Genomic DNA, 57,671 nt, shown 5'->3' with positions numbered 1-57,671 from the left:
CAGTTACCTTTACTAATAAAGCCGCAAGGGAAATGCGCAACCGGCTCGAAGATCTGTTAGGTTTATCTACGCACACGATGTGGATCGGCACGTTTCACGGGCTTGCCCATCGATTGTTAAGGCGACATGCCAAGCAGGCGAAATTACCGGACACTTTTCAGGTGATGGATTCATCCGATCAACTGCGCGTAATCAAACGTTTAGTGGCAGGCATGAACCTGGACGAAACCAAATGGCCACCCAAACAAATACAATGGTTTATCAATGCCCAAAAAGATGAAGGTAAGCGAGCGCGGCATCAGCTAGAAACTGGCGATGTTTTCCAGCGGCAAATGTTGGCGGTTTACCGCGCTTATGAAGAACTGTGTGAACGTTCCGGGCTAGTCGATTTTGCCGAATTGCTATTACGGGCGCATGAGCTGTTGCGTGATAATGTCGATTTACTGGAATTCTATCAACAGCGATTCTTGCAGGTACATGTCGATGAATTCCAAGACACCAATACCATCCAATATGCTTGGCTGCGCCTGTTGACTGAGGGCAAGGATAATTTGTTTGTGGTCGGTGATGACGACCAATCCATTTATGGTTGGCGCGGCGCACGAATTGAAAACATATTCAGTTTCCAACAGCAATATCCCAATCATCAAGTGATAAAGCTCGAACAGAACTACCGTTCGACTGGTAATATTTTGAATGCTGCCAACAAAGTCATTAGCATCAACGAAGCCCGAATGGGAAAAGAGCTGTGGACGGAGGCAGGGGAGGGTGAACTGATCTCCTTGTATGCCGCATTTAATGAACTGGATGAAGCTTATTTTGTAGTTGACCGGATCAAAGCTTGGGTAAACGAAGGCGGATTACGTAGCGATGCCGCCATTTTGTACCGATCCAACGTCCAATCTCGCCAATTTGAAGAAAAATTAATGACGACGGGTACGCCTTATCGGGTTTATGGCGGACTGCGGTTTTTTGAACGGGCTGAAATCAAAAATGCCCTGGCTTATTTAAGGTTGATGTCCAACCGCCATGACGACGCTTCTTTTGAACGGGTTATTAACACCCCGACGCGAGGGTTAGGCACCAAAGCCATCGACGATATCCGCCTAATCGCCAAAGACCAAAGCCTTTCTTTATGGACAGCAGCTATTGCGCTACTTAAGCAAAAACCGCTTACCCCGAGGGCAAAAAATGCGCTGGTCGGCTTTTTGGAGCTGATTGATCGGCTAAGTACCCAGGCAGAAGGCTTGGAGTTGTACGAAAAAGTGCAGATGGTTAACGAGCAAAGCGGCCTTATCGAATTGTACAAAAACGAAAAAGGCGACCGTGGTGAAGAAAAGCTGGAAAACCTGGATGAATTGATTAATGCGGCGCGGCTTTTTGATTTCGAGCAGGAAAGTGAAGAAAATTTGAGTGAACTGGATTTGTTTCTCGCACATGCGTCATTGGAAGCGGGTGACATGCAGGGCGAGGAGTTTGAGGATTGTGTGCAGTTGATGACCTTACATTCAGCAAAAGGTCTGGAATTCAAGCTGGTATTCCTGGTCGGTATGGAAGAAGGTTTATTCCCCTCCCAGCAATCATCCGATGACATTGCCCGCCTGGAAGAGGAGCGACGGCTTTGCTACGTGGGCATGACCCGCGCCATGCGGCAATTGTACCTAACTTACGCAGAATCGCGCCGGATCTACGGCAAGGAAAGTTATCCCAGGCCGTCCCGGTTTTTGCGTGAAATTCCTGCCGAATGTATTCAAGAAGTTAGGATGAGGGCTACGGTTAGCCGTCCGCAAGCGGCAGTAAAATCTATCGATCTACTAGCACAGGGCAGGCAGTTTAAGCTTGGGCAGCGCGTAGGCCATGCCAAGTTTGGCGAAGGGGTTGTGTTACAGCTTGAAGGGGATGGCGCACAAGAACGGGCGCAGGTTAATTTCAAGCAGGCCGGGGTTAAGTGGCTGATGTTGAGTTATGCCCAGTTGGAGGCGCTGTAGGGGTGATTTTGTGGTTGCCCAGCCTCCGGTGCCTGCCTGGGCAACCAAAAGGGATCGCCCAGGCAGAGCTACACAATTAGGTCGAATTAATTTCTACTATTGTTTTTCCATTTTAAGGTGTCAGTCCCTGACCAACAACTATCACCTTCAATGCATTAGTCCCACCCTGAACGCCCGTCAAATCGCCTTTAGTGATGATGAATTTGTCACCATCTTTAGCAAGATTCCATTTTCTTAATTCTTTGACGATGCTCCGGTTTACTTCGGCATGGTCGTGCTTCTCGTCGATGCGGTAGAACATTGGGAACACGCCTCGGAACAAGGTGGATCTGCCCAGGGTTTCTTCCGAGCTGCTGAATGCAAAAATGGGTATGCCTGAACTGATCCGTGACATCCATAAGGGAGTTGAGCCTGATTCGGTCAACGATACGATGCCTTTAATCTTAGTATGGTTTGCCATATACATCGCTGACATTGCAATCGCTTCATCATCGCGTTCAAACTGAATATCCACTCGGTGATCGGAAACACGGACGCTGGCTTGCTTTTCAGCTTCAAGACAAATTCTGTCCATCGCTTCAACGGCTTTTATCGGGTGTTTTCCCGATGCGGTTTCAGCGGATAGCATAATAGCATCGGTGCCGTCATACACGGCATTGGCAACATCAAACACTTCTGCGCGGGTGGGAATCGGGTTGTCGATCATCGACTCCATCATCTGCGTCGCAGTAATAGCAACGCGGTTGAGTTCCCTTGTGCGTTTAATCAGCAGTTTTTGTACGGCAGGCAGGTTAGCGTCACCAATTTCAACACCCAAGTCGCCCCGTGCAACCATCACAGCATCTGATGCCAGGATGATTTCATCCATTACGTCTGGTACTATCGCTTCTGCCCGTTCAACTTTAGCGACGATACCAGCATGACAGCCTTCTGCCACCAATAAACGACGCGCTTCATGCAAGTCTTCAGCAGTCCGTGGAAAAGATATGGCGACATAATCACACTTCATCAGTGCGATAGTTTTGATGTCTTCCTTATCTTTTTCGGTTAATGCCGCAGCAGACAGTCCGCCACCCAACAGGTTAATACCTTTGTTATTGGATAGATCGCCACCAACGACCACGGTGCAATTGACCCGCATGTTTTCGACATTAACGACTTCAAGCACGATACGTCCATCATCTAGCAACAAACGACTTCCAGGCTTAACTTCCATAGCCAGAGGTTCGTAAGTGATGCCGACCTGGCTGTTATCCCCTGCTGTTGGGTCAAAGTTAATATCTAAGGCAAAATTTTGACCTTCATTTAGAACCACTTTGGTGTTTGTAAAGCGGGCGATCCGTATTTTAGGGCCTTGGAGATCGGCAAGAATACCGACGCGCCGCCCTATTTTTTGGCTGATTTCCCTGATTGTTTTGGCTCTATCAAGGTGGTCTTGAGCAGAACCATGCGAGAAATTCATGCGAACAACATCAACCCCCGCGTTGATTAATCCTTCAAGTATCCCGGGTTTATCTGTGGCTGGGCCAAGTGTCGCTAAAATTTTGGTTCGTCTTAACATTGGGTTTTATTTTAGTTTCAGTAATGAATCGTTATTTGCGGTTAACTATTTGGCATTAACAAGGGCAACAGTCGTGTCCAACATACGGTTTGAGAAGCCCCATTCATTGTCGTACCAGGACAGGACTTTTACGAAGTTGCCGTTCATGACTTTAGTCAATGCCGCTTCGTAGATCGACGATGCTGGATTGTGATTAAAATCCGTTGAGACGAGCGGTTTTTCGTTGATCTCCAGGATACCTTTCAAAAAGCCAGTAGATGCTGATTTCAGTATTTGATCTACTTCTTCTTTAGTGGTGTTTCTTGAAGCTTGGAAGGTTAAGTCCACGATGGAAACGTTGATGGTTGGAACACGCATAGCAAAACCATCCAGCTTTCCAGCTAGTTCAGGCAGCACTAAGCCAACCGCAGCGGCAGCGCCCGTTTTGGTAGGAATCATGGATTGCGTCGCTGAGCGGGCGCGGTGTAGATCACTGTGGTAAACGTCGGTCAACACTTGGTCGTTGGTGTAAGAGTGGATGGTGGTCATCAGGCCATGATCCACACCAATCGTGTCGTGCAAAGCCTTTACGATAGGTGCCAAACAGTTGGTGGTGCATGAAGCGTTAGAGATAACGGTGTCGGATGCTTTCAGGATGTTGTGGTTAACGCCAAACACGATGGTGCCATCAACATCGTTGCCGCCTGGAGCGGAAATAATGACTTTTTTAGCGCCAGCGGCGATGTGTGCCGAAGCTTTGGCCTTGCTGGTAAATAGGCCTGTACATTCATGAACTACGTCGATACCCAATTCACCCCAAGGCAATTTGGATGGATCGCGTTCTGAGAAAACTCTGATTTTATCGCCATTGATGACAATGTAGTCGCCGTCAACGCCTACTTCAAAAGGAAATTTGCCATGTACAGTGTCATATTGGGTCAAATGGGCATTAGTATTAGTATCGCCCAGGTCATTGACCGCTACTATTTGGATTTCGTTGGTGCGACCTGATTCGTAAAGTGCGCGAATAATATTACGACCGATACGGCCATAACCGTTGATGGCAACTTTAATAGGCATTGAGTTTGTCTCCAGACTGATTAGATGATGGGTATTACGAAATCTAAAAGATTTCTGTAAATCCCTTTATTATACAAAAAAAGCGGTATTTCGTCTATGACCAAAAAAGCCGTGGTTACTGGGCATTGTTTGGCGGGTTTTTTAAAGAGTCTCTTGCCGTATAGATGGCTTTTCTGACTGTTTCCGGTGCCGTGCCGCCGATGTGTTTACGTGCGGCAACCGATCCTTCCAGCGTTAAAATATCATATACATCGGATGTGATTAACGGCGAAAATTGCTGTAACTCTGGGAGTGATAGTTCCGCAAGATCGCGTTTGCACTCTAAACCTAAGCGTACTGCTAACCCCACGATTTCATGGGCATCGCGAAATGCCAAGCCTTTACGCACGAGGTAATCCGCAAGATCAGTTGCCGTCGCAAAACCGCGTTTTGCGGATTGATACATATTCTCTTTTTTGGCTTTGAGGTGGGGAACCATATCGGCATAAGCACGTAAGCAGTTAATTAATGTATCTACCGTATCAAACAAGGGTTCTTTATCTTCCTGATTATCTTTGTTATAGGCTAAAGGCTGGGCTTTCATAAGCATTAACAAGGCAATCAAATGGCCTGTGACCCGACCTGATTTTCCACGCACCAGTTCAGGCACATCTGGATTTTTCTTTTGCGGCATGATGGACGAGCCGGTACAAAAAGCATCAGGTATGTCGATAAAATCAAACTGGGCGCTAGACCAAAGGATAAGTTCTTCGGAAAAACGCGACAGGTGCATCATGATAAGGCTGGCGACTGCGGTAAATTCAATCGCAAAATCGCGGTCGCTTACAGAGTCGAGCGAGTTCGCCGAAGGTCGGCTAAAACCCAGCAAATCCGAGGTTAATTGGCGGTCGATGGGATAGCTGGTACCTGCCAGCGCAGCCGCGCCTAAAGGCATAATGTTGATGCGCTTGAGGCAATCTTGCAAGCGTTCATGGTCGCGGCTCAACATCTCAAACCACGCCATTAAATGATGTCCAAAGGTGATGGGTTGGGCAACTTGCAAATGCGTAAAGCCGGGCATGATGGTATCAAAGTGCTGCTCGGCTAGATCCAAAATAGCGGTTTGAAGTCGGCGCAACTGGGCTTCTATGTGATTGATTTCACTGCGAAGATAAAGCCGGATGTCGGTAGCGACTTGGTCGTTACGGGATCGTCCGGTGTGCAGTTTTTTTCCTGCTATGCCGATAAGGTCAATTAATCGGGATTCAATGTTCATGTGGACATCTTCTTGCTTAATTGACCAGATGAACGTGCCTTTGATTATCTCATCCGCGATGCGATTCAGTCCGCCAATAATCGCATCGCGTTCTTTCGTGGTCAAAACACCAACCGCACATAGCATGGTGGCGTGGGCAATTGAGCCTTGAATGTCTTGCTCTGCCATGCGCTTATCAAACTGCACAGAAGCGGTAAATTCTTCTACAAAAGCATCGGTGGCTTCGGCAAAACGGGCACTGGAGAGTTTTTCGGAATTAACGGTGGTCATTGGTAAGTAATTGAATTAACAGAGTTAGTATGTGCTGCGAAAAGATGGATATATATTCGTCTTAATGCGGGAAAAATTTTTTGCCGAGCTTGGCAATGAGATTTTGCGAAACAGGGCAGGGTGCTTATCACTGAAAAAAGAAATTCTCATCCCCATCATTTTCAGTAGGCAAAGGTTCTCCAAGGATTACTTTTTCTTCCATAGCCCATTCGCCTAGGTCGATGAGTTTACAGCGTTCACAGCAAAAAGGTCGAAAGGGATATTCCGCCGTCCATGATACGGGACGCTCACAATGGGGGCATTTTACGGTCAGCGGCTGCTTGGATAAGGTCATCAGAACAAACAGCGAGTTAACGAAAATGGAATATCATCAGTGCTTTGCGTAGGCCGTTGTTCATCGGCAGAAGGTATCATGAAGCGTATAGAACAACGGTGTTTGCCACCACTAATTTCCGCGAAACAAGGCAGCGACCTGTCCATGCTTACTTTGATAAGCTGGTAAGGTAGGCTTTTATCCAGGGCAATTTGAAAAAAACCAGCTTCGGCTACTTCTTCGCTGGGTGCATTGCTGGTGCGGATAAAATCCAGAATCAACTCAATTCCAGTACGAATATCGTTAAAAGGGTTGCCCCAGTGTTCAAGGTCTTTTAATCGGGTGGCTTCATCCTGTTCTAGCCAGTAATGAAACTCTGGTAGGTCAAATGAGCAGGTTCCGCCCGGGATTGAGCTGCGTTGTGCGATACTTTGGAACAGATCGCTCTCCATAATCTCGATGCCTATTTTTCCGCTGGTTGCGTAGAGTTTCTTACTGGTTTGGGTGATTTTGCTAAGTATGGATTCCAGTTGTTTGGGGTCAACATTTTGGCTATCGGCGTATTTATGGAGTACTTTCGCATGACGATCCAATTCTTTGAGTATTTCCGATTTGAGGTCGTTGCGCCTGAAAATGGACATAACATCCAGCAGCACATTAATGGCGGCACGTTTGTCGGCGATGGTCGAACCCGATGAAAAATGGCTGAATTCTTGAAATAGCTGTTCTAGCCTAATGAAAACCCGGATTCGTTCATTGAGTGGAAATTCATAGGTGATATGGTTTTTCACAAGTGTGGTCGTCCTAGTGTGCACTGGTTGAAAGGTAAAGATTGTGCAATTTTTTGACTTGTTCTGCAAGTCCGCAATGGTTGTTGTCAGAATTATCTATAACATCATCGGCATGTTTTAGCCTGTACTCTCGGCTCACTTGGCTATCGATAATTGATCGAATTGTAGCGTCAGTTAAGTTATTTCTGGCCTTAACGCGTGCTATCTGGGTTTCGATTGGGCAATCAATTACGAGTATCCGGTCAACAAAATCGGTCATACGAGTTTCAAAGAGTAATGGGATACTGAGAATGCAATAAGGGCAATCCCAGTGGTCAATTTTCTCCTGCATAGCGTCAAATACCAAGGGATGCAAGATGTTTTCAAGCTGTTGTTTTTTTTTGCCATCGGAAAAAACAATGTCGCGTAAATAGTGCCTGTTTAACGAACCATCAGGACTAAGGGTTTTAACACCAAAGGCTTTGCTGATTTCTAATAATGCTGCTTGTCCTGGTTCTACTAGCTGGTGCGCGATGTCATCAGCATCAATGATCGGGACATTCAGTTCGATAAATAATTTGCTGACCGTGCTTTTGCCACAGCCTATGCCGCCAGTAAGACCTACTTTGAACACCCGCTTATAACCCGGCTATATTCAAATAGAATTGATTAATATCAGCGCCCCATATCAACGCGATCCAACCCGCAGCCGCCAAATACGGCCCGAAGGGAATGGGTGTGTTGCGGTCATGCTGGGAAAATATAATCATGCCGATGCCTATTATCGCGCCCACTAGCGATGATAGCAAAATAATGGCGGGTAGTGACTGCCAACCTAACCAGGCACCAAATAAAGCGAGTAATTTGAAGTCGCCATAGCCCATGCCTTCTTTACCAGTTAGCAATTTAAACAAGTGAAAAACGCCCCAAAGAACCAGGTAACCCGCAATCGCGCCGATTATGCTGGCGTGGCTATCAGTAAATATGTCAAATACACTTAAAAATAATCCCAACCATAAGGCAGGCAGTGTGATCGAGTCCGGTAATAATTGATGGTCAATATCAATAAAACTCAACGCAATCAAAGACCAAGTCAATAGTAGTGCAAATCCTGTTTGTGGTGTAAAGCCAAAATGCCACGCTATGACAAAGGATGTTACGGCAGTAAATGCTTCGATGAGCGGATAACGTAAGGAAATAGGATTTTTGCACTTAGCGCATTTGCCGCGTAAAAAAACATAACTGATAACCGGTATGTTCTGGTAAGGCTTGATGGGTGTGTTGCAGCCAGGGCAACGTGAGAGCGGCAGCACCAGATTAAAAGGTTCGTTTGTCTGTAGGTCGGCATTTAATCCCAGATAGTCTTGGCAATCCTTACGCCAGCTTTTTTGCATCATTACCGGCAGACGGTAAATAACCACATTAAGAAAGCTGCCCACCAACAGGCCAACCAAGCCGATGAGAGCGGAAAAAAGGATTGGCGAGCCAAAAAGGTAGTCAAATTGCTGCATGATGAGCACTAGGCTTCCTTGAGGAAGCACTTTCTTTTGTTTTTATAAAAATTCAGCAGGTTAGACCAGCCGCAGCATCCCTTTTGAAGGTAGGAAAATACATGCCGACAATCAAATCGCAGAACCCATTTTGAAGATTGGTAGGTACATAGCTACAACCAAACCGCCGACTAGGGTTCCTAAGATAACCATAATAATGGGTTCCATTAAGCTACTTAGATTATCAACCAGGTTGTCGACTTCTTCTTCGTAAAAATCGGCTACTTTGGACAACATGGCATCAATAGATCCCGATTCTTCACCAATGGCAATCATTTGTTGCACCATGTGTGGGAACAGTTGAGTCTGGCTCATGGCAAACTGTAGTCTGTGTCCGGTGGATACATCTTCGCGCATCTTCATAACAGCATCCGCATACACAATGTTGCCGCAAGCCCCTGAGACCGATTCCAGTGCGTCAACTAGTGGAACACCCGCTGCTGACATTGTTGATAGAGTTCGAGCAAAACGAGCAATAGCGGACTTGTTCAGGATCAGGCCTACTACAGGGACTTTTAACAATACCCTGTCTAGAAAATGATTAAAATTTCTAGACCGTTTCTTGAAATAACCAAATGTATAGACAGTGGCGACTACCGATACAATAATGACCCACCAATATACTTGCATCCATTCCGACATAGCGACAACCATTTGGGTGAAGGCGGGTAAATCGGCACCAAAACTTTTAAACAAATCTGCAAACACAGGTACCACAAAAACCAGCAAGATGGTTGTTACAATAAAAGCTACGGCGACAACCGCTATCGGGTAAGTCAGGGCTTTTTTGATTTTTTTCTTCATGGACTCGGTTTTTTCTTTATAAGTAGCGATTTTGTCCAGCAGGGTTTCTAGTACCCCCGCCTGTTCGCCTGCTTCAACCAAGTTACAAAACAATTCGTCAAAATAGAGTGGCCTTTTGTTTAGTGCTTCCGCCAGGGTGTCGCCGCCTTCAATGTCTGCTTTGATGCTTAATAAAAGTTCTTGCATACTGGGATTTTCATGACCTTTGCCAACAATGTCAAAGGATTGAACCAGAGGAACGCCAGCTTTGAGCATAGTCGCTAGCTGCCTCGAAAAAACCGCAATGTCGCCTGGGGTTATAGCTTTAACCCTGCTTTTAAATAAGGGTTTGGGCTTAAGTTTGATTTTGGTTACTCGGTAGCCTTGCCGCCGCAATTCCGCTTTTGCAACTGCTTCGCTTTTTGCAGGGAACACACCTTTGTTTATTTTTCCGGTTTTGTCTTTCCCTTCCCAGAGAAAATCCAGTTGTTCAGTTTGTTCTGCCATCACTATTCCTTGGTCACTCTGTCAATTTCTTCGATGCTGGTAACACCCAGCCTAACTTTGTTTAAACCTGATGCACGCAAATCATTGATGCCCTCGGATTTTGCTTGTTCAGCTAATTGCATAGCGTTGCCGCCTTGAAGGATCAGGCTGCGCATTTTTTCGCTCAAGGTCATAACCTGATAGATGCCGACCCTGCCTTTATAACCATTTGTACAAAGGTCGCAGCCCACCGCGCCATAGAGCTTGAGAGTTTTGAACTCATCTTCTTTGAAACCGATGGATGAAAGTACATTATCCGGCAGGGTGACTTGTGTTTTGCAATGTTCACATAGCCGTCTAGCCAAACGTTGCGCCATGATTAAATTAACCGCTGAGACAATGTTAAAAGGCGCGATGCCCATTTGCATTAGCCGGTTCAATGTTTGCGGCGCATCATTAGTGTGCAGGGTAGATAAGACTAAGTGACCAGTTTGTGCGGCTTTTACGGCAATTTCGGCGGTTTCTAGGTCACGAATCTCACCAACCATGATGATGTCTGGGTCTTGCCGTAAAAATGCCCGTAAGGCGTTAGCAAAGGTTAATCCTGCCTTAACATTGACGTTGACCTGATTAATGCCCTCTACGGTGATTTCCACAGGATCCTCAGCAGTTGAAATGTTGCTCTCAATCTTATTGAGGAGATTCAAGCCAGTATAAAGAGTCACTGTCTTACCGCTACCGGTAGGTCCGGTTACAAGAACTAATCCATAAGGTTTATTGATGGCTTTGAGAAAGACTTCCTGTTGTTCGGGTTCAAAACCCAGTTTTTCGATACCAATTTGGGCACTGGTGGGATCCAAAATACGGAGAACCACTTTTTCACCAAATAAGGTGGGACAGGTGTTGACACGAAAATCAATCGCACGCGTTTTGGATAATACCATCTTGATACGTCCATCCTGGGGAACGCGGCGTTCTGCGATATCCATTTTGGACATGACTTTGATTCTGGATATGATGCGGTTGGCTATATTTGCCGGTGGACTCGCTATTTGGTGCAATATGCCATCTGATCTGAAGCGGATGCGGAAGTTTTTTTCATAGGGTTCGAGGTGAATGTCGGAAGCCCCTTTTTTGATGGAGTCCAGTAAGACTTTATTAACGAAGCGAACTATCGGCGCATCGTCAATATCGGCATTTACGTCATTTTTTGCAAGATCTTCCTCCCCACCCGTTACGTTCAGATTGTCCAGATCCGTGTCCATAAGGTCAGACATTGTCGTGTCGACAGCTTCCAGGGCAGAATCAATGACTTTATGTAGCTTGTTTTCATCAACTAAAACGGTTTCGAGATTAAGCAAGCTCTGGAATTTAATATCATCGAACCCTTGCGTGGCAGTAGGATCAGATATTCCAAGGAACAAGGTTTTACCGCGTTTTAAAAGGGGCAGGGCATTGTGCTTACGGATCAGTTTTTCGCTGACCAAGTTGATAGGCAAGCTACGAGGATCGATTGCATCCAAGTCAAAAAACGGTACGCCGAATTCTATCGATGCTTTTGACGCAATGACACGGCTATCGACAATTTTGTTCGTAACCAAATAGCTTATCAAGGAGAGCTTGTTTTTTTGGGCATCTTGAATATAGGATCTAGCATCCTTTTCCGTTATTAGACCTTCCTGGATTAGACACTTTGCCAGCCCACTAAAATGAAAATCTGTTGTCGCTGTAGCCATGAGGTCTTTTACTCAATGATATTCATCCAATGAATATAGATGAAAGACGGATAAGGTTCAAGAGTTATAAACAGCTTGCCCTAATCCCAGGCACTGGAAAAGGGTTTCTTGCTTCAAAATAATTTAACAGTTTGCCGTTTGTGCTATGAAAAGGGCTCTTTTGGGTGCGGGCAGTCCTTCGCAAGTCAGTAGTGGATTGCCTTCGTTGAGATAATCTTTTAACGAATGAAAAGTCATCCATTCGGTGCTTCGTTGTTCTTCCGTGCTGGTTGCCGTGACATCAACGAGCCGAATATTCTTAAATCCACAGCGGCTTAACCAGCCCATCAAAGTCGGGCAGCTAGGCAGAAACCAAACGTTACGCATTTGTGCATACCGATCTTCAGGAACTAGCACTTCGCCTAATCCGCCATCAATCACCAGGGTTTCCAAAACCAGCTCGCCGCCAGGGACTAGGCTGTCTCGCAATTCCAGCAAATGGTCGATAGGCGAGCGGCGATGATAAAACACCCCCATCGAAAATACCGTATCAAACGCTTTCATCCCATAAGGCAGGTCTTCTATGCCTAGTGGTAGGACGAAAACTGGCGGAACGCCTCCGTGTAGTTTGTGGATGAACTGAAATTGCATGACGTTAAGTAACATAGGATCAATGCCGACGACACATTTTGCCCCAGCGCCTAGCATACGCCAGCAGTAATAACCATTACCGCAGCCTACATCCAACACCAAGCGGTGCTTGAGCGGGGAAATATGCTGTTCGACACGCTTCCATTTCCAGTCAGAACGCCATTCGGCATCAATCTTGATGCCGAACAACTCATAAGGGCCTTTTCGCCAGGGATGTAGACTTTTTAACTGCGTTTTTAGTGATACTCTTTCCAGTTCTGTCAGCTCATTAACGGAGCCTATTTGTACAGTATGCGCCTCCAATATGCGTTGATTTGTAGAAAAATCTGGGATGCTATCAATTAGCTGTTGCCATGTTGCCAAATGACCATGACGGGTTTGATCCAAAGCATCGCGAATTTGTTGTGGCAATCGGTCTGCCCATACATCTGCCTTCGCAGATCGAAGTACTCGATATAAAGTTTGATAGTCAATCACTTAAGGGCGATTATCGAAGCAAAATTAAAATATTGAAACCACACTTCCGCACTGCTAAAACCTGCATCTAGCAGTCGCTGTTGATGTAGACCGAAGGTTTCAGGGATCAGCACGTTTTCCAATGCGGTGCGTTTTTGGCATATTTCCAGATCGCTATAACCTTGAGCTTTTTTAAACTGATGATGCATATCGGTTTGCAAGGCGTTTTGCTTGTCGTCATCAAACTTTAGCTTTTCCGAAAGAATCAGTATTCCGCCGGGCAACAGTCCGTGGTTAATTCTTTGCAGAAGAACTATTCGGTCTGCTATAGGAATAAACTGTAAGGTAAAATTCAAGACGACGACCGATGCGTTTTCGATGTTTATATCGGTGATGTCAGTACAAAATACATCAACCGGAATCGAAGAGGGTAGTTGCCGCAGTCTATCTTCAAATCCAGACACCATCGCCGATGAGTTATCGACAGCGATAATACGGCAGTTTTGGGCTGCTATCTGTTCACGCATGGATAATGCGGCAGCACCCAAGGAACAACCTAAATCATAACAATGACTGTTTGGCTGCGCGTAACGCTTTGCCAGTAAACCAATCGCCGTGATAATGGTGCTGTAGCCAGGCACAGAGCGTTGGATCATGTCGGGGAAAACGCTGACGACGTCTTCATCAAACGTGAATGCGCTAATGTCGCCGAGTGGATTGGCGTAAATGGAATCTTTCACAGAAATCACGACAAACGAGCCAATGTGCTTAAGGACGGAATGTCAGATAGTATTCCGCAGCTAAACCGATGGTTAAAGTGTAATCGGGTGGAGTTATCAGAGTATGCGCCATCGCTTTTCAAGCGAAAAGGATGGCGTAAGCAGCAATATCAGGAGTTTTTGGCAGACAAAGCTTCTGCGTTACGTTTGGCCAACCCTTCAATCACCGCGCCTAACGAGCCTTTGGTTTTGACTTCGTTGCTGAATGTTGAACGGTAGTTGGTTACTAGGCTGACACCTTCGATCATGATGTCATAAGCCTTCCAGTCGCCATTAGTCAATAACATACGGTAGTTTACACTGATGGGTTGCAGGCCAGGTTGCAATACTTCTGTTTTCACGACAACCTTGTTAGAGCCACTTGCCATTTCCAGAGGCAGAAAACGAACCGTCCAGTCTTTAAATTCCACAAAGGCGCGGGAATAAGTTCTGACCAGCAAAGTCTGGAACTCGTGTTTGAAGCGGGTTTGTTCATCGCTGCTTGCACTATTCCACAATTTACCCAAAACTAACTCGGAAATTTTGTCAAAGTCGGTATGGGGATTGATGGCTTGGTCAACAAATTGGGCAACTTGTGCAAAATTTTGACTGAATGCTTTATCCTGCAACTTCTGTTGGAGTTTGTCGGATGCTTCTTGAATAGCAACCTGGGGAGGCAGCAAGTCTGATGCTTTAGCGGCAGTTATTGACAACAAGCTAATTAGCACAAAGAATAAACCGAATATATTATATTGTTTTGTTTTCATAAAACCCTCTAAAAGCCAGCCGATACGCTTACATTTTATACAATGGCGAACAGCAGTTGAAATGGTGAATAATCAAGAATGTGCTGTATATTTGGTTAACCACTTTCACACGTTACGACGAAAATGCCAGAATAAACCCCCGACATTGCGCAATCCATGAGTACACAAAATATGCCCTATAGTAACATTAATTTTCCTTCCACACGCATGAGAAGAATGCGTTTTGATGATTTTTCACGCCGATTAATGCGCGAAAACCAACTTAGCACTGACGATTTAATATATCCCATGTTTGTTACTGAAGGCTTAAATGGCAGAGAGCCGATTTCATCTATGCCGGGTATCGAAAGGTACACGCTGGATTTGATGTTGGCAGAAGCGCGGGAAGTCTACGAACTTGGCATTCCAGCTATTGCGCTGTTTCCGGTGGTCGGCACAGACAAAAAATCCGACGATGCCGCAGAAGCGTACAATCCTGACGGTTTAATCCAACGTAGTGTTCGCGCCTTGAAACAAGCAGTGCCGCAATTGGGCATCATCACCGATGTTGCGCTTGATCCATTTACGATTCACGGACAAGACGGTCTTACCAATGATCAGGGTTACGTGATTAATGATGAGACCAACGAAGTCCTGGTGCGGCAAGCGCTTTCACATGCCGAGGCAGGTGCAAATATAGTTGCCCCTTCTGATATGATGGATGGCAGAATTGGTGCAATTCGGCAGGCTTTGGAAGCAAAAGGGCATATTAATACCAGGATTCTTGCTTATTCCGCCAAGTATGCTTCCAGTTTTTATGGGCCATTTCGCGATGCCGTCGGCTCGTCTGGCAATTTGGGCGGCGGCAATAAGTACAGCTATCAAATGGATCCGGCCAATTCCGATGAGGCCTTACGTGAAATCCAGCTAGATTTGCAGGAAGGTGCCGACATTGTGATGATTAAGCCAGGAATGCCGTATCTGGACATCATCCGCAGGGTAAAAGACAGCTACGGCGTACCCACTTTTGCTTATCAGGTCAGCGGTGAATATGCTATGATTAAAGCCGCTGCCATGAATGGTTGGCTGGACGAGAAACCAGTTGTTTTGGAATCCCTACTGGCTTTCAAACGTGCTGGCAGTGATGCAATTTTGACCTATTTTGCAAAATCTGTGGCTAAATGGCTGGCTCAGGCTTAAGAGGTTTACCTAGACAAAATATCATCTTCAAGGCATCATCACGACGAAGGGTGTGCTTAAAATCAATAACAACATTACAAAAGAGGTATTGCTATGGAATTAGTTACAACAACTGCCGGTTATGAAATGCTGCTGCGCTGGGGGCATTTGTTAGCAGGTGTCACCTGGATCGGTTTGCTTTACTACTTTAATCTAGTACAAGGCGAATATTTTAAAGAAGCCGATGGTGCGGCAAAATCGGATGCCATACAAAAACTGGTGCCAAGGGCGTTGTGGTGGTTTCGCTGGGGTGCTGTAGTTACTTTGCTGACTGGCTTAGGTATCCTTGGTCTTCGGGGGGCGGGTGGCTCTCTGGATATTTATATTGGCTCGCTTCTTGGTGTTCTCATGTTCACCAATGTGTGGTTGATTATTTGGCCTAACCAAAAAATCGTGATTGCTTCTGCGACTCAAGTCGCAAATGGTGGTCAAGCCCTGCCTGAAGCGGCGGGTGCGTTGGGGACGGCGGGTTTGGCATCACGGACTAATGCCTTGTTTTCAGTGCCAATGTTGTATTTTATGGGGGCTTCATCACATTTCCCACATGGATTTAATGTCATGGCGTTCTTGATTGCCGCTGTGATTATTTTGGCACTAGAGTATAACGGTGCCTATCCAGTACTGAAAAACATCGGTGCGTTGAGCAAATTACCCGCTGGTGGAAAAATGGGGCCTTACACTTCTGTAAAAGGTGTCATTCATTGTGGCTTGGCTTTGACTGTTATCTTGTTCTTAGTCGTCCATTTCATCAAGTAACGCTTAGTGCGCGTACAAAATAGCCGCATTACGCGGCTATTTTTTTGTCTTGTTTTTGGGTGTTAGGCTCAGATGCAATCAAGTCTGTTTTAGTTCCGCCCTAGCTCCTGTCGGCGATTTATTATTTTGCTAAGAAGTCATGAATTTTGGTAAATAGACTAATCTTATGCAAATTACCATCGAAGAAAGGTACAAACATGGCTAAAAAAGACCGTTACGCAGTGTTCGGTTCGCCCATAAAACACAGTAAATCTCCGCGCATCCATCAGCTTTTTGCGGAACAAACCCAACAAGCACTTGAATACACTGCGAAAGAAGTGACATCCGAACGGTTTAAAGAATCGGTTGTCGCCTTTTTTGCTAAAGGCGGTAGAGGTCTAAACTGTACCTTGCCATTGAAAGAACTAGCCTGGGCATTTGCAGATTTGACCACGAAACGCGCCGAATTGAGTAGAGCCGTCAACACCCTTATTATACAAGATGATGACCGTATATTAGGCGACAATACTGATGGCTGCGGCCTTATTACAGATTTAACAGTCAATCACGATCTTGCTTTGACTAAATCCAGGATTCTAATTTTGGGGGCAGGTGGTGCGTGTAGAGGTATTCTTGCCCCTATTCTTGAGTGCTCCCCGCACCAGCTCGTTTTAGCCAACCGTACCCAACAAAAAGCCAGTGACTTGGCAGCAGAGTTTTGTATCTTTGGCGATATAGATGGTTGTGGTTTTGCCGACTTAAAAGGGCAACAGTTTGATTTAATTATCAATGCAACATCGGCAAGTCTAGCCGATGAAATGCTTCCACTTCAAGACGACTTATTAACTCCTGGAGGCATCTGCTATGATCTCGCTTACGGCAACAGGCCAACGGCATTTGTCCGCTGGGGTGTGGAACACAATGCCAAAAAAAGTCTGGATGGGTTGGGAATGCTGGTTGAGCAAGCAGCAGAGGCATTTTTTCTATGGCGATCAGTTAGGCCGCAAACCAAACCAGTTATTGACGCATTGAATGCTGCACGTAATTTTGTTTCAGAGGTCTAAGGAGAGCTTTCTTATTATACCAATCCCAATAAGTTGTTATTTGAATCCCCTCATCCTAACCTTCTCCCACTGGAGAAGGGATAATATGTGAACTTATTGGGATCGGTATTAGTTGGCTTTCCCAAGAAAAGCACTTTTTTAAGAAAACTCTGTCTTCAGGTGCAGAGGTGTAATTTTTCAGCGTGAAACGGGCAAAAGGCTTTGAATTTCTTTCGACCATACAGGGGGGTTCTAATGACAAATCTTACTTTTTTAGGTGCTACTGGGCAGGTGACTGGTTCGTGTTATTTACTGGAAACGGATGCACATCGCATGTTGCTGGATTGTGGCTTATTTCAGGGTTCCAACGAAACAGAAAAGCAGAATGAAGCCGATTTTCCATTCGATCCTGCTAGTATTGATGTCGTTGTTCTGTCCCATGCCCATCTTGACCATTGTGGGCGACTCCCCAAATTGGCGAAAGAAGGCTTCAAAGGTAATGTGTATCTGACTAACGCGAGCTTCGCTTTACTGGATTTGATGCTTAAGGATGCCGTTCATATACAACTTAAAGATACCGAATGGGAAAACAAGCGCAGGGAACGCGCGGGCAAAGAACTACTTGAACCTTTGTATGAACTCGAAGATGTTGAGGCGTTGCTAAAGTTCAGAAAGCCAGTCGCTTATGGCGAGAAAACACAAATCTTACCTGGCATTCAAGTTACTTTTCATGAAGCTGGACATATCCTTGGTTCGTCGATAGTCGAATTGACAATCAAAGACCAAGAAAAAACCAAGACCCTGGTGTTTTCCGGTGACTTAGGTAATCCGAACTCACCTTTGTTACGGGATGCTGAAATTATTACCCAAGCCGATGTGCTGTTGCTGGAATCCACTTATGGGGATAGGGATCATAAACCCCTGGAAAATACGCTGGTAGAGCTCAAGGAAACACTGGCAGAAGCGTCAAAAACAGGCGGTAACGTCATTATCCCTGCGTTTGCTGTTGGACGCTCACAAGACCTAATCTATTGGTTGGGTAAATTACAACGGCAAGGTGGATTGCCTCAGCAACAGATTTATTTAGATAGTCCGATGGCGATTAGCGCCAGCAAAATCTATGCACAGCATAGCCAGTTGTTCAATATTGATGACCCTGAATTTATTAAGGTTGCCCCAAAAGGCTGGCAGCAATGGCTGCAAGGCCTGATATATTCTGAAACCGCCGAGCAATCTATGGCAATCAATCGAATTGCTGGCGGAGCGATTATTATTGCCGGTAGCGGTATGTGTAACGGTGGGCGTATTCGCCATCACCTCAAATATAATCTCTGGCGGCGTAACACCCATGTCATTATCGCCGGGTATCAGGCGGAAGGTACGTTAGGCCGCATTCTGGTGGATGGCAAAAAGAAAATTTTGAAGATTTTAGGCTCTGAAGTTAATGTCGAAGCCAAGATACATACCCTGGGCGCATTAAGCGCCCACGCCGACCAAAGTCAGTTATTACAGTGGGCAAGTCATTTTAGAGAGCCTAAACCCAAGTTATTCCTTATTCATGGCGAAAAAGCGGCTGCCTTATCCTTGCAAACCTGTTTCAAACGCAGAGGTTGGCAAGCGCAAATACCAAGAGTTGGCGAGCGGATAATGTTTTAGCAGCAAAGCCAGTCTTCATAAAGGGGAGCATATGAAATTGAGCTGTGTCGCCAGATGAGAAATTCAGTTGAAATTATAGGTATTCGTAAAGTCTGTAAAATTAGCCACTTTAATAATCGGCGGCATTTTTAATAAAGCTTATGTTCCCAGTGGAGAGGAAGATTTTAAAGATTCTCATAGGTGTTTATACCAACACACGTTTGATCGGATTTTTTCGTTCGTTTGGAAAATAGCGACTCCCCGCCCCGACAAGGGGTATGAGGTAGTATTGCGCGATGACATCGACGCGATGTCGGAATGATGCGTATTTTCACGCCACAAACAACGCTTCGCGAAAACACACAGCCCTATCGCTTCTGGGGGCTAAAAATCATCACTCCGCTAACGCTGCGCTTCCAAGATTTTCAGTGCCTGCATCAGATTTTCTAACTGGCAATTGCACAATGCTGATGCTTGTAGATTGACAGGAAAAGTCGACGGTACATATACCGTGTAAGCCCCCGATGCAGATGCTGCGACGATACCGGTATGTGAATCTTCAAATATTACGCACTGCTGAATATCAACCTGCATCCGCTCAGCTGCTTTCAAGAAAATATCGGGGGCAGGCTTAACACTCCGTACATCATCACCAGTGACAACCAACGGAAAGCAATGGCTTAGTCCAGCAATAGTAAGGCATTCATGCGCGTATATAGATGAACTATTGGTTGCAAGGCTGAAGGGAATTTCGTGTTGCTGGGCATAATCGAGCAAATTAGTAACACCTGATTTGACCGCGATGCCGTGTTGGTTCACGTATTTCCGCCAACATTCAGTCCCCAACCGCTTAAAGGTATGCAGATCAAAATCATGCCCTAACCAACTCAATATCTGTGCTTCGACTTGCTGGTAATGAAATCCAGAGACGACCTTGAAAGCATCCACCTCAAGCCGATAACCCATTTTCGTAACCGCTTGTTGCCATGCTGCAAAATAGGTAGGTTCGGTATCCAGAACCAAACCATCCATGTCAAAGATAAATGCGGTAAAGTCGGTCAGTTTGGGCATTGGATGACCTTGATGTATTCGCCCGGTGCTTCCCTACTGGAGCCGACCACGATGCGTTTGCTACCATCTTCCGCCTGCTCCAAAAAGCCAGAAACTTCAACCGTCTCACCCACAAATGCTTGTCCCGTATAGGTTGCAATAAAGCAAACGACCGTATTGATAGTTTCATGGTCGATTACAAATTTGGCTGGATAATCAAATCCGTATCGGTCTTCGATTATTTTGCACTGCACATTAATTTCGCCGCATTTTTGATAATTGATTGGTTCGGATTGAGTCTGGCTATCAACAAAATTCAGGTCGAATTTTCGCCCATTAATCAACCCTTTGTTGAATTTACGGCGTTCATGCCAGATGTATTCCTGCAAGCTTAAGGTACATGACCGTCGTGCGTAAGCTTCCTGCCAATCCTTATTGCCCAGATCACCTAGCTGGTTGCTTATGAGCTCAGCGGTAATTGCACGCGCTTTGTGAAAGTGTTCACGGTCATAAAATACCAGGTCAATATCTGAACTTGGTTGCTGAACACCTATCAATATCGACCCTGTTACGCCGATTTGTGATAGCTCTAGGCCGTTTTGTTGGAATAACTGGCACAAATCGAACAAATCCTGCTCAACCTTATCGCGTTGTTGACTAAGAAATATCTGCTGCAAACGTTGTTTTGGATGATGATGCTTGATGATACGCCCAGTTGCTACTGCATGGAGTTGGGCATCCAATATCGTTGAATAATGCAGATACTCTGGATGATACGCTTGTAGAAACGTGTTCGCTTGCTCGGTCGTAACCTTACGCCATAACCTGTTTTGTTTGGGATTGTACTTAAAGAAAACCCTAATGCTTTCAAACAAGGAGAAAGTGCTTTGGGAGGTTTTTTTTATATATCGTAAAAAACACAGTAACTTCTCCTCCGCACCGCAATTTTCTACACCATTTTGGACAACCGCAAAACATAGCCCTTCCGTGGTTTCGATAAAGTCTTTGGAGAGATAAGGGGCTAATTTCGACATTGATTAATTTTTGCTAAAGTAACGAATGACTAAGGCGAAAGACTTGCTGTTTTGAGCTTGCCATCTTTCGATTTTCGCCTAGGTCAAATACCTATTGAAACTCTGAGGTTATTCTTATATGCTCGGACTGTTTTGACCTATAAAATACCATCACCCATCATACCTTAAATAATCAACAGGAAAACCTTATGAAGATTGGTGTACCGAAAGAAATTCATCCCGGTGAAAAGCGTGTAGCCACCACGCCGGAAGCAGCAGAACAACTTATCAAGTTGGGCTTTTCGGTCTTTATCGAAAGCGGCGCTGGTGTAAGTGCGAATATTTCCGATGAGGTTTACAAGGAGGCCGGTGTTGAGATCGTTAAAGATGCAAAGACACTCTGGCAAATTGCCGACATTATTATGAAAGTGCGAGCTCCAGAGCAACATTCAGAACTCAATATCAATGAAATTGACTTACTGCCCCAAGGCGGAAAGTTGATTAGCTTTATCTGGCCAGCACAAAATGAAGCTTTGATGAATCAACTCGCTGCTAAAGGCGCGACCGTACTAGCTATGGACAGCGTACCTCGTATTTCCAGGGCGCAAAAACTGGATGCCTTAAGCTCGATGGCTAATATCGCTGGCTATCGCGCCATTGTCGAAGCGGCTCAACATTTTGGCCGCTTTTTCACCGGACAGATTACCGCTGCCGGAAAGATACCTCCTGCAAAAGTTTTGGTCATAGGTGCGGGTGTTGCCGGTTTAGCCGCTATTGGTACGGCAAAAAGCATGGGCGCTATTGTGCGTTCATTCGATACCCGTCCTGAAGTAAAAGAGCAGATTGAAAGTATGGATGCCGAATTTTTGATGCTGGACTTCAAAGAAGAAGGCAGCGGTACCGGCGGTTATGCCAAGACCATGTCCAAAGAGTTCATCGAAGCCGAAATGGCTTTGTTTGCCAAGCAAGCAATGGAAGTGGATATCATCGTTACCACAGCTTTGATTCCAGGAAAACCAGCACCAAAATTAATCACGGAAGCCATGGTTATCTCAATGAAATCCGGCAGCGTTATCGTCGATTTGGCGGCCGAACAAGGCGGCAACTGCGAATTAACCGAAAAAGATAAGGTTGTTGTCAAGCATGACGTGACAATTATCGGTTATACCAACCTGCCAAGCCGTTTGGCTAACCAATCCAGCCAGCTTTACTCTACCAATCTAAGGCATTTGTTAACCGAGTTATGCCCAGAGAAAAATGGCGTTATCAACGTCAACATGGAAGACGAAGTGATCCGGGGTACGACAGTTATTAAAGAGGGTAAAATCACCTGGCCACCACCGCCTCCAACACTTTCAGTTGCACCGCAACCCCAAACCGAAGCGCCAGCTTACCAGCCAGAAACACCAAAAAAAGAAGCGTCCTGGTTTAAACAAATACTTCCTTTGCTGATAGGTGGGGCTGTTCTGTTCGGGATTGGATCAGTCGCTCCAGCTGCATTTATGGAACATTTTACGGTTTTTATTTTGGCATGCTTTGTCGGTTATCAAGTAATTTGGAATGTAAGCGCATCGTTGCACACACCGTTAATGAGCGTAACGAATGCTATTTCCGGCATTATCGTCATCGGAGCTTTGGTGCAAATATCATCGCCGACTCAAACTGTTATGGTATTGGCCGGATTAGGTGTTTTACTCGCTTCAATCAACATCGCCGGTGGCTTTCTGGTCACCCGTCGCATGTTAGAAATGTTCAGAAAATAAGGGGAAACAACAATGTCTCAAAGTTTAGTCACGATGTCTTACATCGTCGCCACCATTCTGTTCATTCTAAGTTTAAGTGGATTAAGTAACCAGGAAACCGCCCGTCGCGGCAATTATTACGGCATGTTAGGTATGGCGATTGCCATTATTGCCACTGTACTCAGCGGCGCAGTAACTTCTTACGGAATCCTGGTTGGTGCGCTCGTTATCGGCGGTTCCATAGGTTTGTTTGCTGCAAAAAAAGTGGCGATGACGCAAATGCCTGAGCTGGTCGCCATCATGCACAGCCTGGTCGGCATGGCGGCGGTCTTGGTAGGTTATGCCAATTTTATGGATACTTCATTAACGTTGACTGGGGTAGAAAAAACCATCCATGAAGTTGAAATTTACTTAGGTATTTTGATCGGAGCAGTCACATTTTCAGGTTCGGTTATTGCTTTTTGCAAACTCAGCGAAAAAATCAGTGGCAAACCCATGTTGTTGCCTGCCCGTCACTGGCTTAATCTGGGTTTATTGATAGGGGCAATCGTCCTGGGCGGCATATTCCTGCATCAAACAGAGAGCGGCGGCGGTCTTTATCCTTTAGCCATTATGACCGTTATTGCCCTGTTATTCGGCATCCATATGGTAATGGCCATTGGCGGTGCGGATATGCCCGTTGTAGTTTCCATGCTTAACAGCTATTCCGGCTGGGCAGCAGCGGCAACCGGTTTCATGTTAAACAACGATTTGCTGATTGTAACTGGCGCACTCGTTGGTAGTAGCGGTGCAATCTTGAGCTATATCATGTGCCGTGCCATGAACCGCCACTTCCTGAGCGTAATTGCTGGTGGTTTCGGTACAGCATCCGGCGGGGAAGCTGCGATTATCGAGGGCGAAGTCCATCCGATAGATGCCGAAGAAACAGCCCGGCTTCTTATGGACTCCAAAAACATCATGATTATCCCTGGTTATGGTATGGCGGTTGCCCAAGCACAGCATACCGTCAACGAAATCACCAAATTCTTGCGTGATAAAGGCAAAAAAGTCGGTTTCGGTATCCATCCGGTTGCCGGACGTATGCCTGGGCACATGAACGTTTTGCTAGCGGAAGCCAAAGTGCCTTACGACATCGTCTACGAAATGGATGAAATTAATGAAGACTGGGATAAGGTCGATATCAGCATTGTCATCGGTGCCAACGACATCGTTAACCCCTCCGCATTGGATGACCCTAACAGTCCGATTGCAGGTATGCCCGTGCTGGAATGCTGGAAAGGCGACACCACCATCGTCATGAAACGCAGTATGGCTTCGGGTTATGCCGGGGTCGGCAATCCTTTGTTTGTGAAAGACAATACGCGGATGTTGTTTGGTGATGCCAATAAGATGCTGCAGGAGGTTTTGAAGGCGTTGAAGGGTTAGTAACCTGGTAAGGCGGGTCTCGACCCGCCCTTACATACAGATTTTTGAAACAAGCCAAAACAAATGCTTGTTAAGTTTGGAAAATTAATGAAAATCAAACAGCTAAATATAGAAGGTTTCCGTTCTCTCAAAAACATAAATTGGTCACCAGGTAATCTCAACGTGGTTATCGGCTCTAACGGAACCGGAAAATCTAATTTATTGCGTTTTTTGGAACTCATTTCAGTATCTGCTCAAGGTCGGTTGGGAAAATATATTCAAGCATTAGGCGGAATGGAGCCGATAGTTTGGGATGGTACAGCTACTTCAATTAAATTTACCTTGGAAACATCACCAATTGGAGGTGAATTAGGGCCTGAACATTACGAATTGGAATTAGCTCGATTGGGATTAGGAAGTTCATATAGGATCGATAAAGAACTTCTAGCAAATTCTCACAAACAAAGAAAAGGTCACGAAAAGAAACCGTTTAAATTCTTAGAAAGAATAGCAAAGAATGCTGTCATTTTTGATGAAAATGAACGAGCCTTCGTAACGGCTGAAGAATTTGTTTCGGATGAAGAAAGCCTTCTTGCAATCGCTTCGGGACCTTTTGTCAGCAATCATTTTATACCGCCTTTTCAGCGAGAACTGGCTTCTATAGCGGTCTATCATGATTTGCACGTTAACAAAGATGCTATTATTCGACAGCCATCTATAGCTCGCCTGGAAAAACGGGTAGACCCTGATGGTCAAAACCTTATCTCAGTTTTACACACTCTTTATACAGGAGACCGCGAGTTTAAACGAGATATCAATTCTGCCATGAAAGCTGCTTTTGGTGACGATTTTGACGAACTGGTTTTTCCTCCTGCCTCTGATCAAAAAATTCAATTGCGTGTGCGATGGAAAACGCTAAAGCGCGAGCAATCGGCTAATGAACTTTCCGATGGGACATTACGTTTTCTGTTTTTGTTAACTGTGTTAGCGAGCCCATCTCCCGCCCCCATTATTGCAATAGATGAACCTGAAACTGGCCTACATCCCTCAATGTTGCCACTGATTGCCGAATATGCCATCGAGGCTGCTACGCGTTCACAAGTTATTTTGACCACTCATTCCCCTCAATTTCTGGATGCTTTCGGTACGACAAGACCTACTACTACGGTCGCCAAATGGGAGAATGGAGAAACTATATTGCAGACTTTACGAGATGAAGACCTTGATTACTGGTTAAAAGAATATTCGCTAGGCACTCTTTTTAGATCGGGAGAGTTGGAGCAGATGGAATGAAATTTATTTTATTTGTAGAGGGACACACAGAAAAAAAGTCACTACCTCAATTTATTAAAAAATGGCTCGACCCTCAGCTAGTAAAGCCTGTCGGAATTAAAACTGTTCGTTTTGAAGGTTGGCAGGAACTGATTAAAGACGCTCCACTGAAAGCCTTAATGCATTTAAACGGCAATGCTAACAACGAAATAATGGCAGTTATTTCATTGCTGGATCTATATGGGCCTACATTTTATCCTTCACATATTATTGGAAGTGAAGAACGGTATAATTGGGCAAAGAAAGAAATTGAAAGTAAAGTTAACCATCCAATGTTTTTTCAGTTTTTCGCGGTTCACGAAGTCGAAGCTTGGTTATTGAGCGACCCCACTATATTTCCTCATGAAGTTGCAAAATCATTTCCAAAAGGAAAGATTCAATCCCCGGAAACAATAAATTTTGACGAACCACCGGCGAAATTGTTGGGCCGTCTTTACAAAGATCAGATCAAACGTAATTATAAAAAAGTGGTGAACGGTCAAGAATTATTCAGCAAGCTCAATCCTGATCAAGCTTACAAAAAATGCCCTAAGCTCAAGTTACTTTTAGACAAAATGTTAGAGTTAGCAAAATCAAAGGAATAGCAATCTCGTGTTTTGGATTTTTTGCAGGTTGTGCTGACGTAAGGAAGCTCAGACAAATAGCTCGCTCCTACTTTGTTTTATTTTCAGCAGGATTGGTTTTCTGTTGATCTGTTTCGGTCTTTTTTAATTCAGCCTCAAGTTCTATTTTTTCCCGTTCAGCTTCTGATTTGACCGCCAACTGCCCACGTAACGCTTGCTCAGGGTCTGGCTTCACCATTGATATTAAGACAATGACCACTGCTAAAATCGATACAGTCCATCCCCATTTATTCCAGTTTAACCGAGACAAAATTGAAGGGCTATTAGAAACCTGATTTGAATTAACCTGACTTAACTTAGGGACATTTTCTGTCGCCAATTCATCGGGGCCATGTGTCCATGCAAACTCATTCAGGGCGCTTCTTGCTTTGTTTAGTTCATGGTCGTAAGCCTCCCGTTTATCAGGGGCAGATAAAACATCATAAGCAAGGTTTAGATTGTGTAATTTCTGAATTTCACTCTGATCTTCGGATTCGTGTTCCAAATTATAGCGGTGCAACAGTATCTTATAGACTCCCCTGATTACTTCTGGACTCGCTTTCTGGCTAACTTCAAGTATCTCGTAATAATCAATCATTTCGTTCAATCCCAACTATTGTTTTTATCCTATTACTTCTTATTATCCGAAAGAAAAGTAACATATTTATCTTGTATTTGGCTCTGTTGTTTATTTTAACGAGACAACCTTACTCAAGGCTTGATTTGGATCAAACAATTATTGGTCAATCCGTAAATTGGCACTACTTACGGATTCCAGCGAATGAAATATTGGCAAGGCTCTAGACTATCAGGAGACCCAATGATAGCCTAGAGCCTTGGCAATTGTCGTTGTAGATTGTTTTGTTGTTGACCACAAGATGCGATATTTTCCTTGTTGACGTACGTATATCCCAACAAAAGCCTATCAAAGGCACTGATCTGTTTATCCCAAAATTAACCCTATAAAGACCAGCTATAATTGGACAGTCTGAAATAGTATAAATACACCAATCATTAGAGGGGGTATCGAGCTATCAGAAAATCAAATCAACCCACAATGCATACCCATTACTGTCAATTCAGCTAGGTCTTCGGCATCCATTTTTTCCATAATTTTAGCCCTATGCACATCAATAGTGCGGTTGCTTACATCCAGGTGCTTGGCAACTTCTTTGTTAGAAAGACCTTTGACGACTAAAATCATCACTTCATGTTCTCTGGGCGTTAATTGGCTTAGGCGTTTTTTCAATTTACGTTTTTCCGCATGGAGTACCCGTGTGTCCAGGTCTTTTTGGATGGCTTCCTGCATACGAGTTAATAGGACGTCGCTGTCAAATGGCTTTTCCATGTAGTCGACCGCACCCGCCCTGAAAGCCTTAGATGAGTCGGGAACATCAGCATGTCCGCTGATAAAGATAATGGGGATAGCAAAGTCTCTGCGTACCAGTTCTTCCTGGAGTTCCAATCCGGTCATGTTTGGCATTCTGACATCCAGAATCAAACAACCGGCTTGGTCGGGGTCGAAGTTATTTAGGAAGTCATCGGCGGATTCAAAACACCGGATCGCTTGTCCAGTCATTTCTATTAACATGCTTAAAGAATCTCTTACAAAAAAATCATCATCGACCAAGTAAACAAGGGTCTTAGGCTTTGATTCGGCCATTGGCAGGTGTCTCCGTAGGTAATGTAAAATAAAAAGTGGTGCCCTTATCCTCTTTGCTATTGAAATGTAGGGTTCCGTGATGGGCTTCTACCAATGATCGGCTGATCGATAAGCCCATACCCATACCGGAGGCTTTGGTGGTAAAAAAAGGCGTTAATATTTTTTCCTGTTGAATCTCCGTTAATCCTGGGCCGTTATCTTTGACCCTAACCACGATGTAATTTAAGTCACTCAAGCTGGTTTCAACAGACAAATGTCGCTGGGTAAAGTGCGGTAGGTCTTTAAGGGCATCAATACTGTTTCTGATTAAATTCAAAATGACTTGTTCTATTTGTACTTGGTCGATAAATACGTTGGGCAGGTTTTTGGTCAGCTCAAAGCGCATGGCAACCAAATGTTGTTTGAAGTCTGCCTCGAATATGCCGATAGCATCGTAAATTAAATCATTGATGTCTACTGTGGAGCGGTGGATTTTTCGGGGTTTGACAAACTCCCTCATACTATGGATGATCTGGCCCGCTTTGAGCGCTTGTTGATTGGCTTTGTACAGTACTTCGCTAATTTTTACTAAATCTGGGTTTTCGTTCTGGAGAAAACGCAGACAGACTTGGGTATAGTTGACGACTGCGGACAAGGGTTGGTTGACTTCGTGAGCAATACCGGATGCCATCTCTCCCATTAGTCCAAGTCGAGTAACGTGGGCAAGTTTTTCCAGGTGTTCTTTTTCTTGCTGCTCTTGACGCTTTCGTGCGCTGACATCCCGGACAATGCCACTATAGTATTGAATACCATCCAATGGAAATTCAGCAATGGTCAAGTCTAATGGCACTAGAGAGCCATCTTTTCGCAAGCCTTCAACCTCCCTGATTTGTCCAATGGCCTGAGGAATAAAGATACGTAGGTATTTTTGAAGATAAGAATCCTGTTTTTTTCTTGTTATTATCGGCATTAATTGATTAACGCTGTAACCGATTAGTTCTTGTGCGACATAACCGAAGATATTTTCCACTGCCGCATTTATAGAAACAATAGTACCGGCTTTGTCGATAACAACTATTCCTTCAATTGAGGCATTCAGTATCGAATTAAGCTTGGCTTCACGCTCAAGCAATTGATGTCTAGAATAATTAAGCTCATTGACCGTTTTGTTTAAAGCGGCATTGCTTTCGGTTAGATGATCGGCTTTTTTACGAATTTTATCTTCAAGTTGTTTGACGCGATCAGAAAGTTTTTTTTCGCGTTGGTCGCGCTCAGTAATGTCGTTGAGTAGCAGACACATCGACATCTCCTTATCGTCTGTGATACTGGTATAACCATGGCACTCCACATTAAAAATTGTGCCATCCTGGCGATTAAGTTTCAGGTTTAAAGCTATTGTCGTAGGCGTGGCTGCGAGTTTTTCAAGATAGTGTTCGTAAGGCACTTTATCGGAAGGGTGGATACAATTTGACAACGTAGCACCAAGAATATCTTGTTTAACACAGCCAAGTAGATTGACTGCGATATTATTGATGCGTTGGACATTGCCTTTTCGATCAAGCATTAGAAAGCTGATGGGGAATTTTTCAAAAAAAATGTTCTCACAGCCAAGCACAGTTCGTAGTTCCTGGTTCTGCAATTCGAGTTCAAATTGACGAGTTTGGAATTCAAGCAACAGATTTTGTAATTCAGCGCCGGACATTTTGCCGATATTGTCAAGTTTGTTCAACATAACTGGGCTATTTGTACTCTCTGCTGTGATTGATTTGTATCACCTTACAATCTTATCGAAGGGACTTTATCCTATGCTACAAGACTAATGCTACAAGACTAAGTGTTGAATATAAAATAAAACTGGGAGATTTTCAGTTTAAACTTATTTAATCAAACACGCTTGGTTAGCTAATATAAGTCTCATAGATAGTTTAGGTCAATTACAGGAAACCAAAAGCAGTAACCAAAAAATAAAATCAAATTTACGGGTAGTTCAAAACATAAAACACCTGTCTTGCAATTGTTTTTGCTTACATCAGTGATAATATCTGTTCAAATATTCGTCCATTAGTAGCCAGAATCTGCTTTGGAAAAACTCCTTTATTGCCTTTAAAGTCAGTGATAGTAGCACCCGCTTCCGCAGCAATGAGCGCACCTGCGGCAATGTCGTAAAGATTTAGTTCCTGTTCCCAAAACGCATCAACCTGTCCGTCGGCAACCATACATAAATCTAAAGCGGCAGAACCAAACCGGCGCTGCCCGGTTGTTTGCTCGGCAATTCTACAAAAACGTTGTAAGTTATTCTCTTTCAGGTAAGACCGTATGCAGGCAAAACCGGTAGCAACCATCGCACTAGAAAGTACTTGTTCGGTAGAAACTGAGATGGGAACGCCGTTTTTCCAAGCACCCTTATTTTTTTCGGCACAGTAATAATCATTGAGGGCAGGAGCGTAAACTGCGCCGAGCATAATTTCTTGATTAACCTCTAAAGCCACACTAACAGCCCAAAAATACTGGCCTTTTGAAAAAGAGTGTGTCCCATCAATGGGATCAACGACCCAACGGCTCGCTTGGTTTTCACTCTGGCCGCTTTCTTCCCCCCAAAAACCAAACTGGGGAAATTGCTTGGAAAGTGTCTCTTTAAGATAAGACTCAACGGCAATATCGGCTTCAGTGACAAAATCGCGCGGGCTTTTTTGGGTTATTTTTAAGTGCTCCAGGTTTTTATAATGAGACAGGGCGATTGATCCGGCTTCCCGGACTATTTTTTCTAGGTTAGTTAGTGAAGCAGTCATTTTGGGTGGAATAGAAAGGGCAGGGGATACATGCTTGTTTATTAAAATAAAATAATTTAAGTGGATATGCGTATAAGTGATATCAGTGGCGTAATTATAGCGGTTATAAAGTACATCTGTTGTAAAAACCTGACAATAGCAATTCAAGCCCTTCAGGGTCTTACGGTTGTAGCCATTGCGGCTGTTCCCGCTGTTATAACCGTCCGGCGAATGTTTCGTATAGCCTATATGGTCATCCATTTCGGTATTTAACGAAGCCTGCACCGTAATCTTTAGGATCTCACGGCTTAGCCTTGCCAAATCTGACGGCGATTTCAAGCCGCGTCCCAATTCTTCCATAGCTGAAATTAATTTTGGGTCTGTAATCAGGTCGTTCATTTTCTCTCCTTGTCTCGCCGCATTCTACGGCTTTGAAAATAAACGGTTACACGGATTTATTTACATCCTCTCAAGCCCTGTTCTTTGCCCACTAAAACAGTGTAAACACCTATTTATGTGTACTCCAAAACAACTAAGAAGATCTTTTGGAGGCTTCTCTGAAGGCATAGTTAAGCTGTCCTTAATTTTTGGGTGTTAATTTCAAACCTCTTATAGCTGCTCAATAAATACTTTCGAATAGCGATCACTTAATAAAAGCAAGACGGTATTAGAGGCAAATTCATTTTTTATTTCTGCTAAAAGTGTGAAGTTAGTCTCAAAGCCTTTCTGTTTTCTTTACTAACATTGGCTTCAGTAAATTGTTAAAGACTATTTATGTGCTTCCTTAGCCTTTTAAGATTCGATTAGCAATTTTTAGCAGCCCAAATAACTATAGAGGAATTTAAGCGTGTTTCAATCTATCACCCAAACGTGTTGCCTTTCAATTTTTGGTGCGAAGCGTCGTACTGCGATGTTAGTTAAAGCGGCTGTTCTAACATGTATGCCTTTTCTCGCTCAGGCCGATCAAGATCTTTTTTCACAGAAAATACAACTTATTGCCGAATCCAACGCGATGGAATTAGGCAGTGTGATGGCGGATGGGCATTGGACCCGAATAGAATTTAGCAAACCTTATATTGATCCGGTTGTTGTCGTTGAACCTTTTGTTGAAACTGAGAGCAGTTCATATATAGCGGGTATTAGAAACATAGACGCTATGGGTTTCGAAATTAACTTAAAAAATTGCAACGATTCAACTGAAATTCCCTTGCAGGAAACTATCAATTACTCAGTAATCGATAACAGTCAATTACCCTCAGCAGAACAAAAAATCACCCCGGTTAGACAGCGCTTTGCGTGGGGTGAATGTGCAATATCAACACCTAGCTAATACTGTACTGATTAAGTTGATGGATTAATGTCCACCTTGGCATTGCTTGTCTTGCTTTTTAATCAACACATTATTTAATCTCAGAGATCAGAGAAATTTTATGAAAAAAATTCGTTACATACCCCTAGGTTTGGCTTTTATTGTAGGCAATTTGGCATTCGCGGCCGACGAAATTCACTACACTATTACAGGTAAAAATTCGATTACCTTTGACTGGCATGGGACCGCGTCAGAAAACTCGATTGGCTTTGGACTTTCACCTAGCACTTATAGCCAAGTGAAAGCAAAAGCCCCAAACCCTGTTCCCAGCTCATCCCAAGGTTCTTTCTGGGAAGCCAAGCTCACTGGTTTAAAGGCAAATACTCTTTACTATTACTCGATAGGCAATGGGCCAGCACGAACTTTTCGAACAGTGCCACTTTCAGGCAGTTCGGGCTTCACTGTTTATGCTCAAGGTGATATCGGTGAGACCTCTGATTTTTTTAATATGGGTATCAATCAAGACTTAATTGCCAATGGCAAACCCGCTTTTGTAATTGGCTTGGGTGATCTTACCCTGGGTAATTCCTTTGGAAAAGCGGCTGTCGACCAGCATTTTAACGATGTCATGATATGGTCCAAAGAAGCCGCCTATATGCCAGTTTGGGGAGATCAAGACTGGCTTAAAACCAGCAAAGATAACTTTAGTAATTATAAAGGGCGTTTTGATTTGCCAAATCCTCAGACTTCTCCAGGTACACCCTTGGCTGGAGGCGAAGACTGGTACTGGTTTGATTACGGTAATGTCCGCTTTATTGCATTGCCAGAACCTTGGACAGGGGCGTGGGCGAACTGGAAAACAAAAGCCGCTACCCTTATGGCTCAAGCCCAGGCTGATAATAACATCAAATTCATTGTTACTATGGCACATAGGCCCGCCTATTCATCAGGTCATTATCCAGGCTCGGCGACACTCAAGGGCATTATGGATTCTTTAGGTGATCGATATAGCAAATACAGGTTAAATATCAACTCGCATAGTCGTAATTACGAGCGAAGCCACCCTCAGCACGGTGTTGTTCATATTACTGCGGGGATTGGCGGGGCAAATCTTCTGCAAGACGGAACTTGCCTATGGCTAACTTGTGCAAAGCCTAAGTGGTCTGCCTTTCGGGCTATGCATCTTGGGGCATTGAAGTTACAGTTTGCTCAAGCAAGCATTAAAGGGTCATTTATCTGTGGTCCGGCTGGTGGCGGACGCAATGACCTGAATTGCAAAAAAGGCAATGTTATAGACAACTTTACAATTGCGTCTACTTCGGTTGCTGTTCCTGCGGCAAGCAAAGCTGTTGTTGCTACCAGTTCTAGTAAGGCCGTTCAAGTAGCCGCTGCTGCTGCAGTGACCAGTACTGGTGCTTGCAGTAAAGTGGCCCTTAATGTTTCTGGTGCTACCAGTGATGGCGGCTACGCCTATTTGGTTAGAAAATCGTTCGGAATTCCGGCCGACACTGAAACAGCTCCTACAAGATCCACACTGCGGTTTTTTGAGAATGGGGTGGAGATGGGGTCGGCACACTCTTTACATGCTAACATCCGTAATATTGGTCTTGGAAGATTCAGCCACAAGAGCCTACCGGACGGTGCTTCAGAATCAATTCGCTTTTCTGCGTCAAATAATAGCAATCCGAAAACCAATGGGAAGAGTTATTCCTACTGTTTGAAAACCACTAACATCCCTACACCTACGCCAAAACCCGCGGCTACACCTACACCTACACCTACACCTACACCATCAGTGCCAACACCTGCATCAGCATCTTCTAGCTGTGCACCGGCACCGACCTCAACCTTAGTTGTCAACGTCAAAGATACAGGCGCAACTGGTAATGGCAGTACTAACGACACTGCAGCGATCCAAGCTGCAATCAACCAAGTTGCTGGAAAGGGTGGTACTGTTTTAGTTCCAAATGGCACATACATGATAGATGCAGTTACCCGCCTGTTGCTGAAAAGCAACATGACTTTGCGGATGACAAGTGGTGCTGTCTTAAAGGCGAAACCAAATAATCAGAATCATCATGGCATAATCAAAATTGATAAAGCATCGAACGTCAATGTTATTGGTGGGAAGGTGCAAGGCGAACGCGACCAACACGTCGGTGATAAGTCAGGGGAATTTGGTATGGGGATTGAAATCTATGGCGCCAGTAATGTGGTCATTGAAGGGGTCGCTGCGGTGGATATGTGGGGAGAAGGCTTCTATGTCGACGAAAAGTCTTCTAAAATCACCTTTTGCTCCGTGGTTGCTGACAATAACCGAAGGAATGGCCTATCGATAATTTCTGCTGATGGCGTAGTGGTCAAAAACTCCATTTTTAGAAACACTAACGGGCGCTATCCCTATACTGGTTTGGATATTGAGCCTGATCACGATAGCGTAGGTGTCAATAATGTGCAGATCCTGAACTCAAGTTTTTATGGTAACCAGGGTTCTGGCATTCAGTCTTCATATGATAATGCCTCCAGAGGAGGGCCAACAACGAACGTAAATATTGATGGAAATATCATTTACAAAAATGGTCGTTCCGGCGGGACTAATTCGGCTGGAATCACCCTATCAGAACAAATAGGTGTAAAAGTAACCAATAATATAGTCAAAGATAACACCCACAACGGTGTTATCGTAGTGATACATTCACAAAAGAATGTTGTCACGGGCAATACGGTTACAAATAATGGAGGTAAGGATCCGAATTATTCGAATGAAGGGTTTGGTATACTTTTAGATCTTGGGGATGATACTGCCAACGATAAAACGGATGGAAATATTATCATGAACAATACGGTTACGGGTAACCACCAAGGCATCGTAACATACCCTTCTAAAGGAAATAACACAGTTGGGCCGAATAAGTGAATTAAAGGCCTCTTTGATGTGTCCGAAACTTGCCATCTAAAAAAGAGATAACCAAAGTGATGGCAAGTGGTAATGTTAAATACAGTGTTGGTACACGCATGTAAGAGAATTCAATCAGTACTCTTAGAAAATCCCGCCAATCGTAAAATTGATGTATCGGCGGGGTCGCTAGTACCCTAACATCTGTGCATTGATGGATAATTAATGTAATCTCTTAAGTAGACATTTTAACCAAATGATGCTTAGAGTTAAGGCATGTCATCAAAGAAATATCGGGGCAAATTAACAGAATAATAGCGAGTTTATTTAAAACAACGGCTATCAAAAAGAAAAATATTGCCCCGTACCCTGACTCATGTCCAGGCACTCATTCATGCGGACGAAGCATCGTCAACGAATTCATTAACCGATGCGGCGATAGCGAAAGTAGTACCCATCAGCCCGTTGACGGTCTTTTATGCCTTTTGTGAGGAGTACTTCAACTGTTTTTATTTTAGAAATGTTTCCTGTTTCTTAACAAACGACCTTGAACAAGGACGGATTATCTTGTGTGTTGGGCATCTCGTAGGTGAGTACAAGCCCCAACACATCAAAGCCCCAATTGTTGGGGCTTGTACTCCCCACAATCTATAAAAATTAGATGGTATTACCATTAACAACCACCAACCACGACCGCGATGTAGCTGGGCTTAAATGCGTCTACCCCGTGCTTTCCAGGCGGGCGGGCGGCTTGTCCGTGGGCATCAATTTCAATACCAACAATGCCTGTAACTGGCGTTGTATTTATTGCCAAGTGCCAGACTTAATAAAGGGTGTAGCGCCTGATCTGGATTCGGCTTTACTTGAAGATGAATTGAAGTATTTCCTTAACGATGTTCAGCATGGTGATTTCTATCAGCGCTTTCAAGTGGATGCGGATAATCGCATCATTAAGGACATAGCAATTTCAGGTAATGGTGAGCCGACCAGCGTTAAAAATTTTTCCTATTTTATCAATATGATAGGCGATATTGCAACAGAGCTAGGGGTGTTGCCAGAAAGCAATTTTGTCCTGATTACCAATGGCAGCTTGATCCACCAGCAAAAAGTCAGAGAAGGGCTGAGAGCCTTGCACAGTTTCGGTGGTGAGGTGTGGTTTAAGTTTGATAGTGCTACCAAGGAAGGTCGGGCGATTTTTAACGAAACCGCACAATCGGTTAAAAGCAGCCTGGAAAATATCAGAATCTCATCCGAGTTGTGTACAACAAAATTACAAACCTGCCTTTTTGATTATGCAGGACAGGGCTTGGCTGTTAAAGAAAAGCTGGCGTATTTAGATGCTTTAAAAATAATCAGTAAAACGACTAACATTAAGGAAGTCTTGCTTTATACCTTGGCAAGACCTTCCATGCAGCCGGAGGCCAGTCAATTGGCAGCCTTATTACCCGATGTTTTGAGTGCTGTTGCGGAAGAAATTCGCCAGTTAGGATTTAAGGTGTCGGTTGCTTGTTGAACACCCTAACTACCAAATTTGGAAGTTATCGCTTGTTGCCAATCTTGCTAACCACTATAATGCACGGCTCGATCATGTGCGAATGTGGCGAAATTGGTAGACGCGCTGGATTTAGGTTCCAGTAGGGCAGCCTGTGGGAGTTCGAGTCTCCCCATTCGCACCACTAATTGCTTAAGTAAGCTAGTCTGAGCTTTGCTTGTCTATAATAAATACGCCGAGTTTCGGCATTCCCGTAAAAATCCAAACCGTTTGTTGAGGTAAAACCATGCAAGTTTCTGTCGAGAAGACATCCGAATTAAGCAGAAAAATGACTGTTATCGTACCTGAAGCTGTCGTTCAGGAAAAAATGGCCGAGCGTTTAAAAGCTTTGTCTCGTCAGGTCAAGATTGATGGTTTCCGCCCAGGCAAGGTGCCTCAGCACGTCGTCAACAAAATGTATGGCGAAAAGGTACGCGGTGAAGTGGCTGGGGATTTAATTCAATCCACTTACTATGATGCTTTGCGTGACCAAAAGTTAAATCCTGCTGGTCAACCCAAAATTCATGATTTGGATGAAACTGAAGGCTTCAAATATATCGCCGAGTTTGAGGTTTATCCTGAAATTTCCTTGGAAGGCATTGAAGGTTTGGCAATAACGCGCACTTCTGCTTCGGTAGAGGAAGGCGATGTTGATGCGATGATCGAAAAATTGCAGACCCAGAAAAAAACTTGGAATGAAGTGGAGCGGGCTTCTCGAGATAAAGACCGCATTACGATAGCTTTTTCAGGTGTGTGTGAAGGCGAAAACTTTACCGAAGGGCGGGTGCAAGATTTTCAAGTGGAAATCGGTGCCAAACAAATGATACCTGGCTTTGAAGATAACCTTATCGGATTAAAAAAAGATGAGGGCAAAACCTTTTTGGTGACCTTCCCGGAAGAATATAACAATGCAAAACTAGCTGGTAAAGCTGCTGATTTTGACGTTGAGACTTTTAAGGTTGAAGAGCCAGTATTGCCAGCGGTTGACGAAGAGTTTATCAAAGCTTACGGCACTAAAGATGGCTTGCTGGCTACCTTTCGTAACGATATAAAAACCAATATGCAGCGAGAACTTACCCAAGCGCTACATGGCAAATTGAAAAACTCGGTATTGGAAGCTTTATATGAAAAAATCCAGCCGCCCGTTCCTAGCGTCTTGATAGACGAGGAAATTCAAACGTTAATGAAGCCCTATCTTGAATCCGCCAAAAGAAATAAATTAAAACAGGCGGATTTACAGTTACCCAAGGAAATGTTTAAAGATCAGGCGCAGCGACGCGTAGCTTTGGGGTTGATTTTGGGTGAAATCATCCATATTAAAGAAATTAAAGTTGACGACGAAAAAGTACGTACGACAATAGAAGATATGGCGAAAAGCTACGAACAACCGGAGGCTTATGTGTCATGGTATTACTCGGACAAGAGCCGTTTGCAGGGTGTTCAGCAAATGGTGTTGGAGGATCAGACGGTCGAATGGTTGGTTTCGCAGGCAAAAATATCTGATGAAACCGTAGGTTTTAGTGATATTATGGATGCAAATCAACGCTAAACACTTATTTAATGTATAACAAACACAACAACATAAACCAGATTATATCGCCGCAAGCTGCCGGTACCTTAGTGCCGATTGTCATAGAGCAAACTGCACGCGGTGAACGCAGTTTTGATATTTATTCGAGGCTTTTAAAAGAGCGTGTCATCTTCCTGATCGGTCAGGTTGAAGATTATATGGCTAATCTAGTGGTGGCGCAGTTGCTGTTTCTGGAGTCGGAAAATCCTGATAAAGATATACATCTTTATATTAATTCCCCAGGCGGCTCTGTGACTTCGGGTATGTCTATTTACGACACCATGCAATTCATCAAGCCCGATGTCAGTACCATGTGTATCGGTCAAGCGGCCAGTATGGGCGCATTGCTATTGACGGGTGGCGCGAAAGGTAAGCGCTATTGTCTACCGCATTCACGCATGATGATCCACCAACCTTTGGGCGGTTTTCAAGGCCAAGCTTCGGATATTGACATCCATGCGCGGGAAATATTGCTAATCAGAGATAAGTTGAACAAGGTTTTGTCCCATCATACGGGGCAGCCGGTAGAGAAGGTTGCTATTGATACGGACAGGGATAATTTTTTAAGCCCAGAAGATGCAGTCAGCTACGGATTGATTGATAAGGTTTTGTCGAATAGAACTTCTGTTCCTACCTAAGTTTTTAACAAGATTGACGTAATTAAACTAGAATAATGATGATATTCGGTTTTAATATTTTGGTAATGACTATAACAAGCATGATCACAATGAGCTGGGTTTTTTCAGGAGTCCAAGTATGAGTAATGATAAAAACAGCAAGGACGACGATAAGCTGCTTTATTGTTCATTTTGCGGCAAAAGCCAGCAAGAAGTCAGAAAACTGATCGCAGGGCCGTCAGTTTATATCTGTGATGAATGTGTTGATTTGTGCAACGACATCATTAAAGATGAGTTGCAGGATAAATCTTCATCTTTTTATGGCGGTGAATTACCCAAGCCCAAGCAAATTAAAGAAGAGTTAGACAGCTATGTAATAGGGCAGGAACGCGCCAAGAAAATTTTGGCGGTAGCTGTTTATAATCACTATAAAAGACTGCGTAATAAGTCCAAGAAAGATGGCGTTGAGTTGGCAAAAAGCAATATTTTGCTGATCGGCCCCACCGGTTCCGGCAAGACCTTATTGGCTGAAACTTTGGCTAGGTTGCTGGATGTGCCGTTTACCATAGCCGATGCGACCACCCTGACCGAAGCTGGATATGTCGGTGAAGATGTCGAAAACATTATCCAAAAGATTTTGCAAAAATGCGATTATGATGTCGAAAAAGCCGAAACTGGTATCGTATATATTGACGAAATCGATAAAATTTCACGCAAATCTGACAATCCGTCCATTACCCGCGACGTATCGGGCGAAGGCGTACAGCAAGCACTATTAAAGTTGATCGAAGGCACTATTGCCTCCGTGCCTCCCCAAGGTGGACGTAAACATCCACAACAAGAGTTTTTGCAAGTCAACACAGCCAACATTCTATTTATCGTGGGCGGTGCTTTTGCCGGATTGGATCGGGTTATTAAGGCGCGTTCTGAAAAAGGCGGTATCGGCTTTTCTGCAGATGTTAAAACAAAAGATGAAGGCAAAAATGTTGGTCAGCTTTTTGCTGAAGTTGAGTCGGAAGACCTTATCAAGTACGGTTTGATCCCTGAGTTTGTTGGGCGTTTACCTGTTGTTGCCACATTAGATGAATTGGATGAAGCGGCTCTGATCAAAATTTTGACCGAACCCAAAAATGCCTTAATCAAACAATATCAGCACTTATTTGAGATGGAAGGTGCAGAATTAGAGTTTAGGGAAGACTCACTCGGTGCTATTGCCCGTAAATCCATGGAAAGAAAAACCGGTGCCAGGGGCTTAAGAACCATTGTCGAGAATGTCCTCCTTAATACCATGTATGAGCTGCCATCTGCCGATAATATCAGCAAGGTCGTGGTCGATGAAGGCGTTATTATGGGCGAAGCAGAACCGTATCTGGTTTACGAGACGGAAAAAATAAAGGCTTAGGCACAGTGGTTCATCAGAAACTCAAATAGGGGCTTTGTAGTTTAAAGCTCCTTTTTTGTGTTTGCAGGTATGCAATTCGCCAAAAAGCAAAAAACTTTGCTAAGTCCGTCTAGCTAAGGCCATTTCATTCTTGCTATTTGAAATAACATCCCCATAATCATGGCTAACGCACGTTTTGTTCCATTAATGGAAGCACAGAAGATGAAAGAATCAGAAATAATAGTCCCCGTATTGCCGCTAAGGGATGTCGTTGTCTATCCCCACATGGTCATTCCTTTATTCGTCGGCAGGCAGAAGTCTATTGATGCCTTGAATGCCGCCATGCTGGAAAACAAGCAAATCCTCCTGGTCGCGCAGAAAGAAGCGGGCGTCGATGATCCAGAATTTGCTGACCTCTATGAGGTCGGGACTTTAGCCAATATTCTGCAATTATTGAAATTACCGGATGGGACAGTCAAGGTTTTGGTGGAAGGTAGCGAACGCAGCCAAGTGCTTAATTATAAGGACACCGACGGCTTTATATCCGCCACGGTATCAAAAATTAATGACATTCTACTTATTTCAGAGCAAAAGTTGGATGCCTTAAAGCGTACGGTCATGAATACTTTCGATCAGTACGTTAAATTTAACAATAAAATCCCGCCCGAAGTGTTGAACGTTTTAACTGGCGTTGACGATCCTAGCCGACTTGCAGATACGATGGCCGCCCATATTGCCATCAAAATCCACGAAAAACAGGTAATCCTAGAAACGGCTGACATCGAGCAAAGGCTGGAAGTCTTGATGGCGCTGATGGAAGGCGAAGTTGATATTCTCGAAATGGAAAAGAAAATCCGTGTGCGCGTGAAGCAGCAGATGGAGAAAAATCAACGGGAATACTATCTGAATGAGCAGATGAAAGCCATCCAAAAGGAATTGGGTGATATGGATGATGTGCCTAATGAAATCGAAGACTTAGAAAACAAAATCGAAGATGCAGGGATGTCCAAAGAGGCCAAAACCAAAGCCAACACAGAATTGAATAAGCTCAAATTAATGTCGCCGATGTCTGCTGAAGCCACAGTTGTACGGAACTATATTGATTGGATGGTCAATGTGCCGTGGAAAAAGAAAACCAAGGTCACGCGGATATTGAAAGATGCCGAGCAAGTACTGGAATCTGAGCATTACGGGCTGGAAAAAGTGAAAGAGCGCATACTGGAGTACCTTGCGGTGCAGCAGCGTGTTAAACAGCTTAAAGGGCCGATATTATGCCTGGTAGGGCCGCCTGGAGTTGGTAAGACCTCGCTGGGAGAGTCTATTGCCAGGGCAACCAACCGTAAATACGTGCGTATGGCCTTGGGTGGGGTTCGTGATGAAGCCGAAATACGTGGGCATCGACGTACTTATATAGGATCCATGCCTGGGAAAATCTTACAAAGCTTGGCGAAAGTCAAAACCAGGAATCCGCTTTTCTTGCTGGATGAAATCGACAAGATGGCGGCTGATTTCCGTGGCGATCCGGCTTCGGCTCTATTGGAAGTGCTTGATCCAGAACAAAACCATACCTTCTCCGATCATTATCTCGAAGTTGATTTTGATCTATCGGATGTGATGTTTGTCGCGACTGCGAATACCATGAATATTCCTCCAGCCCTGCTGGACAGAATGGAAGTCATTCGAATTGCGGGTTATACCGAAGATGAAAAAATAAATATCGCTCTCAAGTATTTGATTAAAAAACAGATAAAAAATAATGGTCTGAAAGAGAGCGAAATTGAGATTTCCGAAACGGCAGTAAGGGATATGATCCGCTATTATTCCCGCGAGGCTGGGGTGCGTAGTCTTGAGCGCGACATTTCAAAAATTTGCCGTAAAGTCGTGAAAAATTTGTTGCTTACGCCTAGTCAGGAAAAAACGGTTATTACACCGGAAACTCTGAATAACTACTTGGGTGTCAAACGCTATCACTATGGACTTGCCGAAGAACAGGATCAAATTGGTCAAGTCACCGGATTGGCGTGGACTGAGGTGGGTGGTGAGATGCTGACTATAGAGACGGCGGTTACTCCAGGTAAGGGCAAACAATCGGCCACTGGTAAGCTTGGCGATGTCATGAAGGAGTCCATCGAGGCCGCCATGACAGTGGTTAGAAGCCGCGCAGATATACTTGGCTTGGACAGTGAAATTTTTCAAAAGAATGATATTCATATTCACGTTCCAGAAGGGGCGACACCGAAAGACGGGCCTAGTGCGGGGATTGGTATGTGTACGGCAATTGTTTCGGCACTGACTAAAATTCCAGTTCGCGCCAATGTTGCTATGACGGGAGAAATCACTTTGCGTGGTCAAGTATTACCGATTGGTGGGCTAAAGGAAAAGCTGTTGGCTGCCCATCGGGGCGGCATTACTACGGTTCTTATTCCTGCTGAAAATGAAAAAGACCTAGTTGAAATACCAGAAAATATTAAGCAAAACCTACTGATTAAACCCGTGCAATGGATAGATGAGGTACTGGAAGTTGCCTTGCAGTATATGCCTAGCCCATTGGTAAAAACCGCTAGTGGCGAGCAAGCTAAAGGTGAAACTGACACGGATAAAATAAAATCAAGCCCTGGTGTTATTGCTCATTGATGTAATTAAGTGTCGTCAAATAAAGGTCAGGATCGCTTTTCCCTGACCTTTAAAGCTTGACACTCTATGAGGGCAATTGTTATAAATACCAGCGGAATTGGTCTTATGTCCTTGATGGAATCAGCATAAGAACAGATACAATATTCTCGCTACATAATACAAGCTACAATTTCCTAATATAACGCTCACTTTCCTAAGGGGGAATAAATGAATAAATCGGAACTTATTGATGCAATGGCAGAGTCTTCTGGATTAACAAAAGCAGATGCAGGCCGTGCTTTGGATGGTTTTATCGGTGCTGTTACAGGAGCTTTGAGCAAAGGAGATTCTGTCACTTTAGTCGGTTTTGGTACTTATGCCGTCAAAGAAAGAGCTGAACGCTTAGGGCGCAATCCGCAGACAGGTCGTGAGATAACAATTCAAGCGGCAAGGCTTCCATCATTTAAGGCTGGTAAAACTCTTAAAGATGCTATAAAATAGTCGTCTTTAGTCGGGTGCTTAGCTCAGCTGGGAGAGCATCGCCCTTACAAGGCGAGGGTCGGGGGTTCGAACCCCTCAGCACCCACCAGACTTTGGAGCGGTAGTTCAGTTGGTTAGAATACCGGCCTGTCACGCCGGTGGTCGCGGGTTCGAGTCCCGTCCGCTCCGCCAAATATAAAGCCCCGTACCGACAAGGTTCGGGGCTTTTTTTTTAACAGGATTTTTCTTGAGGGAGTGCTGAAATAATCAGTGCTTGCTTAGACAATATAGCTTCTTTAGGATTGAGCTTATGCTGACAACAATTAGAGAAAAGGCACAAGGTGCCTTCGCTTGGATAATCTTGATTGTAATATGTGTACCTTTCGCATTATGGGGTATTCAAAATTACGTCGATACAGGCAAGGAAGCGGCGGTTGCATCCGTTGGCGATAAAGATTTTTATCAGCGTGATGTCAACAAGGCTTATGAACAATACGCCCAGAATTTTCAGGGTATGACGGTTGATGAGCGGCTTTTGAAATCGCAAGCGCTGGATAAATTAATCAAAGATGAAGTTTTATTGCAGTATGCACACGCAGAAGGACTCGTCGCAACCGATTCCAGCACTCGTGCTTTCATCGAAACCTTACCGTATTTTCAAACGGATGGCAAATTTGATGACAAGCGCTATAAATCGCTGCTTACTTCACAAAAAATGTCATCGGCTGAGTTTGTGAATAAAATTAAAAGCGCTCTGATTATGGAGCAATTTCAGCATAGTATCGTCGACAGCAGTTTTGCGACCCAATACGCGATTGATAATTTCTTCAAAATTCAAAATCAACAACGCGATGTCGATTATGTAACCGTCGCAATGGAAAAGGTAACGGTGCAACCCAGTGACCAAGAAATTACCGCTTATTACCAACAGCATCAAGCGGATTACAAAATACCGGAACAGGTTTCTGTAGAATACGTAGAATTGTCATTGGAAGAAATCGCTAAAAAAATCCCCATTACAGACGATAAGCTCCGTACGTTTTATGAAGAACAAAAAGAGCAGTACAGCACACCGGAACGGCGAAAAATAAGCCATATCCTGTATGCTGTCAACGCAAAAACCGATGACAAGACGGCACTGGCAAAAGCCATAAAAGCGCAACAAGATTTGAAGAGTAAAGACTTTTCTGTGCTGGCTGGGGAAGCGTCCGACGATAAGCTTACCGCCAAAAAAGGCGGTGATTTAGGTTTGTTTGTCGTGGGCAGTATGGAAAAATCGTTTGAAGAGGCAGCAAGCACATTAAAAGCAGACGAGGTATCTAAACCCGTCAAGTCCTCATTTGGTTATCACTTGATTAAAGTGACTGAGCTAGTACCTGGCGTAGTTAAGTCTTTTGATGCGGTGAAAGATGAAGTTACCAAAGGATACCAAAAAGCGAAGGCAGAAAATGCCTTTTATGAAGCTGGCGAGAAACTGACAGAAATGAGCTATGAAAACCCTGACAGTTTACAAACCGTGTCGGAAGCACTTTCTCTAAGCGTTAAAAAGTCAGGGTTATTTGCCAAGGATAAAGGCGAAAGTATTGCCTCTGAGCAAAAAATTCGTGATGCTGCATTTTCTGAGGAAGTACTTCAAGGTAATAATAGTGCTCCGATTGAGTTAGGCGCGGATCGTTTGGTTGTGTTACGGCTGCTTGAACGCAAACCAGCCGCCGTACGTGAACTAAATAGCGTAAAACAGGATGTGGTTACTGCAATATCTAATGATAAGGCTAGCCAACAAGCAATTGAGAAGGCAAATAAAATCAAATTGCGTGTACAAGCAGGTGAGAGCATCCAAAAGGTAGCTGCTGACCTTAAGCTGGCTGTGAAAGAGTCAACCGGATTGACGCGTACTAAGAATAGCTTGCCTGAGCAACTTAACGATGCGATTTTTAAGGCGGCAAAGCCTGTTGCCGGTAAAGCAACTATGTTTGCCGTTGGATTATCTACCGGCGAACAAGTGGTGGTTAGTCTGAAAAAAGTAGCAATTGGTGTTATCAGTGATGAAGATAAGAAACAGATGGAATTAGCCAAGAAAAACCTGGCTAAAGCTTTTGGACAGTCAGAATTCAACGCAATGTTGGCTAGCTTACAAACAAAAGCGGATGTTTCGATAAAATCTCAGCCCAAACCGTAGTAAAACATAAAGGCACGTAGTCAAGCCGATAGATCAATTGTTTATCTATCGGCTTGCATTTATAATTATTAAAATCGCAAAAACAAATTAAACGACATATTGTGCGAGTTTGGTTTGTAAGAAATCCATAAGTCCAGCAAACGGAATATCTTCGTTTTGTTCGGAAGTCCTCGATTTATATTCAACAAGTCCGGTATCCAAGCCCTTGTCGCTAATGATGATGCAGTGCGGTATACCAATAAGCTCCATATCGGAAAACATAAAGCCCGCACGTACTTTGCGGTCATCAAACAAGACATCGATCCCTGCATTTAATAAATCCTTATATAGATTTTCAGCAGCAGTTTTTAAACGTTCTGATTTGTGCATGTTCATAGGGCAAATAGCCACTTGAAACGGCGCAAGGCTTGCAGGCCAAATAATACCCCGTGCATCATGGCTTTGCTCGATGCTAGAGGCGACGACGCGGGAGATACCGATCCCGTAACAGCCCATAATCATGGTTTGGTTTTTACCGTTTTCGTTGATAACGTCAGCTTTCATGGCGGCACTGTATTTAGTGCCAAGCTGGAAGATATGGCCGACTTCAATGCCCCGTGCGATGTGGATATTGCCTTTGCCATCAGGGCTAGGGTCGTCCTCGACTACGTTACGAATGTCAGCGATACTTTCCGAAAGACTTGAAATGGGCGATAACAGGAAGTCTCTTTCCCAGTTGCACCCACTCAGATGAAAGCCTGGCTCATTAGCGCCACACGTAAAATCACTCATATTGATGGCTGAATGATCGGCGATCCAATTAATAAACAGACCCGAATTCTTTAATGGCGGACCAATGTATCCAAAACGGCAACTTAGGTTATCATCAATTTCCTCAGGTGCCGCAAAACGGAATTCACCCAATATCTTGCGTGCTTTGATTTCGTTAAGTTCATGATCGCCCCGCAAATACAAGAGGCAGAATACTTCTACATCTTGGTTCTGAGCAGTCTTAACTTTTTTCATGATAGCAAGTGTCTTAAGGATTTTTTGTGGAGCAATACCCAAAAACTGACTGACCTCTATAATTGATGTTTGGTCGGGCGTGACGATTTTCTCTAATTCTTCACTAGGAGATGATCTTGGGGATTTAGGTGGTAAAGCCACCGCTTGTTCAACGTTTGCGGCATAATCACCCTCATCAGAAAATGCGATAGCATCTTCACCAGAATCGGCCAGGACATGAAACTCATGCGATACTGCACCTCCTATTGAGCCAGAGTCGGCGATAACTGCGCGAAACTTTAAACCAAAGCGCGTAAATATCGTGGTGTACACTTGGTGCATGACAGCATAAGTTTCGTCAAGCGACTCCTGGCTTAAATGGAAGGAATACGCATCTTTCATAATAAATTCACGGCAACGCATTACGCCAAAACGGGGACGGATTTCATCACGAAACTTGGTCTGAATTTGGTAGTAAGTGATGGGCAATTGCTTATAGCTTTTGATTTCGTTACGTGCCAAATCAGTAATAATTTCTTCATGCGTAGGTCCCAGACAAAAATCGCGGTCATGGCGATCCTTTAATCGAGCAAGTTCAGGGCCGTATTTTTCCCATCGTCCGGTTTCTTGCCAGAGTTCTGCTGGTTGCAGAGCTGGCATTAATACCTCCAGCGCCCCTGCTTTTTCCATCTCTTCCCTTGTGATTTTTTCTACTTTGCGTAACACCCGCAAACCCAATGGTAGCCAGCTATACAGTCCAGTGGCGAGTTTACGGATAAGTCCTGCGCGTATCATGAGTTGGTGGCTGGCTATTTCGGCATCAGCAGGAGTTTCTTTAACGGTATTAAGCGGAAATTGAGAGGTACGCATGTGCTTTCTTTGTGATAAAAAGTGTGCATTTTACAGGGTTAGCAGCCATTTCGTACCTTTCTTGTTGAAAGAGGCTCTAAAAATTCATCGCCCTGTGGTCGCAGGTATCTACAAAACTTATTGTTAGCTTATGAGTTGCAATTTTATCTTGTTCTCCCGCAGAAGGAGGATTTTGAATTTTAATAGCTTTCTTTAAATACAAATTGATAACCGCGTATGTCAAACTATTTTTAAAAATAATAAGCACTCCTGCAGGAAAGGGACAAATTAACTCCAGAACTGGCTATTTCATATATAATTAAGTCTCGTTTAAGGTTAACAATTAATTTCAGTGTACTCATTGACCGCTCAAAGAGCGGGGGTGATTTTTACTAATGCTATTTAACTCCTATACTTGCTTGACTTATTTGTTCGTATGGGAAGATCTGATGATATCGACGAATAAACTATTTAAACTTGGAGTCGTGAGCTTGTTCTCTAAGTAACTTGGCGGGATGAATATTGGGATTTAATTATGTCTATGGCTAACCTGCACAATAGTTGGCTGAAAAATTGGCAATATATTGTTTTAACCACGCTGTTATATTATATCGTCGGTCGGTTAATGTTTCCTTTGGCATGGTTTCAGAGCTATGCCTGCCCAGTTTGGCCACCTGCGGGGATAGGGCTAGGAGCCGTGCTAATATGGGGTTATGCGGTGCTGCCAGGCATCTATTTGGCTGATGTGCTGCTTCATTATGAAATGTTTAACGCAGCAGAGACACCACTCAAGCCGTTAATTATTATTCTTAGCCCCCTTAGCAGTGTCATTCGATCTTGGTTAGGTTGCTTTCTAGTCAAGCGATTCGCGGACTTTCCCAATGAGCTTGTTTCTTTACGGTCAATTGTACTGTTCTTTTTTTTAGCCGGGTTGGTGGCCACTTTTTTCCCAGCGGCTATTACGACAACAGGGCTGTTTTTAAGTGGAGTCATTACCAAGCCAGATCTCGTATTTACTATTTTGATCAGATGGTTGGGGGACTGTTCAGGGGTGGCTATTTTCACCCCGTTATTTTTTATAGTGTTTAACAAATCGCATCGAATATGGCGTCAGCGCTTATTCTCTCTGGGCGTGCCGTTAGCTATTGTATTTCTGGTAGTCGCGATGGGTTATTTATATTCCCAAAATAAGGAGTTGGAGAGATTATATAAACTTGTCGGTAATCAGACCGAATTGGTCAAAAACGGCTTGCAGGATGATTTTTTGACTAAATTATCTACCCTAGATCGTATTAAAAATATGATGACCCTGAGCAAGTCATCAAATGAGGCTGATTTTCGGATTAGTGTACAAACGGATCTAAAACAACATCCCGATATGGTTCATATCGAATGGATGAAGGCAGTAAAGGTTGATCAAGGTTACCATTTCGTCAGACAGTTTGTTGAGCCCAATGAAAGCAGCCATTCAGTCGATTTTAATTCCATTCCTGAGTTGGTTAATACGCTGAATATCAAACAGGATGTTGTGATCCGAGCAGTGGGTAAACAGTATTATCTGATTGCTGTGCCCAGTTATGAGATAGGTTCTAATACGTGTGAATGTATTAAGGGCGTAATGATCGGGGTTTTTGATATGAAAGAATCCCTGCAAAGTGCGATGCGTCGAGGCAATGATAAACATATCACTGTTAAATTGATTGATGATGTTGTTAAGCCTAAGTTCGAATCCATTTTTGGATTGAACGATAACGAAGAAATGGCTGATCCTCTCAGTCTTACGCAGATAAAAACGATAAACTTCGGAGATCAGCACTGGTTTTTACAAGCTACGCCCAATAAAAATTTCTTGCCTGAATATTACTCCTGGTCTTCCTGGCAGTTATTAGTCGGCGGTATATTTCTGACTGGCTTCATGAGCATTGGCTTGCTCGTGTTGACTGGGCATACTGAACTCGTTGTTACACAAGTTGATAAACGTACCTTGGAACTCAAGCGCAGTAATCTCAAATTGGCAGCGCGGGAGCGACAATTTAGGAAGTTGGTACAAACCCAATCGGCTATTGTTTGGCGTGCAGATCCTGTTACTTTCAAGTTTTTATTTGTCAGTGCCGAAGCCGTGAGTATTTTAGGATACCCTGTCAGGCAATGGTTAGAGGAATCTGATTTTTGGCAGAAACACATCTATGAAAGCGACAGAGAAACTGTCTTAAGTCGTTGTGCACAAGGCGTTACAGGTAAGAAAAACCACAGTTATGATATGGAATATCGAATGATTGCAGAAGATGGCCATATCGTCTGGTTACGCGATATAGCGACTTTAGTGGTTGAAGATGGTTTGGTCACCGAGTTGTACGGTTTTATGATTGATATCACCCGACAAAAGCATTCTGAAGAGCAATTACGCCTGGCAGCCAACACGTTTGAGACTCAACAAGGCATTATGATTACCGATAAAGATGCCAAAATCTTACGGGTCAACAACGCATTTACCCAAATCACCGGTTTTTCTGCGCAACAAGTTATTGGTGGGAATCCCAGGATCTTGAAATCTGGGCGGCATGAGCAGGCGTTTTTTGAAGATTATTGGGAACAATTATTAAGCAAAGATAAGTTTGAAGGTGAAATCTGGAATCGCCGTAAGAATGGCGATGTTTATCCTGAGTGGCAAACGGTTACGGCAGTCAGAAATGATTTAGGCGAAGTAAGTCATTATGTCTCCGTCTTTTCGGATATTACCGAAAAGAAAGATGCAGAAAATAAAATTCATAGTATGGCGTTTTATGATCCCTTGACCAACTTACCGAACCGACGTTTATTACTGGATCGGTTTGATCAAGAGTTAGCCATTGCCAGAAGACACAAGCAGTATGGTGCCGTGTTATATCTTGACTTGGATCATTTTAAAATATTGAATGACTCACAAGGCCATTTGGTAGGCGACGAGTTATTGATACAAGTTGCCCTTCGCTTGGCCTCAGTACTTAGAGAAGAAGACACCCCATCACGTTTAGGCGGAGACGAATTTGTGGTTTTATTGCACGCAAATTCGGAAACATTATCAGCCGCTGCCGATCAGGCTATGACAGTTGCTGAAAAAATTCGCGAACAAATCAATACCCCATTTAAATTGAACGAATATCAGCATCAAATTGGCACCAGTATTGGTATCGCGTTATTTCCTGAAAACCATGAAAATCCCGATGCGGTATTACAACAAGCGGATACTGCCATGTATCGATCCAAAGCCAGTGGCCGGAATAGTATAAGTTTTTTCCAGCCGAGCATGCAGGTTGCGGCCGATTTGCGTTTAAGCTTGGAGCAAGATCTAAGAGGAGCAATAGATCAGGGGCGGTTTATCCTTTGTTACCATCCGCAAATGGATGCAGCTGGCAACATGGTAGGTGCAGAAGCGTTAATACGGTGGGAGGACAAAATTAAAGGCAGGTTGTCCCCAGCTGATTTTATTCCCGTTGCTGAGGAAAGTAATCTGATACTGACCATCGGTAAGTGGGTGCTAATGGAGGCTTGCCGCCAGATTAAAATGTGGGATGACGCTGGCCTCAATACCTTGCCTTACGTGTCGATCAATGTAAGTTCGCGTCAGTTCAGGCAACAAGATTTCGTCAGTCAAGTTAAACATGCGATTGATAGTGCGGGCATAGCGCCTTATCGCTTGGGTATAGAGTTGACCGAAAGCGTCATGATTGTCGATATCGAAGATACCGTTGCTAAAATGAAAGCCTTGAAAGCTCTTGGTGTGTCAATTGCTGTGGATGATTTTGGCACGGGTTATTCTTCCTTGGTGTATCTAAAGCAGTTACCACTGGACGTGTTAAAAATCGACAGAGGCTTTGTTAGGGACATCATGAGCGATTCCAGTGATGCTGTCATCGTAGAAACCATTATCAGCATGGCAAAGCACTTGAACTTACAGGTCATCGCAGAGGGCGTTGAAACAGCGGAACAATTAGCCTTTTTAAAGCAGAAAGGTTGTTCTATTTTTCAAGGATATTATTTCGACCAGCCGTTAACCTCTGCTAATTTTGCAGAGATTTATTTGAAAAAAGCATAAGAGAATCTCTAATAAATTAAAGAACCCCTTCTCCTTCTGGGAAAAGGTTGGGATGAGAGATTTAAAATTAAGCATTTACAATCCTCACCCTAGTTTCTGTTGACATTTCATCTCATAGCAGCCAAATGAATGCCGAAACGAAGCGGATATATGACCGTGCTGCTGTTTTTATGGTGGCCGATCCGATTGATTGGACTCATCGATTACCTTTCTGGTAAGAATATAAATCCTGCTATTTTGTCTGTCCCGCTATTTTCGTTATCTTTAATATTGCTCCTGTATCTTCATCCAGCATAGAATGCAGGTTTTGATCTAATTAACGGAGTCTATATGTCGAATGATATTTTGTTTAGAACTGGTGAAGCCACAGTGTTTGCAAGCGATGGACAAGGTACGGATGCTATGCCAGAAATACTTATCGGCAGCGTTAAAGGGCTCGCAGGGAATGCATTTGCGACCTTGATGGGACAAACTGAAGGCCACACCCGTATGTTTGCCATTCGTGCGTGCAACCAGCAAGTGCGTCCTGCTACGATAATCGTCCCCAAAGTCACGATCAAATCTGCTGCTTATGTCAATTTATTTGGCGGCCCTGTGCAATCTGCCGTGGCGGATGCGGTTTTGGATAGCGTGATTGCCGGAGTCATTCCGAAAGATCAAGCCAACGACTTGTGCATTATCGCCATGCTATGGATTGCGCCGGAATGTGCCACAAATCCTGATTTAGACAGGAAAGACTTATACCGCACTAATTATGAGGCGATGAAGCTTGCCATAAGCCGGGCCATGAACAACTCGCCCAGCATTGATGAGCTTATCGCTAATCGACATAAAATCACCCATGAAATGTACGACCCCGAAACTGGCGAATCGCAGTGGTGAAAAAAGCAGGCGAAAGGCACAAGGCGAAAACCACCTTGTTTTTACTTTAGCCTTGCGCCTATATCGCTTATGTATGAAGCCTGCCCGGAATGCGATCTATTACTGAATCCCGCCGCACCTGAGCCTGGGGATAAAGCACATTGCCCACGCTGTGGTTATTTGTTGCAACGCCCGCGTAAGCAAAGCATCGAACGGACATTGGCGTTATCACTTGCCGGACTTATTTTAATCGTGCCAGCTAATCTGCTGCCAATGGTCGGCATCAAGATATTTGGGAACAGCCACGATGGCACTTTGTGGTCAGGCGTTTCAGCGTTATTGAAAGAAGATATGTGGGCAGTGGCATTATTGGTGTTGTTTTCCAGCGTTTTATTGCCTTTAGTAAATTTGGGCTTGGCATTTTTGATTAGCTTTCATCTCTTTATACAAAAAGCTAACAATCACCTTGTCCGTTGGATGCGCTGGCTACAACATCTTAATGAATGGGCGATGCTGGAAGTGTATGCTTTGGGAATTATCGTGGCTTGCGTTAAACTTGCCGGAATGGCAGAGCTTAGGTTTGGTTTGGGCTTGTATGCCTTTGTTGCCCTGCTGATCGTGAATGCACTGCTGACGATAGAATTAGATATTTACTTGTTTTGGCAACGGATTGGTCAATTAACTAAAAGATAATGCTTTTAAAACCGCTAAAAACCGCTTTAACGCAAGGCTTTATGCGCTGCCACGATTGCGGTTGTTTAATAAAATCGAAAACTGAAACCTTATGCCCTGTTTGCGGACATCCTGTTTCCGCACGTAAACCCCATAGCATTCAACGTACTGTCGCCTTAATTATCAGCGCCTTATGTCTTTATGTTCCAGCCAATATATTTCCTATCATGTCCGTGACCCAGCTTGGCATAGCTGAAACCCATACTATAGTCGGTGGAATTGCGACATTAATCCAAAGCGATATGATCCCGATTGCACTTTTGGTGCTGGTTGCTAGTATCCTAGTTCCCTTAATGAAATTGTTGGGGCTGACCATGTTATTGCTGTGCGTACATTACCGGTGGCAAGTCAATGCCCGATTATTTACCCAGTTGTACCGCATCATTGCGTTTGTGGGACGCTGGTCTATGCTGGATATTTTCATGATATCCATATTGGTTGCCTTGGTGGATTTAGGCGGTGTCGCGCAAGTTATTGCAGGTTCTGCTGCGACTGCATTTGCCGGTGTTGTTGTGTTAACGATGTTTGCGGCGAAAAGTTTCGACCCACGGTTGTTATGGGATCATCAGATAAGCAATGAATAATTCACCCGAAGAAGAAATTGAAGCGGCGGATATAACGCTAAGTAAAAAAGCGACATTGCCGCTAGTCTGGTTTCTGCCGCTTATCGCTTTGCTAGTCAGCGCGTGGTTGATATTTAAATCTGAGTCGGAAAAAGGAGTGGTTATCACTATCAACTTTCCTACCGCTGAAGGCCTGGAAGTCGATAAAACCAAGATTCGCTACTTAGATGTGGAAGTCGGCAAAGTCACTGCCATTTCCATCAATGAAGATTTAAAAACCATCCGTGTAACGGCACAAATGACCAGCACGGCGACTGAATTCCTAAAAAAAACCACCAGTTTTTGGGTGGTAAGGCCGCAAGTAGGATTGGGTGGGGTTTCTGGATTAGGTACACTGCTGTCTGGACCTTATATCGAGCTAAGGCCAGGGATGGGCGAAGACCAGCGCCATTTTGGTGGATTGAAAGCACCACCGGTGATGAAAAGCAACGTGGATGGCAAACAATTTATGCTTGAAACCAGCAACTTGGGTTCCATGCGACCTGGCACAGTGGTTAATTTCCATGGCATCCCGGTCGGCGAAGTACTTAGCCATAAGTTGTCGGATGACGCTAATTCGATACGCCTAAGCATTTTTATCAATTCACCTTACGACCAATTCGTCAGAAAAAACACGCGGTTCTGGATAGACAGTGGCGTAGATTTATCGGCCAGTGCCGATGGCTTTAAAGTCAGGACAGGGCCGTTAATTTCCTTGCTCAGTGGCGGTATCGCTTTTCGCGCTTCGCCAAAAGATACACCCGCCGAGGCGCAAGCTGAAAATACACTGTTTCAGTTATACGAGACTTATGACCAATCAACCCAAATCACTTACACCAACACCTTGAAATACGTGATGCACTTTAATGGCTCCGTACGCGGCTTGACTATCGGCGCTCCCGTGCAGCTTCGCGGCATACCTATCGGAAAAGTCACCGATATTAGTCTTGAACTTGACAAAAAAACGGCAGAAATACGTGTCCCCGTCATTGTAGAACTGGAACCTGATCGTATTGAGTCGGTTAATGATGATGCCAAAGTCAGCGACAAAGACGTGATGAAGCAGCTCATCAAAAAAGGGCTACGCGCTCAATTACAGACCGGCAGCTTAGTCACTGGGCAGCTGTTGATCGACCTGGATTTTCACCCTGGCAGCAAGATCGTCGCTAACGATGAACATGACCATCACAGTGATTATAATGAGTTCCCCACCATCGCCAGTTCTTTTGAGGAATTTTCCCGCTCTGCCCAAACGATTATGGATAAGGTCGCCAAATTGCCATTGGATAAGTTGACCATAGAAATGAACAAAACCTTGGCATCGCTACAAGATACGTCAAAAGCGGCAACAGGTATGCTTATAACCGCTAACGGAACGTTATCAACTGCAAAAGAAACGCTGGGCAATGCCAGCGGCACGATTAAATCCGCCCAAGGAGTGCTAGGTAACTTGGAACCTGGATCAACGGGCTATTATGAATTCCATAAGATGCTTCAGGAACTCACGCAAGCGGCGAGTTCAATGAAACAACTGACTGATTATCTGGAACAACATCCCGAATCCTTGATTCGTGGCAAAGATGAGGAGTGATAATGTCTAAGCTACTAATAACAGCACTGTTAGTGCTGCTAGTAACAGCGTGTGCCAATGCGCCCTCTGTCCAGTTCTACGTTTTAGAACCTTTAAGCCAAATCGCTCCAATAACCGTTTTGGATACCAGGCAGCATACCATCGGCATTGGCCCCATTTCTGTTCCCGCATTATTGGAGCGTAAACAAATTATCACCCGACATGCTGGCAATGCCGTGGAAATCGCGGAATTTCAGCAATGGGCATCGCCATTGCAAGATAACTTGCTACAAGCGTTAACGCGCAATATCTCTAGCTTGCAACCAAATGACATCGTTAGGGCTTACCCTTGGAGTGTGCATGGTACGGTAGATTTGCAAATCGTAGTGGACATCATTCGTTTTGATACCACACCCGGCAAATCAGCAAATCTCGAAGCCAACTGGACAATAAAAAATGAAAATACGCATGAAATTCTGAAAGCCGGGCATTCCGTTATCAACCATTCACTGTCTGATTCATCTTATTCGGGAGCTGTTCTCGCGCTCAGTAAAGTTCTGGGGGAATTTAGCCAAGAATTATCGCTGGCACTGTTAAATGTGGAAATGAGCAATTAAGGGAGTCTGTGAAAATACAAAAACTCCTTTGATTTCAATACGACGATAGCGGAAATATACAGGCTATTGTTATTTGGCAAATTAGTGAAGGCTAAAAGCTGGGGTTTAAAACCTCAGTTCGAAACCGATCAATTTACGGCTAAGTAGTCGCTATTGTTTTCATTAAAGGTTAGCATCACCAAAAAATACCTTTAATCAGTAACACATGACTTTGTATAGCATTGATTTGGCGGGTCGGACTGGAGTTTATTTCTTAAATCCCGAAAGCCAGAGGAATTCTCCAACAATTCACTACCTGCGCGGATTACCTTATCTACTGATTTTTTAGGCAACGAGAAACTGGTTGGCAAATTCAGCAATTCCTTTCTAATGGTTGGATCAGGATAAGTCTCGAAACTTAAGTCTATGAAAAGCGGTGCAATTTCTCGGCTTAGCTGATGAAAGGGTTTAACCGAAGGGCACTGTTTAATTTTGTCGTTGCACTGAGTCAAGGTGTCCTGGGTTTGTTTGCGTTGATTGAAAAGATCACGCATGGATTCAATGGTTTCGAAACTGTAGTTTTCTAATGAGATGGTCGCGGTTTTAAAACCGACTTCGGAAATTTCCGGCGGCACGTCGTTCTTGCTGATATTATCCTGATTATCGGTACGTGCGTTCGCCACAATAAAAATCAATTTTTTGATACCGCTCTTCTTGTTGCCGCTATTCATGCGTTGACGAATAAAACCGCTGCTGCGCCGGTAGACATTTTCGATAGACCGCATACCAATGTTGTCCGAAAGCCCACCATCCATCAGATGGACAAAAGGATGTTCTTGCTTATTCAGATATTCATTGGCGCGAAACGCCCAATGCCATAAACGTCGGTTAGAGTCATGACTTTTCAACCCATTCTCAACAGTCTCAGGCATTAAGAATTGCTTGGCATTTGGGTAATTCTTTAAAGTAATTGGGCTGAGCAGAAACGGAAAAGCGGAGGAAGCCGACACTGCGCGAGCAACCGATAATTTACCTAGGTCGGAGTCCAGAAAATCGAATTGCTCCTGAGTAAATTCAAACGATTGACCACTGGCGAGATCGGTTGCATTCAAAATAATAAACGGACGCTTGCCCCGCAAACTTAAATCGTCAAAGGTCTTATGATCGAAAATAGTTTCGTCATACAGTTCTGTCGCCAAGTCTATACGGTTGAATTTAGGTGAAGCCAAACGCAGCCAGTTCAAAGGATTAAGTACAAGCCCAAATAATTCGCCCTGGATATCGCGGTCTAAGAATCGTTTTCGGAAATCGTCGAAGATGCGCTTACCAAAAAGCCCATAATAAGCGGCGGTAAATGAACCGCCGGAAATGCCAGAGATGCAATCCACCTCATCGAGTAAGCTGCCGCTCTTGCCTTCCCAACGGATGGGCGTATTGCGTAACTTTTCCAAAACGCCATAAGCAAACGCTGCAGCTCGTGTGCCGCCGCCGGAAAACGCAAGGCAAACAAAAAGTGAATCAGAATTGACCGCCTCTTTAGTGTCAAATGAAGCTGGATCGGGAAAACGATATCCTGTTTTTGGATTGTATGTGGCCAGTGGCTGGTTTAACACATAAGAAGCACAGCCCGAAGCTAACAAACATAACGCTGAAATCAAAATAATACGCAGCATAACTATGTGAAAGCCACTTCAAAGGGCTTAACGACAGTGGAATTGATCAAAGTAACCTGCCATTCATGAGGCTTAAAGTCATACGGCGCAGCCAAGCTAACGCTGTGAACCCCTTCCTCCATCTCAATCACTTGATTGGTTGCCCCCAAAAAATGATCATCCACCACAACCTCACGATCTTCCCGAAAATTGACCAACAAGTATTGCATTTTAAACCTCTCTTAAAACGGTTATTTGATGTAGCATTTATTTTTCAGCATACCTAATTTCCAATCGCATTATTAATGCCATACCGAGTGAACAGCTACAAGGTAATATTACCAAGTTAATTTTCTTGGCTCTATGTGATTTATAGTGGGCAGAAAGCTTAAGGTTGCTAACAAATAGTGATATAAAAGTGAGTCCGTTCGTCCCGAGCTTGTCGAAGGATGGACGGTCTTACTTTGAGCCAAGCGCAACTTTATGGTTAGCCATTATCTAACAATATCTATTTGAGAGTGTTTACGTAAAGATACATATATATTTCCGTTGGTACTCTAGGAAGGTAGTTGAATTAGTCAGGGCTACCCACAGCTTGATGGAAGCAT

At 44.1% G+C, this 57,671-nt stretch carries 45 protein-coding genes, 3 tRNA genes and 1 pseudogene (1 of these 49 running past the window's edge); 27 read left to right on the top strand and 22 right to left on the bottom strand.

Annotation, left to right across the window (positions count from 1 at the left end):
- A protein-coding gene (uvrD, locus tag ABL924_RS01465; protein ID WP_349025287.1) for a DNA helicase II crosses the window boundary here: on the top strand, nt 1-1,988 show its 3' portion. The gene continues 175 nt to the left of window position 1, outside the view; 1,988 of the gene's 2,163 nt are visible here — the last part of the coding sequence; its start codon lies off the left edge, out of view; the stop codon is at nt 1,986-1,988.
- A gap of 112 nt (nt 1,989-2,100) precedes the next feature.
- Here uvrD and pyk read toward each other — a convergent pair whose 3' ends face one another.
- The 12 genes from pyk to ABL924_RS01405 all read right to left on the bottom strand — a co-directional run bounded on the left by pyk (nt 2,101) and on the right by ABL924_RS01405 (nt 14,382).
- Nucleotides 2,101-3,549, bottom strand: a complete 1,449-nt coding sequence (gene pyk / locus ABL924_RS01460) for a pyruvate kinase (protein WP_349025286.1) — start codon at nt 3,547-3,549, stop codon at nt 2,101-2,103.
- A 45-nt stretch (nt 3,550-3,594) separates the two neighbouring features.
- Nucleotides 3,595-4,608, bottom strand: a complete 1,014-nt coding sequence (gene gap / locus ABL924_RS01455) for a type I glyceraldehyde-3-phosphate dehydrogenase (protein ID WP_349025285.1) — start codon at nt 4,606-4,608, stop codon at nt 3,595-3,597.
- A 115-nt stretch (nt 4,609-4,723) separates the two neighbouring features.
- Nucleotides 4,724-6,133 (bottom strand): argininosuccinate lyase, encoded by a 1,410-nt coding sequence (gene argH, locus ABL924_RS01450; protein WP_349025284.1) that lies wholly within the window; start codon nt 6,131-6,133, stop codon nt 4,724-4,726.
- A 127-nt stretch (nt 6,134-6,260) separates the two neighbouring features.
- On the bottom strand, nt 6,261-6,467 hold the full coding sequence (gene yacG, locus ABL924_RS01445; protein ID WP_349025283.1) for a DNA gyrase inhibitor YacG: 207 nt from the start codon (nt 6,465-6,467) through the stop codon (nt 6,261-6,263).
- Complete coding sequence (zapD, locus tag ABL924_RS01440; RefSeq protein WP_349025282.1) at nt 6,467-7,237, bottom strand: cell division protein ZapD; 771 nt, start codon at nt 7,235-7,237, stop codon at nt 6,467-6,469. Before zapD ends, yacG begins: the two co-directional genes overlap by 1 nt.
- Nucleotides 7,238-7,250: 13 nt before the next feature.
- A complete protein-coding gene (gene coaE / locus ABL924_RS01435) occupies nt 7,251-7,850 on the bottom strand; it encodes a dephospho-CoA kinase (RefSeq protein WP_349025281.1) in 600 nt (199 codons plus the stop codon).
- A gap of 4 nt (nt 7,851-7,854) precedes the next feature.
- Nucleotides 7,855-8,727, bottom strand: a complete 873-nt coding sequence (locus ABL924_RS01430; protein WP_349025280.1) for an A24 family peptidase — start codon at nt 8,725-8,727, stop codon at nt 7,855-7,857.
- A 111-nt stretch (nt 8,728-8,838) separates the two neighbouring features.
- The gene (locus tag ABL924_RS01425) at nt 8,839-10,056 is read right to left on the bottom strand and encodes a type II secretion system F family protein (RefSeq protein ID WP_349025279.1); all 1,218 of its coding nucleotides are present in this window, start codon (nt 10,054-10,056) and stop codon (nt 8,839-8,841) included.
- 2 nt (nt 10,057-10,058) lie between these two features.
- Nucleotides 10,059-11,771 (bottom strand): type IV-A pilus assembly ATPase PilB, encoded by a 1,713-nt coding sequence (pilB, locus tag ABL924_RS01420; protein WP_349025278.1) that lies wholly within the window; start codon nt 11,769-11,771, stop codon nt 10,059-10,061.
- 123 nt (nt 11,772-11,894) lie between these two features.
- Nucleotides 11,895-12,878, bottom strand: coding sequence for a tRNA 5-methoxyuridine(34)/uridine 5-oxyacetic acid(34) synthase CmoB (gene cmoB, locus ABL924_RS01415; protein WP_349025277.1), 984 nt, complete (start codon nt 12,876-12,878; stop codon nt 11,895-11,897).
- Complete coding sequence (gene cmoA, locus ABL924_RS01410) at nt 12,875-13,597, bottom strand: carboxy-S-adenosyl-L-methionine synthase CmoA (protein ID WP_349025276.1); 723 nt, start codon at nt 13,595-13,597, stop codon at nt 12,875-12,877. The genes cmoB and cmoA overlap by 4 nt, the downstream gene beginning before the upstream one ends.
- 149 nt (nt 13,598-13,746) lie before the next feature.
- Nucleotides 13,747-14,382 carry an ABC transporter substrate-binding protein gene (locus ABL924_RS01405; protein ID WP_349025275.1) on the bottom strand — a complete coding sequence of 212 codons (636 nt, stop codon included), beginning with the start codon at nt 14,380-14,382 and terminating at the stop codon, nt 13,747-13,749.
- Nucleotides 14,383-14,538: 156 nt separating this feature from the next.
- On the opposite strand from ABL924_RS01405, the gene hemB reads away from it, so the two are divergent.
- From hemB to ABL924_RS01385, 4 genes are all read left to right on the top strand, one after another.
- Nucleotides 14,539-15,561 carry a porphobilinogen synthase gene (gene hemB, locus ABL924_RS01400; RefSeq protein WP_349025274.1) on the top strand — a complete coding sequence of 341 codons (1,023 nt, stop codon included), beginning with the start codon at nt 14,539-14,541 and terminating at the stop codon, nt 15,559-15,561.
- A gap of 93 nt (nt 15,562-15,654) precedes the next feature.
- Nucleotides 15,655-16,356: a urate hydroxylase PuuD gene (locus ABL924_RS01395; RefSeq protein ID WP_349025273.1), complete on the top strand. Its 702-nt coding sequence runs from the start codon at nt 15,655-15,657 to the stop codon at nt 16,354-16,356.
- Between the two features lie 197 nt (nt 16,357-16,553).
- Entirely contained in the window at nt 16,554-17,399 is an 846-nt protein-coding gene (gene aroE / locus ABL924_RS01390; protein WP_349025272.1) for a shikimate dehydrogenase, read from the top strand.
- Between the two features lie 234 nt (nt 17,400-17,633).
- Complete coding sequence (locus tag ABL924_RS01385; RefSeq protein ID WP_349025271.1) at nt 17,634-19,034, top strand: MBL fold metallo-hydrolase; 1,401 nt, start codon at nt 17,634-17,636, stop codon at nt 19,032-19,034.
- A 381-nt stretch (nt 19,035-19,415) separates the two neighbouring features.
- Here ABL924_RS01385 and ABL924_RS01380 read toward each other — a convergent pair whose 3' ends face one another.
- On the bottom strand, nt 19,416-20,084 hold the full coding sequence (locus ABL924_RS01380) for an HAD family phosphatase (RefSeq protein WP_349025270.1): 669 nt from the start codon (nt 20,082-20,084) through the stop codon (nt 19,416-19,418).
- Nucleotides 20,072-21,097 (bottom strand): hypothetical protein, encoded by a 1,026-nt coding sequence (locus ABL924_RS01375; protein ID WP_349025269.1) that lies wholly within the window; start codon nt 21,095-21,097, stop codon nt 20,072-20,074. Before ABL924_RS01375 ends, ABL924_RS01380 begins: the two co-directional genes overlap by 13 nt.
- Before the next feature lie 188 nt (nt 21,098-21,285).
- On the opposite strand from ABL924_RS01375, the gene ABL924_RS01370 reads away from it, so the two are divergent.
- The 4 genes from ABL924_RS01370 (at nt 21,286) to ABL924_RS01355 (ending at nt 26,138) form a co-directional block, all read left to right on the top strand.
- Nucleotides 21,286-22,839 carry a Re/Si-specific NAD(P)(+) transhydrogenase subunit alpha gene (locus ABL924_RS01370; protein ID WP_349025268.1) on the top strand — a complete coding sequence of 518 codons (1,554 nt, stop codon included), beginning with the start codon at nt 21,286-21,288 and terminating at the stop codon, nt 22,837-22,839.
- A 12-nt stretch (nt 22,840-22,851) separates the two neighbouring features.
- The gene (gene pntB, locus ABL924_RS01365) at nt 22,852-24,243 is read left to right on the top strand and encodes a Re/Si-specific NAD(P)(+) transhydrogenase subunit beta (protein ID WP_349025267.1); all 1,392 of its coding nucleotides are present in this window, start codon (nt 22,852-22,854) and stop codon (nt 24,241-24,243) included.
- Between the two features lie 87 nt (nt 24,244-24,330).
- Complete coding sequence (locus ABL924_RS01360) at nt 24,331-25,515, top strand: AAA family ATPase (protein ID WP_349025266.1); 1,185 nt, start codon at nt 24,331-24,333, stop codon at nt 25,513-25,515.
- A complete protein-coding gene (locus ABL924_RS01355; RefSeq protein ID WP_349025265.1) occupies nt 25,512-26,138 on the top strand; it encodes a DUF4276 family protein in 627 nt (208 codons plus the stop codon). The genes ABL924_RS01360 and ABL924_RS01355 overlap by 4 nt, the downstream gene beginning before the upstream one ends.
- Before the next feature lie 67 nt (nt 26,139-26,205).
- Here the strand turns inward: ABL924_RS01355 and ABL924_RS01350 are convergent, their stop codons facing one another.
- From ABL924_RS01350 to ABL924_RS01330, 5 genes and pseudogenes are all read right to left on the bottom strand, one after another.
- On the bottom strand, nt 26,206-26,754 hold the full coding sequence (locus ABL924_RS01350) for a DnaJ domain-containing protein (RefSeq protein ID WP_349025264.1): 549 nt from the start codon (nt 26,752-26,754) through the stop codon (nt 26,206-26,208).
- 444 nt (nt 26,755-27,198) lie between these two features.
- Nucleotides 27,199-27,819 (bottom strand): response regulator, encoded by a 621-nt coding sequence (locus tag ABL924_RS01345; protein WP_349025263.1) that lies wholly within the window; start codon nt 27,817-27,819, stop codon nt 27,199-27,201.
- On the bottom strand, nt 27,800-29,530 hold the full coding sequence (locus ABL924_RS01340) for a PAS domain S-box protein (RefSeq protein ID WP_349025262.1): 1,731 nt from the start codon (nt 29,528-29,530) through the stop codon (nt 27,800-27,802). Before ABL924_RS01340 ends, ABL924_RS01345 begins: the two co-directional genes overlap by 20 nt.
- Before the next feature lie 292 nt (nt 29,531-29,822).
- A complete protein-coding gene (locus tag ABL924_RS01335) occupies nt 29,823-30,587 on the bottom strand; it encodes an inositol monophosphatase family protein (protein WP_349025334.1) in 765 nt (254 codons plus the stop codon).
- A 159-nt stretch (nt 30,588-30,746) separates the two neighbouring features.
- Nucleotides 30,747-30,926, bottom strand: a pseudogene (locus ABL924_RS01330) (transposase); the annotation flags it as partial.
- Nucleotides 30,927-31,413: 487 nt separating this feature from the next.
- On the opposite strand from ABL924_RS01330, the gene ABL924_RS01325 reads away from it, so the two are divergent.
- The 12 genes from ABL924_RS01325 (at nt 31,414) to ABL924_RS01270 (ending at nt 45,142) form a co-directional block, all read left to right on the top strand.
- Entirely contained in the window at nt 31,414-31,896 is a 483-nt protein-coding gene (locus ABL924_RS01325; RefSeq protein ID WP_349025261.1) for a hypothetical protein, read from the top strand.
- 100 nt (nt 31,897-31,996) lie between these two features.
- Nucleotides 31,997-34,792, top strand: coding sequence for a right-handed parallel beta-helix repeat-containing protein (locus tag ABL924_RS01320; protein WP_349025260.1), 2,796 nt, complete (start codon nt 31,997-31,999; stop codon nt 34,790-34,792).
- 640 nt (nt 34,793-35,432) lie between these two features.
- Nucleotides 35,433-36,284 (top strand): radical SAM protein, encoded by an 852-nt coding sequence (locus ABL924_RS01315; protein ID WP_349025259.1) that lies wholly within the window; start codon nt 35,433-35,435, stop codon nt 36,282-36,284.
- 78 nt (nt 36,285-36,362) lie between these two features.
- Nucleotides 36,363-36,447, top strand: a tRNA-Leu gene (locus tag ABL924_RS01310).
- A gap of 102 nt (nt 36,448-36,549) precedes the next feature.
- Nucleotides 36,550-37,851 (top strand): trigger factor, encoded by a 1,302-nt coding sequence (gene tig / locus ABL924_RS01305; protein ID WP_349025258.1) that lies wholly within the window; start codon nt 36,550-36,552, stop codon nt 37,849-37,851.
- 11 nt (nt 37,852-37,862) lie between these two features.
- Nucleotides 37,863-38,510, top strand: coding sequence for an ATP-dependent Clp endopeptidase proteolytic subunit ClpP (clpP, locus tag ABL924_RS01300; RefSeq protein WP_349025257.1), 648 nt, complete (start codon nt 37,863-37,865; stop codon nt 38,508-38,510).
- 118 nt (nt 38,511-38,628) lie between these two features.
- Nucleotides 38,629-39,891, top strand: a complete 1,263-nt coding sequence (clpX, locus tag ABL924_RS01295; protein WP_349025256.1) for an ATP-dependent Clp protease ATP-binding subunit ClpX — start codon at nt 38,629-38,631, stop codon at nt 39,889-39,891.
- A 201-nt stretch (nt 39,892-40,092) separates the two neighbouring features.
- Nucleotides 40,093-42,504 carry an endopeptidase La gene (lon, locus tag ABL924_RS01290; protein ID WP_349025333.1) on the top strand — a complete coding sequence of 804 codons (2,412 nt, stop codon included), beginning with the start codon at nt 40,093-40,095 and terminating at the stop codon, nt 42,502-42,504.
- Between the two features lie 207 nt (nt 42,505-42,711).
- Nucleotides 42,712-42,984 (top strand): HU family DNA-binding protein, encoded by a 273-nt coding sequence (locus ABL924_RS01285; protein WP_349025255.1) that lies wholly within the window; start codon nt 42,712-42,714, stop codon nt 42,982-42,984.
- Between the two features lie 12 nt (nt 42,985-42,996).
- Nucleotides 42,997-43,072, top strand: a tRNA-Val gene (locus tag ABL924_RS01280).
- Between the two features lie 6 nt (nt 43,073-43,078).
- Nucleotides 43,079-43,155, top strand: a tRNA-Asp gene (locus tag ABL924_RS01275).
- A 118-nt stretch (nt 43,156-43,273) separates the two neighbouring features.
- Complete coding sequence (locus ABL924_RS01270; RefSeq protein ID WP_349025254.1) at nt 43,274-45,142, top strand: SurA N-terminal domain-containing protein; 1,869 nt, start codon at nt 43,274-43,276, stop codon at nt 45,140-45,142.
- A gap of 87 nt (nt 45,143-45,229) precedes the next feature.
- On the opposite strand, the gene ABL924_RS01265 is transcribed toward ABL924_RS01270, so the two are convergent.
- The gene (locus tag ABL924_RS01265) at nt 45,230-46,996 is read right to left on the bottom strand and encodes a proline--tRNA ligase (RefSeq protein ID WP_349025253.1); all 1,767 of its coding nucleotides are present in this window, start codon (nt 46,994-46,996) and stop codon (nt 45,230-45,232) included.
- Between the two features lie 514 nt (nt 46,997-47,510).
- Here ABL924_RS01265 and ABL924_RS01260 point away from each other — a divergent pair.
- The 6 genes from ABL924_RS01260 (at nt 47,511) to ABL924_RS01235 (ending at nt 55,432) form a co-directional block, all read left to right on the top strand.
- Entirely contained in the window at nt 47,511-51,050 is a 3,540-nt protein-coding gene (locus ABL924_RS01260; RefSeq protein ID WP_349025252.1) for an EAL domain-containing protein, read from the top strand.
- 330 nt (nt 51,051-51,380) lie between these two features.
- Nucleotides 51,381-51,932 carry a formaldehyde-activating enzyme gene (gene fae / locus ABL924_RS01255; RefSeq protein WP_349025251.1) on the top strand — a complete coding sequence of 184 codons (552 nt, stop codon included), beginning with the start codon at nt 51,381-51,383 and terminating at the stop codon, nt 51,930-51,932.
- A gap of 69 nt (nt 51,933-52,001) precedes the next feature.
- Nucleotides 52,002-52,604 (top strand): paraquat-inducible protein A, encoded by a 603-nt coding sequence (locus tag ABL924_RS01250; RefSeq protein ID WP_349025250.1) that lies wholly within the window; start codon nt 52,002-52,004, stop codon nt 52,602-52,604.
- Nucleotides 52,604-53,227 (top strand): paraquat-inducible protein A, encoded by a 624-nt coding sequence (locus ABL924_RS01245; RefSeq protein WP_349025249.1) that lies wholly within the window; start codon nt 52,604-52,606, stop codon nt 53,225-53,227. Before ABL924_RS01250 ends, ABL924_RS01245 begins: the two co-directional genes overlap by 1 nt.
- On the top strand, nt 53,220-54,836 hold the full coding sequence (locus ABL924_RS01240; RefSeq protein ID WP_349025248.1) for an MlaD family protein: 1,617 nt from the start codon (nt 53,220-53,222) through the stop codon (nt 54,834-54,836). The genes ABL924_RS01245 and ABL924_RS01240 overlap by 8 nt, the downstream gene beginning before the upstream one ends.
- A 2-nt stretch (nt 54,837-54,838) precedes the next feature.
- Entirely contained in the window at nt 54,839-55,432 is a 594-nt protein-coding gene (locus tag ABL924_RS01235; protein ID WP_349025247.1) for a PqiC family protein, read from the top strand.
- A 191-nt stretch (nt 55,433-55,623) separates the two neighbouring features.
- On the opposite strand, the gene ABL924_RS01230 is transcribed toward ABL924_RS01235, so the two are convergent.
- Nucleotides 55,624-57,084 (bottom strand): patatin-like phospholipase family protein, encoded by a 1,461-nt coding sequence (locus ABL924_RS01230; protein WP_349025246.1) that lies wholly within the window; start codon nt 57,082-57,084, stop codon nt 55,624-55,626.
- Nucleotides 57,085-57,086: 2 nt separating this feature from the next.
- Complete coding sequence (locus tag ABL924_RS01225; protein ID WP_349025245.1) at nt 57,087-57,293, bottom strand: hypothetical protein; 207 nt, start codon at nt 57,291-57,293, stop codon at nt 57,087-57,089.
- Nucleotides 57,294-57,671 lie beyond the last annotated feature (378 nt).

Source organism: Methyloglobulus sp. (genome assembly GCF_040079455.1).
GTDB lineage: Bacteria > Pseudomonadota > Gammaproteobacteria > Methylococcales > Methylomonadaceae > Methyloglobulus.
Note: the sequence above shows the minus strand (reverse complement) of the source record. Positions and strands in the feature narration are given on the sequence as shown.

Excerpts from the sequence above, each read along its gene's own strand:
- ABL924_RS01395 (WP_349025273.1), top strand. The coding sequence starts at position 15,655 with ATGGAATTAGTTACAACAACTGCCGGTTATGAAATGCTGCTGCGCTGG.
- ABL924_RS01245 (WP_349025249.1), top strand. The coding sequence starts at position 52,604 with ATGCTTTTAAAACCGCTAAAAACCGCTTTAACGCAAGGCTTTATGCGC.
- tig (WP_349025258.1), top strand. The coding sequence starts at position 36,550 with ATGCAAGTTTCTGTCGAGAAGACATCCGAATTAAGCAGAAAAATGACT.
- ABL924_RS01425 (WP_349025279.1), bottom strand. The coding sequence starts at position 10,056 with ATGGCAGAACAAACTGAACAACTGGATTTTCTCTGGGAAGGGAAAGAC.
- ABL924_RS01355 (WP_349025265.1), top strand. The coding sequence starts at position 25,512 with ATGAAATTTATTTTATTTGTAGAGGGACACACAGAAAAAAAGTCACTA.
- pilB (WP_349025278.1), bottom strand. The coding sequence starts at position 11,771 with ATGGCTACAGCGACAACAGATTTTCATTTTAGTGGGCTGGCAAAGTGT.
- ABL924_RS01385 (WP_349025271.1), top strand. The coding sequence starts at position 17,634 with ATGACAAATCTTACTTTTTTAGGTGCTACTGGGCAGGTGACTGGTTCG.
- ABL924_RS01370 (WP_349025268.1), top strand. The coding sequence starts at position 21,286 with ATGAAGATTGGTGTACCGAAAGAAATTCATCCCGGTGAAAAGCGTGTA.
- pntB (WP_349025267.1), top strand. The coding sequence starts at position 22,852 with ATGTCTCAAAGTTTAGTCACGATGTCTTACATCGTCGCCACCATTCTG.
- ABL924_RS01360 (WP_349025266.1), top strand. The coding sequence starts at position 24,331 with ATGAAAATCAAACAGCTAAATATAGAAGGTTTCCGTTCTCTCAAAAAC.
- ABL924_RS01240 (WP_349025248.1), top strand. The coding sequence starts at position 53,220 with ATGAATAATTCACCCGAAGAAGAAATTGAAGCGGCGGATATAACGCTA.
- argH (WP_349025284.1), bottom strand. The coding sequence starts at position 6,133 with ATGACCACCGTTAATTCCGAAAAACTCTCCAGTGCCCGTTTTGCCGAA.
- ABL924_RS01270 (WP_349025254.1), top strand. The coding sequence starts at position 43,274 with ATGCTGACAACAATTAGAGAAAAGGCACAAGGTGCCTTCGCTTGGATA.
- ABL924_RS01335 (WP_349025334.1), bottom strand. The coding sequence starts at position 30,587 with ATGACTGCTTCACTAACTAACCTAGAAAAAATAGTCCGGGAAGCCGGA.
- yacG (WP_349025283.1), bottom strand. The coding sequence starts at position 6,467 with ATGACCTTATCCAAGCAGCCGCTGACCGTAAAATGCCCCCATTGTGAG.
- gap (WP_349025285.1), bottom strand. The coding sequence starts at position 4,608 with ATGCCTATTAAAGTTGCCATCAACGGTTATGGCCGTATCGGTCGTAAT.
- ABL924_RS01350 (WP_349025264.1), bottom strand. The coding sequence starts at position 26,754 with ATGATTGATTATTACGAGATACTTGAAGTTAGCCAGAAAGCGAGTCCA.
- clpP (WP_349025257.1), top strand. The coding sequence starts at position 37,863 with ATGTATAACAAACACAACAACATAAACCAGATTATATCGCCGCAAGCT.
- ABL924_RS01230 (WP_349025246.1), bottom strand. The coding sequence starts at position 57,084 with ATGCTGCGTATTATTTTGATTTCAGCGTTATGTTTGTTAGCTTCGGGC.
- aroE (WP_349025272.1), top strand. The coding sequence starts at position 16,554 with ATGGCTAAAAAAGACCGTTACGCAGTGTTCGGTTCGCCCATAAAACAC.
- ABL924_RS01340 (WP_349025262.1), bottom strand. The coding sequence starts at position 29,530 with ATGTTGAACAAACTTGACAATATCGGCAAAATGTCCGGCGCTGAATTA.
- fae (WP_349025251.1), top strand. The coding sequence starts at position 51,381 with ATGTCGAATGATATTTTGTTTAGAACTGGTGAAGCCACAGTGTTTGCA.
- ABL924_RS01345 (WP_349025263.1), bottom strand. The coding sequence starts at position 27,819 with ATGGCCGAATCAAAGCCTAAGACCCTTGTTTACTTGGTCGATGATGAT.
- ABL924_RS01260 (WP_349025252.1), top strand. The coding sequence starts at position 47,511 with ATGTCTATGGCTAACCTGCACAATAGTTGGCTGAAAAATTGGCAATAT.
- ABL924_RS01315 (WP_349025259.1), top strand. The coding sequence starts at position 35,433 with ATGGTATTACCATTAACAACCACCAACCACGACCGCGATGTAGCTGGG.
- ABL924_RS01430 (WP_349025280.1), bottom strand. The coding sequence starts at position 8,727 with ATGCAGCAATTTGACTACCTTTTTGGCTCGCCAATCCTTTTTTCCGCT.
- ABL924_RS01380 (WP_349025270.1), bottom strand. The coding sequence starts at position 20,084 with ATGCCCAAACTGACCGACTTTACCGCATTTATCTTTGACATGGATGGT.
- ABL924_RS01405 (WP_349025275.1), bottom strand. The coding sequence starts at position 14,382 with ATGAAAACAAAACAATATAATATATTCGGTTTATTCTTTGTGCTAATT.
- ABL924_RS01285 (WP_349025255.1), top strand. The coding sequence starts at position 42,712 with ATGAATAAATCGGAACTTATTGATGCAATGGCAGAGTCTTCTGGATTA.
- ABL924_RS01265 (WP_349025253.1), bottom strand. The coding sequence starts at position 46,996 with ATGCGTACCTCTCAATTTCCGCTTAATACCGTTAAAGAAACTCCTGCT.
- ABL924_RS01225 (WP_349025245.1), bottom strand. The coding sequence starts at position 57,293 with ATGCAATACTTGTTGGTCAATTTTCGGGAAGATCGTGAGGTTGTGGTG.
- lon (WP_349025333.1), top strand. The coding sequence starts at position 40,093 with ATGAAAGAATCAGAAATAATAGTCCCCGTATTGCCGCTAAGGGATGTC.
- clpX (WP_349025256.1), top strand. The coding sequence starts at position 38,629 with ATGAGTAATGATAAAAACAGCAAGGACGACGATAAGCTGCTTTATTGT.
- ABL924_RS01235 (WP_349025247.1), top strand. The coding sequence starts at position 54,839 with ATGTCTAAGCTACTAATAACAGCACTGTTAGTGCTGCTAGTAACAGCG.
- ABL924_RS01320 (WP_349025260.1), top strand. The coding sequence starts at position 31,997 with ATGAAAAAAATTCGTTACATACCCCTAGGTTTGGCTTTTATTGTAGGC.
- pyk (WP_349025286.1), bottom strand. The coding sequence starts at position 3,549 with ATGTTAAGACGAACCAAAATTTTAGCGACACTTGGCCCAGCCACAGAT.
- hemB (WP_349025274.1), top strand. The coding sequence starts at position 14,539 with ATGAGTACACAAAATATGCCCTATAGTAACATTAATTTTCCTTCCACA.
- ABL924_RS01375 (WP_349025269.1), bottom strand. The coding sequence starts at position 21,097 with ATGTCGAAATTAGCCCCTTATCTCTCCAAAGACTTTATCGAAACCACG.
- ABL924_RS01250 (WP_349025250.1), top strand. The coding sequence starts at position 52,002 with ATGTATGAAGCCTGCCCGGAATGCGATCTATTACTGAATCCCGCCGCA.